Source organism: Streptomyces sp. NPDC047028, from assembly GCF_040644095.1.
Classification (GTDB): domain Bacteria; phylum Actinomycetota; class Actinomycetes; order Streptomycetales; family Streptomycetaceae; genus Streptomyces.
The window spans coordinates 1-56,454 of sequence record NZ_JBEYVS010000007.1 but is presented as its reverse complement, the minus strand read 5'-3'; the positions used below and the strand labels follow the sequence as shown (position 1 = coordinate 56,454).

The following is a 56,454-nucleotide window of genomic DNA, read 5'->3' as shown; positions in this document are numbered from 1 at the left end:
CAACCCCTGCCCGTCGGGGGTGCGAGAGGAGAACCCATGTCGCTCGACGTCTCACCGGCCCTACTCGAACAGGCCGAGCGAGGCGAGGTCGACGACGCAGCGTTCGTCGACTGCGTCCGGACCTCCCTGCCTTACGCATGGGAGATGATCAGCTCCCTGGTGGCCCGGCTGAAGGTCGACGGCGGTCCGTTCGCCGACAACCAGACGCCGCCGCCGGACGAGCAGGCACGCGGTCAGCTGCTGCGTGCGCTCGCGAGTGACGCCATACGCGGCGCGCTGCAGCGGCACTTCGGAGTGCGGCTGGCCTTCCAGAACTGCCACCGGGTGGCCGTGTTCCCGCAGGACCCCTCGGTGGACGTGACGCTGGCCCGCTTCACCTCGGCGCGCAACCAGTTGCTGAACCAGTCGCCGGAGCTACGGGACTGCTGACGCTCGGCCCCGGTTCCGCCACAGTGAGCCGATGGCTTGCCGCTCCTCGGGGGAGGTGCATCACACGCGGGGCGGCAAGCACCCCTGGCGAGGCCCGCACGGGCCCGCACGGGCCCGGCCCGCAGGTCGTGTTCAGCCCAGGTGCGGCAGGACCTCTACGCCCAGGCGTCGTACGTTCTCCTCCGTCGCGGCCAGGTCGCCCGAGCCCTCGACCAGCAGCGCGAATCGGGAGATGCCGGTGCGCTCGGAGGTCGCCGCGAGCCGGTCGGCGCACAGCCGCGGAGTGCCCACCGGGTGCAGCCCGCAGAGCAGTTCGGTGTAGGCGTGCGGATCGCGCATCGAACGCCTCCGGCCGTCCACCGTCACATGCGCGTCCAGCCCCTGTTTCAGCCAACCCGGCATCGCCTTCAGCAACGTCTCCGCCGCGTCGGTACGCCGGTCCGCGATCTGGCAGACCCCCGCCGAGACATGGGCCGCACCCGCGATCTCATCGGCGGACCGGCCGGCCGCCCGCGCCGAGCGCCGCCACAGGGCGACCATCTCGGCCTTCTCCTCGTCCCCGACATGCATCCCCAGCAGCATCGGCAGCCCGCGCTCGGCGGCCAGCCGTACGCTCGCCGGCGAGGTGCAGGCGACGACGACCTCCGGCCCGGGAGCCTCCGCCAGGGACTCCGACGGACGGGGCACCACGGGCACCTCGCGGAAGGCGAACCGCTCGCCCGCCGCCGACACCGACGGCTCCCGCAGCCAGCGCACCAGCAGATCGAGTGATTCCGGGAAGCCGCGCTCGTACGCCTCCAGGCCCGCGCCGAACACCTCCAGGTCCACCCACGGGCCGCCCCGCCCCACGCCCAGCGTGAACCGGCCGCCGCTCGTCAGGTGCAGCAGCGCGGCCTGTTCGCCGAGCGCCACCGGGTGGGCGGTCGGCAGCACGCTGACCGCCGTGCCGACCCGGACGCGGCGGGTGCGGCCGAGCAGTAACGCGGCCAGGGTGACCGCGGACGGACATGTGCCGTACGGCACGAAGTGGTGCTCGGCCAGCCATACTGTGTCCAGCCCGGCCTCCTCGGAGACCTCGGCCGCACGGACCGCCCGGTGCAGCGCCTCCCCGGGACCCTGGCCCGGGAACTGGGCCGCCAGCACAAAACTTCCTACGCGCATCGCTCTTCCTGCTTCCTCGGCTCCGACCCGGAGCTCCCCCACCCGGCATAACCGTCTGACACGTGCCCAGGACACGGCCTGGCGGAGTAATTTGCCGATTGTCTGCAGAATGGGGCGTCGGGGAGGGGGACTTGTACCGCTTGGTGTGTACGCGTACCCCTCGGAGCGCCGCGTAGGCTGGAGACGGCCCGTGCTTCCTGTATAGCCCCGAGAGGTGTCCCGTGTCCCCGCGTCGCAATCGACCGAAGGCAGCCGGAGCGTCCGGCCGGAGCGCCGAGGACGAGGGCAGCGGCCGGTACGGTGGCTGGCAGACCACGGAGAGCTGGCAGGGCGAGGAGTGGAGCGTGCGCCAGGTCGCGGGCGCGAGCGCGCAGGGCAAGACCTATCGCTGCCCGGGCTGCGACCAGGTGATCCCGTCAGGCGTCCCGCACGTGGTCGCCTGGCCGGAACACGCGGGCGTCGACGACCGCCGGCACTGGCACAAGGCCTGCTGGAACGCGAAGGACCGCCGCACCACGCGGGTGCAGCGGTCCCGTAACGCGCCGAGGTTCTGAAGGGCCCGGCGACTAGACGTCCCGGCTCTGCAGCAGCGCGAAGGCGCCGCCGAACGCCACGGCCGTGATGACCAGGATGATCCACAGCGGGTCCCAGCCGGACGGCCCGGAGTCGCTGAGCGCGCTGCCGTAGAAGGTGCCGAGCTGGGTGGGGATCGAGTACTCCAGCAGGAACTGGCGCACCTTGTCCAGCGAGGACGCGAACATGAACAGCGCGATCACCAGCGGGGCCAGCACCACGCCGATCATGATGGTGATGGCGCCGGCCGAGTGCCGGATCATCGAGCCGACGAGCAGCGAGAGCAGCCCGAGCAGCGCGATGTAGAGGCTGACGCCGACCGTGCCCTTCAGCCACTCGCCGCCGGACGGGCTGCGCGCGCCGGCCTGGCCGTCCAGCAGGGCGGTCTGCATCATCGCCACGAGGGTGGAGGCGACCAGCGTCACCACGAACGCGACGACGAAGAACACGATGGCCTTGGCGGCGAGCACCCGGCCCCGGCTCGGGCACGCGGTCATCGTCGTCCGGATCATTCCGGTGCCGTACTCGGACGCCGTGGTGAGCACGCCGAGCGTGATGACGCAGATGCTGCCGAGCAGCAGGCCGAAGAAGCCCAGGGTCAGTGGGTTCTCGCCGTTCATGTCGCCGGAGCTGCTGACCGCGAGTCCGGCCATCAGGCCGATGCCGAGGACCAGGACGACGAACACGCCGAGCGTCCACATCGTCGACCGCACCGACTTGATCTTCGTCCACTCGGAGACCAGCGCGTGCCCGAGGTGGGTGCGCACGACCGGGATCGGCGAGGTGTATCCGGGGTACGTCCCGCCGGGCGCCGCCTGCCAGTCGGGCGCGGCGGCCGGGGCCTGCGGCATCGGGGGCTGATGGGTGCTCATCGGGCGTCCTCGGACTCGGTCGGTTCGGCGGAAGAGGCGGCGGGGGCGGCTGAGGCGGCGGGGCCCTCTGCGGGGGGTGCGGCGGGTGCGACGGCGGGCTGGGCCGGGGCGGCGGGGGCCGTCGTCGCGGCCGGGGCCGCCTTCTGAGGCGCCGACGGGGCCACCGGGGCGGCCGCGGGCGGCTGCGGCGCCGAACCGGGCGCCTGCGGGGCCGCGTACGGGTTCGGTGCCCCGGCGGGGGCGGTGCCCGGGGCGCCGTAGGAGTTCGGGACCGGGGCCGCGGGCTGAGCGCCGTACGCACCCCCGGGCGGGCCCTGCATCGCGAACGGCTGGCCGCCCTGCTGGGGCGGCGGCGGGGCGTACCAGCCGGGCTGTCCCTGGCCGGGGACCGGCATGGGCGGCTGCGCGCCGGGCGGCAGCGGCTGCTGGAGGCCGGCCCGCTGGTCGATGGTCGAGCGGTAGTCGACGGCGCCCTGCGTCATCCGCATGTACGCCTCCTCCAGCGAGGCCTGGTGCGGGGACAGCTCCCACAGCCGTACGCCGGACTCGTGCGCGAGGTCGCTGATGCGGGGGAGCGGCAGCCCGGTGACCCGGAGCCCGCCGTCCTGCTCGGGCAGCACGTGCCCGCCGGCCTCGGTCAGCGTGGAGGTGAGCTTCTCGCGCAGTTGCGGCTCGCCGTCGGGCGTGCGGACGCGCGCGAAGTCGGCGGAGTTGGCCGAGATGAAGTCGGTGACGCTCATGTCGGCGAGCAGCTGGCCGCGCCCGATGACGATGAGATGGTCGGCGGTCAGAGCCATCTCGCTCATCAGGTGGGAGGAGACGAAGACCGTACGGCCCTCCGCCGCCAGTGCCTTCATCAGGTTGCGCACCCAGAGGATGCCCTCGGGGTCGAGGCCGTTGACCGGCTCGTCGAAGAGCAGCACCTGGGGGTCGCCGAGCAGCGCGGCGGCGATGCCGAGGCGCTGTCCCATGCCGAGCGAGAAGCCCTTGGAGCGCTTTCTCGCCACCTCCTGCAGGCCGACCACGCCGAGCACCTCGTCCACCCGCCGGGCCGGGATGCCGGACAGCTGGGCGAGGCTGAGCAGGTGGTTGCGCGCGGCCCGGCCGCCGTGCACGGCCTTGGCGTCGAGCAGGGCACCGACCTGGCGGGGGGCGTTGGGCAGCTTGCGGTACGGGTAGCCGCCGATCGTCACGCTGCCGGACGTCGGGTTGTCCAGCCCGAGGATCATCCGCATGGTGGTCGACTTGCCCGAGCCGTTGGGGCCGAGGAAGCCGGTCACGGCGCCGGGACGCACCTGGAAGGAAAGGTTGTACACGGCGGTCTTGTCGCCGTATCGCTTGGTCAGGCCGACAGCCTCGATCATGCTCCGCACCCATCGAAAGGTTCAGGACAGCGGGGCACACGCCCCCGTAAGGGTTAGGAGGATATCGGGGCGCTGACGGTTCCGCCCAAAAGAAAGTAAAGCCAGAGCATCACGGAGTGTCAGCGGCCGGGCTCACTGGGCGTCGCGGTGCCGCAGCAGGAGGTACCCGCCGGCGACCGCCGCGACCACCCAGAGCAGCATGATGCCGAGCCCGCCCCAGGGGCCGTAGGGCGTGCTGTCGTCGATGCGCGGGACGACCCGCATGATCCGGCTGCCGGCCTGGTCCGGCAGGTACTGGCCGACCTTCTTCGTCGCGGAGACGTTGCCGAGGATGTTGGAGATCAGGAAGAAGAACGGCATCAGGATGCCGAGCGACAGCATCGGTGAGCGCAGCATCGTGGCGACGCCCATCGAGAACACCGCGATCAGCGTCATGTACAGCCCGCCGCCGAAGACCGCGCGCAGCACCCCCGGGTCGCCGAGGTGGGCCCGGTGGGTGCCGAGCATGGCCTGGCCGAGGAAGAACGTGGCGAAGCTGGTGGCCATGCCGACGACCAGCACCAGGGCGGCGGCCACCGCGAGCTTGCTGAACAGGAACGTGCCGCGCCTGGGCACGGCGGCCAGGGAGGTGCGGATCATGCCGGTGCTGTACTCGTTCGACACCACCAGCACCCCGAAGACGATCATCGCGAGCTGCCCGAGCGTCATGCCGGCGAAACTGATGAACGTCGGGTCGAAGGAGAGCCGCTCGTTCTCGGGCATCGAGTCGAACTGGTGGTTGGACAGCGCGGAGATGAGCATCCCGAGCGCGACGGTGACGACCACCGCGAGCCCCAGTGTCCACACCGTGGACGCCACGGACCGGATCTTGGTCCACTCCGAGCGGATGACCTGGAGGACCACCATGGTCTACGCCCCCTTCCAGTCGGCGCCCCAGTCCCGTGGGACGGGAGCGGTCCCGGTGTGCGCGTGGTACTCCACCGACTCCGCCGTCAGCCGCATGAACGCCTCCTCCAGCGAAGCCTGCTGCGGGCTCAGTTCGTGCAGCACGATCCCGTGCCGGGCCGCCAGCTCGCCGATCCGCTCGGCCTCCTTGCCGCCCTCCACCTCCAGCGCGCCGCCGCCCGCCTCGACGACGGTGATCCCCTCCTCGTGCAGCACGTCGAGCAGCCGCTCGCGCTGCGGGCTGCGCACCCGGGCGTACGACCGTGAGTTCTGCCGGATGAACTCCGCCATGGAGGTGTCGGCGAGCAGCCTGCCCTGGCCGATGACGACCAGGTGGTCGGCGGTCAGCGCCATCTCGCTCATCAGATGGCTGGAGACGAACACCGTCCGCCCCTGCGCGGCCAGCGATTTCATCAGGTTCCGGATCCAGTGGATGCCTTCGGGGTCGAGGCCGTTGACCGGCTCGTCGAACATCAGGATCCGCGGGTCGCCCAGCAGCGCGGCGGCGATCCCGAGCCGCTGCCCCATGCCCAGCGAGAACCCCTTGGCCTTCTTCCGGGCCACCGCGGTCAGACCGACCGTGTCCAGCACCTCGTCCACCCGGCGCCGGGGGATGCCGTTGCTCTGCGCGAGGCACAGCAGGTGGTTGAAGGCACTGCGGCCACCGTGCACCCCCTTCGCCTCCAGCAGGGCCCCGATGTACGTCAGCGGGTCCCGCAGCTCCTCGTAGTGCCGGCCGTCGATCCGCACGTCCCCGGCCGTCGGCCGGTCCAGCCCCAGGATCATCCGCATCGTCGTGGACTTCCCGGCCCCGTTGGGCCCGAGGAACCCCGTCACGATCCCCGGCCGCACAGCGAAACTCAGCCCGTCGACCGCCACCTTCTCGCCATACCGCTTACTCAGCCCCACCAGCTCGATCATGCGGCCACGCTAAAACGCAGAAAAGCCCCCTGCCACTGGAGAACAGGGGGACTGTATCGATGCTCAGGTTCAAAGCACCCCGAGGGGAAACGCGCCCCGAAAGGGGCGCGGGGCTGTATCGATATGCGGCTCCGCCGCGCGGGCGCGACCAGCATCGCTGACTTGGAAGCACCGCGGACCGGATGCGCCCCAAAGGGGCGCGGGGAACTGCGCGACCAGCCACAGCGGACCGGCAGCTCCCCGCGAACCGAACCCCTCGGTTACCGGGACTGCTGGGCCGGAACACCCCGGGAAACCGGCTCGTCCTCGACCGGCGAGCCGGCGGCAGCCACAGCCGCCCCGGTCAGCGTCGCCAGCATCTCCCGCACATTCGTCAGCTGCGCGTTGATCGAGTCGCGCCGGTTGGTCAGCGCGGCCAGCTCCCGCTCTGATTCCGAGCGGATCCGGTCGGCCTTGGCGTTCGCGTCGGCCACGATGTCCTCGGCCTGACGCTGAGCCGTCTCCACCGTCTGACGGGCGCGGCGCTCGGCGTCCGTGCGCAGCTTCTCCGCCTCCAGGCGCAGCTGCTCCGCCCGGTGCTCGATCTCCGCGAGCCGCTTCTCGGCCTTCTGCTGACGCGAGGCCAGGTCGCGCTCGGACTGCTCGCGGCGCTTGGCCAGGTTCGTCTCGAAGTCGGCGGCGGCCTGCGCGGCCTTGGCGCGGGTCTCCTCGAAGAGGGCGTCCGCCTCCTCGCGCTTGGACTGCGCGTCCTTCTGCGCCTCGGAGCGCAGCTGGGCCGCCTCGCCCTTGGCCTTCTCGACGATCCGGACGCCCTCGTCCTCGGCCTTGGCCTTGCGCTCCGCGGCGAACGACTCCGCGTCGTTGCGCACCTGCTGGGCCGACGACTCGGCGAGCTCACGGTGCTGCTCCGCCGCGCGCCGGGCCTCCTCGCGCAGGTCCTTGGCCTCTTCCTCGGCCAGGCGCAGGATCTTCTCGACCCGCGCGCCGAGACCCGCGTACGACGGCTCGGCGTCGGTGACCTGGGCCTGGGCGTTCTGCGTTTCGAGGTGGAGCTCCTCGATGCGCTTCTCCAGAGCGGTGATGCGGGCGAGAGCGCTGTCACGGTCGGAGACGAGCTTGGAGATACGTTCGTCCACCTGAGCGCGGTCGTACCCACGCCGCACAAGCTCGAAGCCGTAGGGGGAAGTGTCGCTCATGGGATTCCTGTCGAATGAGACCGGTGAGGTGATAGGTGGAATCCTAGGGGCCGAAGCGGTGTGTCATCGAGCGGATACGTGTTTGATCTGGAGAATGACACCTCTTTTGAGTGGCTGACGGTCGGAGGGCTTGCCAAGACGACCCGGGCAAAGCCCCCAGAACACACCGGAACGAACCCCGAGGGCTAGCCCTCTGACGACTTGCCACCCGATCGAGGGGGCCCGACGGTCGCGCCCGCCTTGACCCCGCCGTCCTTGCCCGGGGCCGGGGCCTCCAGGGACCCCAACGCCTCCAGGACGTCCTGGACACGGGAGATCTCGGCGTTGATGTCCTCGCGCCGGCGCACCAGCGTCTCCAGCTCGCGCTTGCCCTCCTCGACCGTGGCCCGGGCCTCGCGGATCGCCTCGGCCCTCAGCTCCTCGGCCTCCCGGACCAGCGTGGCCTTCTTCTGCTCGGCCTCCTTCAGCAGACCCTCCGCCTTCTTCACGGCGGCGATGCGCACCTTGCCGGCCTCGGAGTTGGCCTCCGACAGCAGCTCCTTGGCCTTCGCCTGCGCCTTGGCCAGCTGCTCCTCGGACGCCTTGATCAGCGCGTCGCAGCGGTCGCCGGTGGACTTCATCGTCTCGGCGGCCTCGCGGCGGGCCCGCTCGTGCAGCTCCTCGATCTCGGAGGTGATGCGGTCGCGCAGTTCCTCCGCGCGCTCCCTTATGGCCGTCGCGTCCCGGCGGGCGCCGACCAGCAGCTCGTCCGCGTCCGTACGGGCCTTCTCCACCCGGGAGTTGCCCTCGACCGTCGCCTCCGACACGATCCGCTCGGCCTCGCTGCGGGCCGCGCCGACCATCGTGTCGGCCTGCGACTCGGCGTCCGCGGTGGTCTTCAGCGCCTGCTTCTGCGCCTCGGTGAGCAGCTTGTCCGCCTCGGCGGCCGTCTCGTTGATGAGCGTGTCGACCTGCTCGGCCGCCTCCGAACGCCTCTTGTTGGCGTCCTTGCGGGCCTCGTCCAGGGTCCGCTCGGCCTCCTGGCGCGCGGTGCCCACCAGCCGTTCGGCCTCCGCCTCCGCGTCCGTTCGCAGGCGCTCGGCATCGGAGCGCAGCCGCTCCGCGTGCTGCTGCGCGGACCCGACCGTCTCGGCGGCCTCCGCGCGCAGCCGCTCCGCGTCGCCGCTCGCGTCCGCCAGCAACTGCTCGGCCGCCGCGACCGACTCGGCCCGCACCCGGTCCGCCTCGGCGAGGGTCTCGGTGCGCACCCGCTCGGCCTCGGTCAGGGCCTCCGTGCGCACCCGGTCGGCCTCCGTGACGGTCTCCGACTGGAGCCGCTCGGCCTCCGTGAGCGCCTCGGTGCGCACCCGGTCGGCCTCCGCGGCCGTCTCGGTGCCCAGCCGCTCGGCCTCGCTGCGGGCCTCCGTGATGAGGGTGTCCGCCTGCGTCGCCGCGTCCGACCGGATGCGGTTGGCGTCCTCGCGGGCGTCCGCCCGGGTGCGGGACGCCGCCTGCTCGGCCTCGGCGAGCGCGTCGGACGCCTCCGTACGCACCCGCTGGGAGTACTCCGACGACTCGGCGCGCAGCCGCTCGGACTCGGCGATCGCGTCCGCCGTCGTCCGCTCCGCGAGCGCCTTCGCCGCCTCGGTCTCCTCGTGCGCCTCGCGCCGCAGCCGCGAGGCGTCCTCGCTCGCCCGCTCCCGCTCGGCGTAGGCGTCGGCGCGGACCCGGTCCGCCTCCTCCTCGGCCTCCCGCCGGGTACGGTCCGCCGCGTGCTCGGCGGCCGAGCGCAGCCCGGCGATCTCCTCCTGCGCCTGCTCGTGCAGCCCGGACACGGAGTCCCGTACCTGCTGGGCGTGCTGTTCGGCGGCGGACACCATCTCGCCGGCCCGCCGGTCGGCCTCCTCGACCAGCCGGGTCGCCTCGGCCTGCGCCTCCTCCACGCGCCTGCGCGCGGAGGCCAGCAGCTCCTCGCTCTGCTCGCGGGCCCGCCGGCGCTCCTCGCCGGCCTCCTCGCGGGCGGCACCGAGGAGCTCCTCGGCCTCGCGGCGGCGCCGTACGGCCTCCTCCTGCGCGGCGGCCAGCGTCTCGGACGCCTCCGTGCCCAGCCGCTCCGCGGCGGCCTGAGCCTCGGCGCGGACCCGGTCGGCGCTGTCCTGGGCCTCCGTCTTCAGCCGCTCCGCCTCGGCGGCGGCCTCCGAACGCAGCCGTACGGCCACGTTCTCGCCCTCGGCCCGCGAGACCGACGCGTCGGCGGCGGCCTCGGTGCGCAGCCGCTCGGCCTCGGCCTCGGCCTGCTGCTGGAGCGTACGGATCCGCTCGGCGGCCTCGGTGCGCAGCCGCTCGGCCTCCTCGCCGGCCTCCCGCCGGATCCGGGACGCCTCCTCGCGGGCCTCCGTGAGGGCCTGCTCGGCGGACGCCAGGCGCTCCTCGACGTCCGTGTGCAGCCGGGTCAGCTCCTCGGCGGCCTCCGCCCGGCGCGCCTCGACGGCCCGCTCGGTCTCCTCGCGCAGCTCGCGCGCGGCCCGCTCGGCGTCCGCCGTCAGCGTCTCGGACTGCTCGGCGGCCTCGGCGCGCAGCCGCTCGGCCTCCTTGCGGGTGCGCTCCAGGGTCTCCTCAGCCTGCCGGCGCAACGCGGTCGCCCGCTCGATGGCCTCGGTGCGGACCTTCTCGCTGTCCGCCGTCGCGGTCTGCCGCAGCTCGTCGGCGTCCGCCTTGGCCTTGGCGAGCAGCTCCTCCGCGGAGCCGGCCGCCTCCTCGATCTGCGCCACCGCCTCCCGGCGGGCCTCGGCGCGGATCGACTCGCCCTCGGCGACGGCGTCGGCGCGCAGCTGCTCGGCCTCGCCGCGCAGCCGGCGCGCCTCCTCCTGGAGTTCGACCGTCTTGGCGCGGTACTCCTTGGTGTCGTCCTTCGCCGCGCCCTTGAGCTCCTCGGCGATGTCGTGCGCCTCGGCGCGCAGCCGGTCCGCCTCGGCCTCGGCCTCGGTACGGATCCGCTCGGCCTCCTCGGCGGCGGCCTTCGTGGTCTTCTTCGCGTCCTCGGCGGCCTTGTTGAGGACGTCCTCGGCGGTCTTCGCCGCCTTCGACAGTTGGGTGGCCGCTTCCTCGGCGGTGATGCCGCGGGCCTTCTCGGCGGCCTCGGTGACGATCTTCTCGGCCTCGGCGCGGGCGTCGGCGACCAGCTGCTCGGCGTCCGCCTTGGTGGCCTCCGCCTCCTTGGTGGCCTCGCCGACCAGCCGCGCGACCTGCTCCTTGGCGGTACGCGTCCGGGTCTCGTTGGCGGCCTCGGCGCTCGACAGCGCCTTCCCCGCGGCCTCCTCGGCCTCCTTGACCAGCTTCTCCGCCTCGGCCTGCGCCTTGCGCAGCGCCTCGTCGGCGTCCGCCATGCGCTGCTCGGCGGCCCGGCTCAGCTCGCCGGCCTGCCGGCGGGCCGCGTCCGACTCGCCGGCCGCGTCGTTACGCAGTTGCTCGGCGTGGTCGGTGGCCTCCTGCGCCTGGGTCGAGGCGGCGTTCAGCAGCCGCTCGGAATCCGTGCGGGCCCGGCGAAGGAGCTGCTCGGCCTCCGCGCGGGCCGCCTCGGAGTCGCTCTGCAGCCGCTCGCGGGCCTCCCGGGTCAGCCGCTCGGCCTCCGCGCGGGCGGCGGCCAGCGCCTGCTCCGCCTCGGCACGGGACTCCTCCAGCAGCCGGCGGGCCTGCTGCTCGGAACGCGAGCGCACCTGCTCGGCCCACGTCACGTTCTCGTTGACGTGCGACTCGACGGTCTGGCGGCGCTCGGCCAGCTCCTGGTCGAGCTGCTGGCGCCGGGTCACCGCCTCCTGGTGCAGCTCCGCCTGGAGCCGGGCCGCCTGCTCGGCGTGCTCCTGGAGGATGCGCTGGGTCTGCGCGCGGGCCTGGCTCAGCTCCCGCTCGGCGTCCTGACGCAGCTGGTCGGCCTGCATTTGGGCGTTGCGCAGCAACTGCTCGGCCTGGTAGCCGATGTCACCGCCGTCGTAGGCGGGCCGGGTCATGAGGGTGCGGCGCGCCTCGTGCAGCTTGGCGCGCAGCACCTCGACCTGGTAGCCGAGGTCATCGGCGTGCTGGATCGCCTTCTCCCGCTCGGTCCTCAGCCGCTTCATCTCGGCCTCGAACCGAGAGAGGTGGTCGACGTCAGCCGCCGGCTCTCGCTCCTGGCTCTCGTAGCCCCGCACTGCGCGGTCCCATCCGTCCCCTGGTCAGCTTCTCCAACGAGCTCCGTCCATCGGCCGAACGGTGCCCCCGGGGAAATGGTGTCAGATCAACGGCGGAGCACGGGCTGCCGCCCCGACGCTCGTCCCCCGAAACCCGGACCCCGGCCTGGTCCCGCCGCCACGACGACAGGACGCGGTCGCCCCGGTTCAGGGACGACCGCCCCCAACCCTACCGGCCCCTATGTACGAGGGTCAGTGCTCAGGCGACTCAACCGGGGCCGAAGTGACCAGTTCTGTCAGCACACCATGGCAGTCCTTGGGGTGCAGGAAGGTGATCCGCGACCCCATGGAGCCGATCCGTGGCTCCTCGTAGAGCACCCGGACACCCTTCTCACGGATGCCGGCGGCGTCCTGGTCGACGTCCGCGGTGCCGAAGGCGATGTGGTGGACGCCCTCCCCGTTCTTCGCGAGCCACTTGCCGACCGCGGAGTCCTCGCGGGTCGGTTCCAGCAGCTGGAGGTAGGAGGCGCCGCCGTCGGACGTCTCGTTGATCTTGAGCATGGCCTCGCGCACGCCCTGTTCCTCGTTGATCTCGGTGTGGAACACCTCGAAGCCGTACGTGGCCTTGTAGAACTCGACGGTCGCGTCGAGGTCGTGACAGGCGATCCCGATGTGGTCGATTCGCGTCAGCATGGAATCAGTGGAGCGCTCCGGAGGTGGTTACGCAACGTGCGCGCGATCACACCCGCGTGCCGGTGACGGCACGGAGTGCCACTCAGTACATTCGATGTAAACCCTCGTTCACTCCTCGGCCGGGCAGGCCGGTAAGGGGATCGCAGCTCATGTCTTCTGGAACTCCCGGTACGACCAGCTCGGTGATCGTCGCGGGCGCGCGCACGCCCATGGGCCGCTTGCTCGGCTCCCTCAAGTCCTTCTCCGGAGCCGACCTCGGCGGCTTCGCGATCAAGGCCGCCCTCGACCGTGCGGGGATCGGCGGCGACCAGGTGCAGTACGTGATCATGGGCCAGGTCCTCCAGGCCGGCGCCGGCCAGATCCCGGCCCGCCAGGCGGCGGTCAAGGCCGGCATCCCGATGAACGTCCCGGCGCTCACCATCAACAAGGTGTGCCTCTCCGGCCTCGACGCCATCGCGCTCGCCGACCAGCTGATCCGCGCCGGCGAGTTCGACATCGTCGTCGCCGGCGGCCAGGAGTCCATGACCAACGCCCCGCATCTGCTCCCGAAGTCCCGCGAGGGCTTCAAGTACGGCGCGGTCGAGATGCTCGACGCGATGGCCCACGACGGCCTCACCGACTCCTTCGAGGGCATCGCCATGGGCGAGTCCACGGAGAAGCACAACACCCGCCTCGGCATCCAGCGCCCCGAGCAGGACGAGATCGCCGCCCTGTCCCACCAGCGGGCCGCCGCCGCGCAGAAGAACGGCATCTTCGAGGCCGAGATCACCCCGGTCGAGATCCCGCAGCGCAAGGGCGAGCCCGTCCTGTTCAGCAAGGACGAGGGCATCCGCGGCGACACCACGGCAGAGTCCCTCGGCAAGCTGCGCCCGGCCTTCACCAAGGACGGCACGATCACCGCGGGCACCTCCTCGCAGATCTCCGACGGCGCCGCCGCCGTCGTCGTGATGAGCAAGGCCAAGGCGGAGGAGCTGGGCCTGACCTGGCTCGCCGAGATCGGCGCCCACGGCAACGTGGCCGGCCCGGACAACAGCCTGCAGTCCCAGCCGTCCAACGCCATCCGGCACGCGCTGAAGAAGGACGGCCTGGAGGTCTCCGACCTCGACCTGATCGAGATCAACGAGGCGTTCGCCGCGGTCGCCGTCCAGTCAATGAAGGACCTGGGCGTGTCCACGGAAAAGGTGAACGTCAACGGCGGTGCCATCGCCCTGGGCCACCCGATCGGCATGTCCGGCGCGCGGCTCGTGCTCCACTTGGCACTGGAGCTGAAGCGGCGCGGCGGCGGGGTCGGCGCGGCCGCGCTGTGCGGCGGCGGCGGCCAGGGCGACGCCCTGATCGTCCGGGTCCCGAAGGCCTGAGCTGCTCTCTCGTACGACGCTGAAGTGAACGGAGCTGTGTGATGCAGGACGTCTCCTCTCTGGTGGCCCAGGCCAGGGACGGCAGGCCGCGGGCCGTGGCCCGGCTGATCTCCCTGGTGGAGGGGGCGTCCCCGCAGCTCAGGGAGGTCATGGCGGCGCTGGCACCGCTCACGGGCAACGCCTACGTGGTCGGTCTGACCGGCTCGCCGGGCGTCGGCAAGTCGACGTCGACCTCCGCGCTCGTCACGGCGTACCGCAAGCAGGGCAAGCGGGTCGGCGTCCTGGCCGTCGACCCGTCCTCGCCCTTCTCCGGCGGCGCCCTGCTCGGCGACCGGGTCCGGATGTCCGACCACGCCTCCGACCCCGGGGTCTACATCCGCTCGATGGCGACCCGGGGCCACCTCGGCGGCCTCGCCTGGGCCGCCCCGCAGGCGATCCGCGTCCTCGACGCGGCGGGCTGCGACGTGATCCTGGTCGAGACGGTCGGCGTCGGCCAGTCCGAGGTGGAGATCGCCTCCCAGGCCGACACCGCCGTCGTCCTCCTCGCCCCGGGCATGGGCGACGGCATCCAGGCCGCGAAGGCCGGCATCCTGGAGATCGGCGACGTGTACGTCGTCAACAAGGCCGACCGGGACGGCGCGGACGCCACGGCCCGCGAACTCAACCACATGCTCGGCCTGGGCGAGGCCCGCGGCCCCGGCGACTGGCGCCCCCCGATCGTCAAGACGGTCGCCGCCCGCGCCGAGGGCGTCGACGAGGTGGTCGAGGCCCTCGAAAAGCACAGAGCCTGGATGGAAGAACGAGGCGTACTGGCGGAACGCCGCCTCTCCCGCGCCTCCCGCGAGGTCGAGACGATCGCCGTCACCGCCTTGCGCGAACGCATCGGCGACCTCCACGGCGACCGCCACCTCGGCACCCTCGCCGAACGCATCGTCGCCGGCGAACTGGACCCGTACCGCGCGGCGGACGAACTGGTCGCGGGCCTGACGGAAAGCTGACGGGGGCTGGGCGGCCCCCGGGGCCTGGCGAGGCCGCCGGCCTGAGGGCGGCTGGCAGACGGGCTCGTGCGCCGGGCGGCTGGTCGACCCCGGTCGCGGGCCTGACGAAGGCTGACCGGGGCTGGGCGGCCCCCCTTGGCCTGGCGAGGTCGCGGGCCTGACGGGGCCGGCTGACCGGGCTCGTGCACCCGGCGGCTGCTCAACCCCCGTCGCGGCCTGGCGGATGGCCGACCGGGCTTGCGTACCCCGGGGCTGGGCAACTCCGGGGTCGGCCCGGTACCTTGATCCGCATGTTCCTCTCCCAGGCGTAGAGCGCACACCCCGCGCCCGCGTACGCGGCCGACGCATCGCTGTCGGCCGGCGCGGCGCCTCGGTGTCCCCTCTCCGTGCCTCCCGTGAGGAACCCCGGCCATGTCCGCGCCCACCGCGCAGCGCTCCGTCCTGCCCCCGCGGCCCTCGTACGCCGCCGTCCTGCGCGTCCCGCACGCGCGCCGCGCCTTCACGGCCGCCCTGACCGCCCGCCTCTCCTACGGCACGGTCTCCCTCGCCCTGCTGCTGTCCGTGACCCGGGCCACCGGCTCGTACGCCGTCTCCGGGACCGTCCTGTCCCTCTTCGGCGCCGCGTCGGTCCTCCTGATGCCCGTACGGGCGTCCCTGATCGACCGGCACGGCCCGCGCCGCGCCCTGCCGCCGATGGCGACCCTCTACGGCGCCCTGCTGTGCCTCCTGGCCGCCCTGACCTGGCGGCCGGGCGCACCGGCCGCCCTCCTCGCCACGGCCGCGGCCCTGGCGGGCGCCTTTACGCCCCCGATGGGCCCGACCATGCGCGCCCTGTGGAGCGAACTCGTCCATGACCGGGCCCTGTTGCAGCGCGCCTACAGCCTCGACGGCGTGGCCGAGGAACTGCTGTACGTCTCCGGTCCGGCCCTGATCGGCGTCCTGGCCGGCCTCGCCCCACCCGCCTGTGGCCTCCTCCTCAGCGCCCTGCTGATCGTCGCCGGAGCGTGTGCCTTCGTCACGTCACCGGTGATGCCCGGTCCGCGCCCCGCCCAGGCCCCGCACAAGCGGTCCGTCCGCCCCTCCGGCATCCCCGGCCTCCTCGCGCCGGTCGCGGTCGCCGGGGGCGTAGGACTGGCCCTGAGCGGCCTCGACCTCCTGGTGATGGCCTTCACGGCCCAACACGCGTACGACACCGCCCTCGTGCCCTGGATCCTGGGCGCCCTCTCGGCGGGCAGCGCGGTGGGCGGCCTGCTCAACGGAGCGCTGCCCTGGCGCATGCCCGCCCGCACCCGCCTGTGCTGCTTCGCCGCGGCCCTCGGCCTGGTCATCGCCACGACCGCACTCGCCCCCGACCTGTGGACCCTCACCGCCGCCATGACCCTCGCCGGCGCCTTCATCGCCCCGGCCCTCACCACGGCCTACCTCCTCGCCGACGAACTCGCCCCCACCGACGCCCGCACCCGCGCCGGCGCCTGGGTCAACGCGGCCGTCAACGCGGGCAGCTCCACCGGCGCCCTCCTGACCGGCCTCCTGATCGGCGCCGTACCCCTCGGCATCTGCTTCCTGCTGTCGGGCGGGGTGGCCGTGGGGACGGCCCTCGTGGCGGGGCCTCGGCGACGCCGGTACGCCGATCGCTCCTGAGCCGCTCACCCGGACCGGCACGGGCGGCGACCGAGGGCGGCGGTCCCCGGTCGCCGCCTCGATCCGGCGGGCGGGCGGACGGCCGGTCGGCGCCTCGCGCGGTCTAGGGTGACCGAATGGACGTGGGGGCGGTCATGGTCGCGATCACCGGTGTGGCGGGGACCCTCGGGGCCGCGTTGCTCACCCAGCGGGGCGCCGACCGGGCCAAGAAGCGGGAGCTGGAGATGGCCCACGCCATCCAGGAAGCCCGCGAGAATCGTGAGCTGCGCCGCAGTTGCTACACACAACTGCATCGGGAGGCGAGGCAGTTCGCCACGGCACTGAGCCGGCACCTGTACCTCCTGCGGGACGGCAGGCTCGGGCGGGAGGACGTAGCGGCGTTGGAGGCGACCAAGGACGCCTACCGTGACCGGTGGTCCGAGGCTCTGATGATCGCCCCCGATGCGGTGATCGTTCCGGCGCACGACCTGAACGACGCGCTGACCGGGGTCTACGGACAGGTCAAGCGCCTGGAACAGGGAAACCCCCGCCCGGGCGAGACCCCGCAGTCGGCGGCTGAGGCGCAGCACGCGCTCTGGGCCCTGACAGGCGTCGCGAGGGAGGCGATGCGTCGCGATCTGGGCGTCACCGCCCATGCCGGCGAGGAGGCCCCCTGTGGCACACAGCCGGTTTCCTCCGACCATCCCACCGCGGTGACCAGGGATTTCGCCGAATAGCCCACGAGGCGCTCAGCGTCGCCGCGCGCGCCGCAGGTGGAGGCGGACTGCTCTCGTGGCGACCGGGCCGAGTTCGTCCAGGGCGGCTACCAGGGCGCCCAGTTGTTCCAGGGCGTCCAGGGCCGCGTGGGCGCCGGGTTCGTCGACGCCCTCGTAGAGTTCGATGCCGACGAAGGACGCGGCGACCGCGCGGGCCAGGCCGGCCGGATCGGCGAACCCGTCGAGCGGGGTGGTCGTCAGGACGCGGCGCAGGACGTCTTCGATCTCGGTGATCCACAGGTCGAGGCCCGCCGCGGCGGCGGGGCCCAGTGCGGCGTGGGTCTGGGCGCCGGCCAGCAGCTGGCCGAGCAGCGCCACGTGGCCGCCGGCCCGCTCCTGCTCGTGTATCTCGCGGCCGACGGCGAGGAGTTCGGTGAGGGAGGCCACCGTGGCGAGCCGGTCCCGGTAGCGGGAGACGGCCTGCTCGGCGCCGTAGCGGCAGGCGGCGGCGAGGAGTTCGTCGACCGAGCCGAAGTGGTAGAAGACCAGCGCCTGGTTGACCCCGGCCGCCGCCGCGACCGTACGCCCGGAGGTCTTGGCGATCCCCTGCTCGGTGAGGACCCGCAGCGCCCCCTCCAGCAGCTTGGTCTTGGTCTCCTGGGACTTCGCCGTCTCCGGGCTCATAAGCGCCTCTCCGCGGGCGTCGTCGGCGGTCGCACGGTCATCCGGACTCCTCCAGGGTGCGCAGGACGCGGGGGGCGCAGGCGCGGGTGACGGGGGAGCGGTCGCAGCGGCGGGCGGCCGGGGTGGAGTCCAGCGGACTCTTGCACAGGGCGACGCAGACGGCGGCCAGGAGCAGCAGCGGACACAGGTACGCCACGGCGGGGGCCAGGGTGCCGAACGCGTTCAGAGAGGTCTCCGCGGTCCGCGCGGACTCCAGGCCGAGTGCGGTCAGGCAGCCGGTCAGCACCAGCGCGCGGACCGCCAGTTCAGTCAGCCAGTTGGCCAGGGCCCGTTCCGGGGTGATGCCGCGCTCCAGCCACAGCCGCAGCCGGTCGAAGGACCAGGCGGTCGCCCAGACCGTCAGCGGCCGGAGCAGCAGGCGGTCGGCGAGGGCGCCGAACGCTCCCCAGCGGGGACGGTAGTCGAAGCCGGTGAGGAAGCGGACGCCGTGCGCGTCCGGGACGTAGCGCCAGTAGCCGCTGCCCTCGGCGATCGGGGACAGCGGGTGCGCGGAGGTGAAACGCAGGGCGGAGGTGCGGGTGCCGTCGGGGCGTTCCCTCTCGCCGGCCGCGACCCCGGTGCCGGCGACGGTGAGGAAGGGGAGCACCCGGGCGACGTAGCGGAAGCGCCGCGGTTCGCCCTCCGCGCGCGGGAGGTAGTCGATCTCCCTGATGCGCAGGTCCCAGCGCTGGTGCCGGGCGGGTTCCTGGGTGCGTTCCCACAGGTCGTCCAGGTCCGCGCGGATGTGCGTCTCTATGTAGAGACCCATGGCGACCCCCCACGTCAGGTGGATGTTTGAGCGAACGCTCAAACCCTCTGGAGCTGACGGTACACCGTGGTTGAGCGACTGCTCAAACAGCAAGGGGCGGAAAACCCCGGCCCGTTGGGGCCGGGGTTCGCTCGCCGGGGTCACCCGTCGAGGTCCGCTCGCCGTGGGGCGGGCGGGGCCGTTCACTGCGCCAGGTGCCGCTCCACCGTCGCCACCTTGGAGGTGAGTCCGTCGGTGACGCCGGGCCGGATGTCGGCCTTGAGGACGAGGGAGACGCGGGGCGCGCGCTCCTCCACGGCGGCCACGGCGCGCTTGACGACGTCCATGACCTCGTCCCAGTCGCCCTCGATGGAGGTGAACATCGCGTCGGTGCGGTGGGGGAGGCCTGAATCGCGGACCACGCGGACGGCGTCGGCGACGTACTCGCCCACGTCCTCGCCGACGCCGAGCGGCGTCACGGAGAAGGCGACGATCATGCGCTCACGACCCCTTCCTCACGGGCCCGGGCGGCGACGGCTGCGTTGACTGCGTTCTCGGCCTCGCGGCGCAGCTTGCGCTCGGCGAAGAAGCCGCCGGTCGGCAGGACGGAGAGGACGAAGTACAGGGCCGCGGTCTTCAGGCTCCACTTGGCGCGGTTCCAGGCGTCCGCCCAGAAGACGACGTAGAGGACGAACAGCACACCGTGGATCATGCCCATCACGGGCACCGCGTTGAAGTCCGTGGTCCGCTTCAGCACCGAGCAGACGAGCAGCACGAGGAAGGACACGGCCTCGGGGGCCGAGACCAGGCGGAGGCGGCGGAGGGCGGTGGCGGTCTTGATGTCCACGGGTCACCTTCGGGTGGGAGAGTCGCTGGGGGCGCGGTCGCTTCGTGATCCGCTGTGGCGCGCTTCGTGATCCGCTTTGTGAACGGAAGCACAAAGGTTCGCCCATTGTGGCAAACGGTGCCGTTAGGGGTGCGCTCAGGGTCCGTCTCCACCCTCCGGCCCTGTTCTCTCCACCCACCGGGCCGCTACTTTCGCAGCGTGGCGATGTTCCGACTTCAAGGCAGCAAGGTGCTGGCCGTCGACATGACCGGGGACGCCGTGAAGGCGAAGAACGGCTCCATGGTCGCGTACGACGGCGAGATGGCCTTCAAGAAACTGAGCGGCGGCGGCGAGGGCCTGCGGGGGATGGTGACCCGGCGGCTCACCGGCGAGCAGATGACGGTGATGGAGGTGAAAGGGCGTGGGACCTGCTGGTTCGCGGACCGCGCCTCGGAGATCAACCTGGTCGGACTCCAGGGAGACAAGCTCTACGTCGAGTCGAGCAACCTGCTCGCGACCGACGCGGGGCTGAGAACGGGGACGACCTTCACCGGCCTGCGCGGCGCCTCGCAGGGCAACGGGCTGTTCACGACGACCGTCGAGGGACACGGGCAGGCGGCGATCATGTCGGACGGGCCGGCGGTGGTGCTGCGCGTCAGCCCGCAGTACCCGCTGATCGTCGACCCGGGCGCGTACATCGCCCACCAGGGGAACGTACGGCAGTCCTTCCAGTCCGGTGTGACGTTCCGCACGTTCTTCGGGGAGGGCGGCGGCGAGGCCTTCCAGATCCGCTTCGAGGGCGACGGTCTGGTCTACGTACAGCCGAGCGAGCGGAACACGATCGCGGGGGACGTGTGAGATGAGCCTGAGGGAGATCAACTCCAAGATGGTCGAGGCGACCGTCATGCCCGGGCAGCGGCTGTTCAGCCAGCGCGGGGCGATGCTCGCCTACAAGGGGGACGTGTCCTTCACGCCCAACATGCAGGGCGGCCAGGGCGGCATGATGTCCATGATCGGGCGCCGGGTGGCCGGCGAGGCGACCCCGCTGATGTCCGTCGAGGGCAGCGGCACCGTCTTCTTCGGGCACGGCGGCCACCACGTCCACGTCATCCACCTCACCGGCGACACCCTCTACGTGGAGGCCGACCGGCTGCTCGCCTTCGAGGGCACGCTCCGGCAGGGCACGATGTTCATGGGCTCCCAGGGCGGGGTCATGGGCATGGTCCGCGGACAGGTCACCGGCCAGGGCCTGTTCACCACCACCCTCCAGGGGCAGGGCGCCGTGGCCGTGATGGCGCACGGCGGCGTCTTCGAGGTCCCGATCACCCCGCAGCGCCCGGTGCACGTGGACCCGCAGGCGTACGTCGCCCACCACGGCGACGTGCGCAACAAGCTGTCCACCGCCCTCGGCTGGCGCGACATGGTCGGCCGCGGCTCCGGCGAGGCGTTCCAGCTGGAGCTGAGCGGCAGCGGCACGGTGTACGTCCAGGCCTCGGAGGAAAAGCTGTGAGCGCGTACGGAACCCCCGGCGGCCCGGCCGTCCACGACCCGATGACGCTGCCCGTCGACGACAACGTGAACAAGTACACGTTCTGCGTGGAGCTCAAGAGCGGGCAGTGGTTCCTGCAGAAGGGGAAGATGATCGCCTACTACGGGGCGATCGAGTTCAACGGCGTCGGGCACGGCCGACTCGACCGACTTGTCCGTACGTCGTTCCATTCGCCACTGCACGCGAGCGACTGGGTGGTGGCCGAGGGCTCGGGCAAGATGCTGCTGGCCGACCGGGCCTTCGATGTCAATTCCTACGACCTCGACGACGGGAACTTGACCATTCGCGCGGGCAACCTGCTCGCTTTTCAGCCAACTCTCGCACTGAAACAATCGATCGTGCCGGGTTTCCTGACGCTCATCGGAACCGGAAAGTTCGTGGCCGCGTCTAACGGGCCGGTGGTGTTCATGGAGCCGCCGATCCGGGTGGACCCGCAGGCGCTGGTCGGCTGGGCCGACTGCCCCTCTCCCTGTCATCACTACGACCACGGGTATCTGACCGGCGTCATGGGCGGTCTACGTGCGATGACGGGCCTGGGCGGGGTCTCCGGGGAGGAGCACCAGTTCGAGTTCGTGGGTGCCGGGACGGTGCTCCTGCAGTCGTCCGAGGCGCTCATGGCGGAGCCGGCGACGGGGGCGGTTCCGGCGGAGCCGGGGGTGCCCGGAGGTGGCGTTCCGGCGTCGGGTGGACACGGTCCGCAATCGTCGGGTGCACCGCGTCTTCCCGGACAGCTGGGGGACCTCCAGCGTCGCTTCGGACTGTGAGCGGTAGTCTGCGGAGTGTGACGTCGAACGCGTGCGCACAGTCACACCACCCGAAGTAGTTCGTCATTCAACTTCTTAGGTAGACTTCATTCATGGAGACCGAGACGGCCACGCGCTGGCTGACCGATGCGGAGCAGTGCGCCTGGCGCACCCACCTGGAGGTCAACAGGCTGTTGACGTATCAACTCGAAAAGGATCTGCAGCCCTTCGGGCTGACGATGAACGACTACGAGATCCTCGTGAACCTTTCCGAGTCCGACGACGTACGGATGCGGATGAGTGACCTCGCGTCCGCCACCCTCCAGTCCAAGAGCCGGCTCTCGCACCAGATCACGCGGATGGAGAACGCGAACCTGGTGCGCCGCGAGAACTGCGAGTCCGACCGGCGGGGGCTGTACGCCGTGCTGACCGAGCACGGCATGGAGACGATGCGGAAGGTGGCGCCGCACCACGTGGCGTCCGTGCGCCGGCACTTCATCGACCTGCTGTCGGCGGAGACCCTCAGGGAGCTGGACAAGGGCCTCAAACCGATCGCCGAACACCTCAGGGGGCAGCGGGGACGCCCCTGAGCCCTGCCGACGGCCGCGCGTGCCTCGGGGGCCCCGGCCTCCGAGGTCCCGGCCGTCGGGGCCTCAACCTCCCGACGCGAGCGCCATCCCCAGGGGGGTGCGTTCGTACAGCACCTGGTGGCCGTAGCGGCGCGCGGTCAGCAGGCCCGCGTCGCGCAGGGTCGTGAGGTGGGACGAGACCGAGGACGGGGCCAGACCGAGCCGGTGGGCCAGGGCAGTAGTGGTCGCCGGTTCGGCCAGCGCGGTCAGCACGGCGGCCCGGCCCCGCCCCATCAGCCGTACGAGCGCCTGCGGGGCCCGGTCCGCCGGGTTCGTCCACAGACCGGCGATACCTCGGGCCGGATAGACCAGGGTCGGCTGCCAGGGCGGGTCGAAGCCGCTGATCACGTCCGGCCACACGAAGACGCTCGGCATCAGGACCAGCCCCTGGCCGTTCAGGTGCCGCTCGTAGTCACCCCGCGACTCCATGGTCAGCGTGCTCTCCCGCCAGCCCAGCCGTCCGTGCAGCTCCGGGAGCAGCCCGCCCAGGCCCACCTCCGCCAGCCGTCGCGAGTGGAAGGCCACATCGGCCTCCAGCAGGGCCCGCAGCCGCGGCCAGTCCGGCTCGATCAGCACCCGCCAGACCTCCTCCACCGCGTCCGCCAGCTCCGCCACCATCCGCACCGGATCCGCCATCCACGCGCGCGCGTACGGCGAGTCGAAGGCCCCCGGCGTGCAGGCGAGCGAACGGGCTGTGTCCTCGCGGGCCGCCACCGGATCGGCCCGCCGTACGGCCGCGATCTCCTCCTCGAACGTCGCCGCAGGCCCCAGCGGCGGCGGACCGAGCCAGTCCGGCGAATGCCCGCGCCGGGGCATCAGCAGCCACAGCGGAGTCAGGTCGAGACCGGCCGCCGCCGTACGCATCCGGCGCAGCCAGGGCGCGTGGTAGCCGTGCCGGTCCGGCCGCTTCAGCGTGCGCACCGCGTCCTGCGTCTCCCACAGCGGCGACACGGCGAACCGGCAGCGCAGGAAGTCGTCCTCCCCGAAGTGCAGATACGACGGCATCCCCACTCCCTCGACCGCCGGCACGAGCATCCCGAGCCGAAGATTCGGCCACAGTCGAAACTCTACGCCGCGCCCCCCGGGCCCATGCACGCTGCCGGACATGTCCGCACCGCCCAAGGCGACGTCCGAGCCCTCCGCCGGCTACGCCCGCGTCCTCGCCGTCCCCGAGTTCCGGGCCGTCTTCGCCGCGCACGTCCTGTCCATGCTCGGGCTGATCGTCAGCGAGATCGCGCTCTCCGTCCTCGTCTACGACCTCACCGGCTCGCCCCTGCTCAGCGCCCTCACCTTCGCCCTCGGCTTCCTGCCGTACGTCGTCGGCGGCACCCTCCTCGCCTCCGTCGCCGACCGCCTCCCCGCCCGCCGGGTGCTCGTGACCTGCGACCTGGTGTGCGCCGCCTGTGTGGCGCTGATGGTCGCCCCCGGCGCCGGCATCGGACTGCTGCTCGCCCTGCGCTGCTGCCTCGCCGTCGTCTCCCCGGTGTTCTCGGGCACCCGTATGGCCACCCTCGCCGACGTCCTCGGCGACGGCGACCTGTTCGTGCTCGGCCGCTCCCTGCTGCGCATCGTCGCGCAGAGCGCCCTCCTCGTCGGCTACGGCCTCGGCGGCCTGCTGCTCACCGTCGTCACCCCGCGCCACGCCCTGCTGATCACCGTCGGCACCTTCCTCGCCTCGGCCGCGATGCTGCGCCTCGGCACCAGGAGCAGGCCCGCCCGCGCCCGCCGGCCGGGAGAGCCCCGGCCGGGCACCCGCACGCTCTTCGCCGACCGGCGCGTCCGCGTGCTGCTCCTGCTGTTCTGGGTGCCCGCGATGTTCTCCGTCGTCCCCGAGGCGCTGGCCGCCCCCTACTCCGACGCGCTCGGCACCGGCTCCACCGGACTCGGCCTGCTGATGTGCGCCCTGCCGGTCGGCACCGTGGCCGGCGAGCTGTTCGCCGGGGCCCGGCTGCGGACCGCCGCCCGCGAGCGGATCGCGCTGCCCCTGGTCTGCCTGACCCTGCTGCCCTACCTCGGCTACGCCCTGCGTCCCGGCCTCGCTCTCTCCCTGCTGCTCCTGGCGCTGTCCGGGGCGGGGTCGGCGTACACGCTGGGTCTGGACCAGTGGTTCGTCCGGTCCGTGCCCGAGGAGCTGCGGGGGCGGGCCATGACCGTGCTCAGCGCGGGCCTGATGACCCTCCAGGGCGTGGGCATGGCACTGGCCGGGGTCGCGGCCGAGCTGATCGGCGTGCGCGGGGCCGTCGTGGGCGCCGGGGCGCTGGGCACACTGTGCTGCGCGGGGCTGGCGCTGGCGTGCCGGGCGACGGAGGGCGGAGGCATGGCGGTGCAGGATGACCGGGGGCAGCCCGAAGCGGTCGCCGGGTGAGCGGAGCCGGAAGCGGCCGCCGGGTGACCGAAAGCCGAGACAGGGCTGACCGGCATATGACCGGCCGGTAGGGTCTGCTGACGTGCCGAAGCCTCTCAGCCTCCCCTTCGACCCCATCGCCCGCGCCGACGACCTCTGGAAGCAGCGCTGGGGAAACGTGCCGTCGATGGCCGCGATCACCTCGATCATGCGGGCCCAGCAGATCCTGCTCTCCGAGGTCGACGCGGTGGTCAAGCCGTACGGACTGACGTTCGCGCGCTACGAGGCGCTCGTCCTGCTCACCTTCTCCAAGGCCGGCGAGCTGCCGATGTCCAAGATCGGTGAGCGGCTCATGGTGCATCCCACCTCCGTGACGAACACGGTGGACCGGCTGGTGCGCTCGGGCCTGGTCGCCAAGCGGCCCAACCCCAACGACGGGCGGGGCACGCTCGCCGTCATCACCGACAAGGGCCGCGAGGTGGTCGACGCGGCCACCGGCGACCTGATGGCGATGGACTTCGGGCTGGGGGCGTACGACGCGGAGGAGTGCCACGAGATCTTCGCGCTGCTGCGGCCGCTGCGGGTCGCCGCGCACGACTTCGACGAGGACTGAACCGGCCGCGCGGCCGAGCCCCGCCCCGGGGCAAGATCTCCCGGAACGGGCGGTTACGCTCGACGTCATGAAGAAGAGCGTGCTGACCCGCTACCGCGTCATGGCCTACGTCACCGGCGTGCTGCTGGTCCTGCTGACCCTGGGCGTCATCGCCAAGTACGGGCTTCAGATCGACGGGGCGGAGAAGTTCACCACCTTCGTCGGCATCGCCCACGGCTGGCTGTACGTCGTGTACCTGATCTTCGCCTTCGACCTGGGCTCCAAGGCGAAGTGGCCGGTCGGCAAGCAGATCTGGGTGCTGCTCGCGGGCACCGTCCCGACCGCCGCCTTCTTCGTCGAGCGGAAGGTCAGCCGGGAGCTGGAGGCGAAGATCGCCGAGCCGGCTCCGGTGGCCGCTGAGGCGTAGGTCTCACCGCCGTACGGCATCGTACGGCGGTCTGCCATCGACATTTACTAGGACGTCCAAGTAAATTCGAGGGTATGGACGCTCACGCCATCGAGGAAGGCCGCCGACGCTGGCAGGCCCGCTACGACGCCGCCCGCAAGCGCGACGCAGACTTCACCACGCTCTCCGGCGATCCCGTGGAGCCGGTGTACGGGCCCCGGCCGGGGGACACGTACGAGGGATTCGAGCGGATCGGCTGGCCCGGGGAGTACCCGTTCACGCGCGGGCTCCATCCGACCGGCTACCGCGGGCGGACGTGGACGATCCGCCAGTTCGCCGGGTTCGGCAACGCCGAGCAGACCAACGAGCGGTACAAGATGATCCTGGCCGCCGGCGGCGGCGGCCTGTCCGTGGCCTTCGACATGCCGACGCTGATGGGCCGCGACTCCGACGACCCGCGCTCGCTCGGCGAGGTCGGGCACTGCGGCGTGGCCATCGACTCGGCCGCCGACATGGAGGTCCTGTTCAAGGACATCCCGCTCGGGGACGTGACGACCTCCATGACGATCAGCGGGCCCGCCGTGCCCGTGTTCTGCATGTACCTGGTCGCCGCCGAGCGCCAGGGCGTGGACCCCGCGGTGCTCAACGGCACCCTGCAGACGGACATCTTCAAGGAGTACATCGCCCAGAAGGAGTGGCTGTTCCAGCCGGAGCCCCATCTGCGGCTGATCGGCGACCTGATGGAGCACTGCGCGGCCGGCATCCCCGCCTACAAGCCGCTGTCGGTCTCCGGCTACCACATCCGCGAGGCCGGGGCGACGGCCGCGCAGGAGCTGGCGTACACCCTCGCCGACGGGTTCGGGTACGTGGAGCTCGGGCTCTCGCGCGGCCTGGACGTGGACGTGTTCGCACCCGGGCTCAGCTTCTTCTTCGACGCGCACCTCGACTTCTTCGAGGAGATCGCCAAGTTCCGTGCCGCGCGCCGGATCTGGGCGCGCTGGATGCGGGACGTGTACGGCGCGAAGAGCGACAAGGCGCAGTGGCTGCGGTTCCACACGCAGACCGCGGGTGTGTCGCTGACCGCGCAGCAGCCGTACAACAACGTGGTGCGTACGGCGGTGGAGGCGCTGTCCGCCGTGCTCGGCGGGACCAACTCGCTGCACACCAACGCCCTGGACGAGACGCTGGCGCTGCCGAGCGAGCAGGCGGCGGAGATCGCGCTGCGTACGCAGCAGGTGCTGATGGAGGAGACCGGGGTCGCCAACGTGGCGGATCCGCTGGGTGGTTCGTGGTACGTCGAGCAGCTCACCGACCGCATCGAGGCGGACGCGGAGAAGATCTTCGAGCAGATCAAGGAGCGGGGGCTGCGGGCCCACCCGGACGGGCAGCACCCGATCGGGCCGATCACGTCCGGGATTCTGCGGGGGATCGAGGACGGGTGGTTCACCGGGGAGATCGCCGAGTCGGCGTTCCGGTACCAGCAGTCCCTGGAGAAGGGTGAGAAGCGGGTCGTGGGCGTGAACGTCGCGACCGGGTCGGTCACCGGGGACCTGGAGATCCTGCGGGTCAGCCATGAGGTGGAGCGGGAGCAGGTTCGCATTCTGGGGGAGCGGAAGGGTGCCCGGGACGAGGTCGCTGTGCGCTCGGCGTTGGAGGCGATGCTGGGGGCTGCCCGGTCCGGCGCGAACATGATCGAGCCGATGCTGGAGGCTGTTCGGGCCGAGGCGACGCTGGGGGAGATCTGTGGGGTGCTGCGGGATGAGTGGGGGGTGTACACGGAGCCGGCGGGCTTCTGACCCCCTGCGTCACGCTGACCGTCCCAGGGGGCTCCGCCCCCTGGCCCCCCGGTCCTTCGCCCACCCACCACCCGACTCGGTAGCTCAAGAAGTGACCGTGCCCGTCGGCGCCGTCTTCGCCTGCGGGCACGTCGTCGCTGGTCGCGCAGTTCCCCGCGCCCCTGACGGGGCACGTACATGCGTAGCTGCGGGCATGCGTGCCTCCCCCAGTGCCTTTAAGGGCCTGGGGGGACCCCCAGGGCGGCACGGGTGGGCGCAGCGGCAGCCTGGCGGTGCCGGTGAGTGACAGCCACCCCCGGGTGACCGTAGTGGGGGGTGGCTAGGTCTGGGGGAGGGACGTCAGGCCCAGGAGGAGGACCTGGGTGAAGCTGTGGACCCAGGGTTCGTCGGCCGGTTTGCCGCTGACCAGGGTCCGGTGGACCACCGCGCCCGCGACCATGTCGAAGATGAGGTCGGCGGTGCGGTCAGCCTCCTCGGGCCCGGGCTCCGGGGGGAGTTCGCCGCGCGCCTGGGCACGCGCCCGGCCCTCCAGAACCAGCCGCTTCTGCCGCTCGACGATCGACGCCCGGATGCGTTCGCGCAACGCCTCGTCCCGGGTCGACTCGGCCACCACCGCCATCAGGCCGCTCTTGGCCTCCGGCCGGGCCAGGATCGCGGCGAACTGCAGGACCACGCCCTCGATGTCCGCGGCCAGCGTCCCGCTGTCGGGCAGCCGGAGTTCGTCGAAGAGTTCGGCGACCGCGTCGACGACCAGTTCGTGCTTGCCGGACCAGCGGCGGTACAGGGTCGTCTTGGCAACCCCCGCCCGGGTCGCGACGTCTCCCAGGGAGAGCCCGGACCAGCCCAGTTCCACCAGCGCCTCCCGCGTGGCGGCCAGGATCGCGGCGTCCGCGGCGGCGCTGCGCGGGCGGCCGGGACGGCCGGCGGGGGTGGGGCTCTGCATGTCTCGACCATAACCGGCGGGATCTGTGCGGTCGTGAGGGAGATCACCGGGGAGTGGTGTCGCGCGGGCTGCCGTTGGCATTACGCTACGACTCGTAGCGAAAGCGTGGTGGACGCCCGTGCTGGACGTGCGCGGGCGACGACCACCGGCGCGGGGTGGGGACCCCGGCGCCGGCCACCGCATCGCACATCGCTCGCAGCACGCACACCGTTTTTTCTTCAGGCGCGGGATCGGGGGAGGATAGACGCATGCAGCCACGGAACATGTCCATGAGCGGAGTCGTCGACCTCGCCGCGGTGAAGTCGGCCCAGGAGGCCAAGGCCAAGGCCGAGCAGGTGCGCGCCGAAGCCGCGCGGCAGGGCGGCGGCCCCGGCGCGGTCTCGCCCGCCGATCTCGTCATCGACGTCGACGAGGCCGGGTTCGAGCGGGACGTCCTCCAGCGGTCCGCCGAGGTCCCCGTCGTCATCGACTTCTGGGCCGAGTGGTGTCAGCCCTGCAAGCAGCTGAGCCCGGTCCTGGAGCGGCTCGCCGTCGAGTACGACGGCCGCTTCCTGCTCGCCAAGATCGACGTCGACGCCAACCAGATGCTGATGCAGCAGTTCGGCGTGCAGGGCATCCCGGCCGTGTTCGCGGTCGTCGCGGGGCAGGCCCTGCCGCTCTTCCAGGGCGCGGCCGGCGAGCAGCAGATCAGGGAGACCCTGGACCAGCTGGTGCAGGTCGCCGAGCAGCGGTTCGGGCTGACCGGCCTGGCGGTCGACCCGGACGCGCAGCCGGGCGGCGCCCCGGTGCACGAGGTGCCGGCGGGGCCGTACGACGCGCTGCTGGAGGCCGCCGTCCAGGCGCTGGACGCGGGTGACCTGGGCGGGGCGGTCCAGGCGTACAAGAACGTGCTGAGCGACGATCCGGGCAACTCGGAGGCCAAACTGGGCCTGGCGCAGGCCGAGTTGCTGCAGCGGGTGCAGGGCATGGACCCGCAGGCGGTGCGCACGGCGGCCGCCGACCGGCCTGGCGACGCCGAGGCCCAGATCGCGGCGGCCGACCTGGACCTGGTGGGCGGGCACGTCGAGGACGCCTTCGGACGGCTGATCGAGACCGTGCAGCGTACGCAGGGTGACGACCGGGACGCGGTACGGCGCCGGCTGCTGGAGCTGTTCGAGGTCGTCGGAGCCGAGGATCCGCGGGTGATCGGGGCGCGCAGGGCCCTCGCGCGGGCGCTGTTCTGACCAGTCGCTAAACGCTACGGGTTGTGATGCCCGAGTGAAAGATTCGCCGACACGGCGTCACGGCGGTCGCGCTTTGCCAAATCTTGGTAATCGCGGCCGCTGTTACTCGCAGTAAATCAGGGCCGTTGATCTGTCTGGTTTCGTCCAAAGATCAACGGCTTTGCACTGCGCTTCGTTGCCACCCTCCGTGCCCCTCCGAGACCGGCGGGCCGCCGCTCGGTTATCCGGCCGTTACTAGCGAGTAACGAACCCCCTTGTGCGGGCGGCGAGAATGCACCACGATCGGCGACGCTCGGTCCTATCCCACACCCCGGCAGCCGGTCGGGTCACGGGAGACTCAGGGTCCCCACCGGGCAGAGCCGGCGGCAGTGGCGCCGGCTCTTGGACAGGGGGGTCTTCGCCACCTCGGCGAAGCCTGTCCGGCAAGGTTGTGCGTGATGCGTGTCAGGCGCGACCAGTGGTTGTCGCTCGGGGGTGATCGCCGGTGATACGGGCGCGGTTCAGCGCCGCCGACCGCAGGCGCTCTCCTTCCCGAGGACGTAGCACTTCTCCCATCCCTGCTCGCTCGAACCGCCGTCGGCGGCCGGCCGGGCCAGGAGATGTACGTCCGAGAAGGAGGAAATATGGAGTCCCAGGTGCGTGGCGGGACCAGATGGAAGCGGTTCGCTGTGGTCATGGTGCCCAGCGTCGCCGCCACGGCGTGCATAGGTGTCGCCCTCGCGCAGGGCGCTCTCGCGGCGTCGTTCAGCGTTTCCGGCCAGTCGTTCAAGGTGACGGCCGACAATCTCGAAGGCAAGGGCTTCGTCCAGTACGGAGCGATCGACTCGGGCTACTCCCTGGACGGCAAGAAGGCGGCTCACCCCGTCGCCGTCTCGGGCTTCAAGTCCGCCGAGATCACCAACATGTGCCAGTCCGTGGTCACCCCGGACGTGCCGATCTTCGGTTCGGTCAGCCTCAAGCTGACGGCCGGCAGCAAGTCCCCTGTCGAGGCGTCCAACCTCTACATCGACGTTGCCGACCTCGACGCCGACGCGACCTTCAACAACATCAACATCGGTGTTGCCGCCAAGGACTCCACCAAGGGTCCGGGCATGAAGGGCGGTGGCGAGCAGGCCAACCCGTTCGGGTTCGCGCAGGAGGCCGACTCCGCCACGCTGAAGAACGTGAAGCAGACGGCGTGGGCGACCACCGCCGGAACCTTCAAGCTGAGCGGTCTGCACATGTCCGTGTCGACCGGAACGCACGAGTGCTACTAGGCATTCGCTGACGGGCGGGGGAGCCGATGGCGCCCCCGCCCGTCCCCCATCCTGCCGCGTCTTCACGCGCGGCACACATCACCACCACAGCAACGCCGCACCAGGGAGCTGTTTTCCATGAGCGCAGAGACCCCTGCCGCCGAGTCCGGCCAGTTCACCGCCCGGAGGCTGCAGTTCCGCGCCTGGCGGGGCACCCGTCCGTTCTGGGCCGGCCTGTTCGTCCTGCTCAGCGGTCTTCCGATCATCTACTTCCCGTACTACCACCTGAAGTTCGGCCACCTGACGCTGGCGATGTCGACCACGGCGGGTGCGGGATCCCTGATCATCGGCGTGCTGCTGATCGTGCTGGGCGTCACCCTCTGGGTCCAGAAGCACGTGCGCACCTTCGCGGGTGTCGCCGCGATCCTCCTGGCGCTGGTGTCCCTGCCGGTGTCCAACTTCGGCGGCTTCATCTTCGGCTTCCTGCTGGCGCTCATCGGCGGCGGCATGGCCGTGGCGTGGTCACCCGGCGAGCCCCCGCAGGCGCAGCCGGGCGGCGACGCCCCGGGCGAGGGCACGGCTCCGGAGGCGGCGCCGTACGGCCAGGGCGTGGACGGGGCGGCCTTCGAGGCGCCGTACGACCACGGCGTGGACGGGGCGATCGGTGGCGGTGGCTCCCAGGCCCATGGCGGGCCGGCGGAGCACGACCTGTCAGGAACGAGCCCGGCCAACGGGGCGAACGGGAGGCACAGTGCCGGCTGACGAGGTGACCCACGGGGCTGATGTGGAGGAGTCCCGTGCGAGAACCGGGCCCCGCCACGCGGCACCCAAGAGGCCGCTGTTCACCAGGTTCCACATGCCGGCGGGCAAGGCGATAGCCACCGTGGCGATGCCCACGGCGGTCCTCGTGGGCCTGGGCTTCACGTCCTCGCTCGCGCTCGCCGCCGGTGGCAGCCCGTCCCCGTCGACGACGGCCAAGAGCCTGACGGCCGACGAGTACAAGGACTGCGTCAAGGCCCTGGACAAGGCCCAGAACGCCACGGACTCGCCGTCGCCGTCCGCGTCCCAGAGCGCCTCTGCGGACAAGGCGACGCCGTCCCCCACCGCGACCTCGGGCACGAAGGACACCAAGGACGCCAAGGACACCGGGAAGGCGGACACGGGCTCCTCGTCGGATTCAGGTTCCGACGCGAAGTCCACGCCCAAGCCGACCACGGACACCAAGTCCACGGACACGGGCTCCGGTTCCACGGACACCTCGAAGTCCTCCGGCCCGGGCACCGGCGACACCACCACGCCGACCCAGACCTCCACGCAGAAGAGCGGCGGGCTCCTCGGCACGATCGACGACATCGGCACGACGCTGGGCGGCATCCTCACGGGCGGCAAGAGCGACTCCGGTACGACCGCGAGCCCCAGCCCGAGCGCGTCCCAGTCCGCGTCGGACACCTCGTCCTCGTCCTCCGCGTCCTCCTCGTCCGACAAGACGTCCACGTCGTCCGACAAGACGTCCACGGCGGGCAAGGACACCGTCACCGGCACCGTCAAGGACACCGCCTCGAAGGCGACGAAGACGGTCACGGACACGGTGAAGGACACCGTGAAGGACACCACCGGCACGGTGACGAAGACCGCCGGGGACGCCACCAAGACGGTGACGGACACGGCCAAGTCGGCGGACCCCAGCCCCTCCGCCGGATCGGGCACGTCGTCGGCGGACTGCCCGGCGGCCACCGAGGACGTCAGCGGCGTCGACAACAGTGTGGCGGTCGCGGACGACCCCTGGTACCTGAACGCCAGCTCCCTGCTGCTCAAGGGCGCCGACTACCAGGGCATCGTCGAGGTGAAGACGGCCAACGGCACCAAGAAGAAGGTGCTGAAGTACGTCATATCCGGCGGCACCGACATCGGCGACCTGCACCAGACGGTGCAGGACAAGCAGGCCGGCAAGACCTACCACGTGCAGGCGGCCAAGGGCTCGACGTCCACCATCAGGAACGGCGACACCGTGATGTACACGGAGTCCATCTCGGGCAACCTGTTCGGTCTGATCCCGGTCACGTTCAGCCCGGACAGTCCGCCGCCGCTGAACATCCCGCTGATCTACTTCACCAACGTGAAGGTCGTCCAGGCCGGCCAGTTCGGCGGCAACCTGCACGTGCCCGGCATGCACGTCTACGTCACCGACTGAACGGTCGCACAAGCCCGTTCAGGGCCGCTCGACGCCCGAGGGCGCCCCCTGGAAGCCAGGGGGCGCCCTCCGCGCCGTACAGGTGCCACACGTCCCCTACGGGCCGTACAGGCCCCCGAAGGGGCCCGTGCCGGACCGTCTGGAACCGTCAGTCGGTCTCCGCGCCGCCCAGGTGGTGGACGCGGACCATGTTGGTGGTGCCGGGGACGCCGGGCGGGGAGCCGGCCGTGATGATGACGATGTCGCCCGCGTCGAACCGGCCCAGCTTGACGACCTCCTGGTCCACCAGGTCGACCATCTCGTCGGTGCTGTTCACGAACGGCACGACGTGGGACTCCACGCCCCAGCTCAGGGTCAGCTGGTTGCGGGTGCCCTCGTCGGTGGTGAACGCGAGGATCGGCTGGGTGGCCCGGTAGCGGCTGAGCCGGCGCGCGGTGTCACCGGACTTGGTGAACGCGATCAGGCCCTTGCCGCCGAGGAAGTCGGCGATCTCGGCGGCCGCGCGGGCCACCGAACCGCCCTGCGTGCGGGGCTTCTTGCCCGGCACCAGCGGCTGCAGGCCCTTGGAGAGCAGCTCCTGCTCGGCCGCGCTGACGATCTTCGACATGGTCTTCACGGTCTCGACCGGGTAGGCGCCCACGCTGGACTCGGCGGACAGCATGACCGCGTCGGCGCCGTCCAGGATCGCGTTGGCCACGTCGGAGGCCTCGGCGCGGGTCGGCCGGGAGTTGGTGATCATCGACTCCATCATCTGGGTCGCCACGATCACCGGCTTGGCATTGCGTCGGCACAGCTCGATCAGGCGCTTCTGGACCATCGGCACCTTTTCGAGCGGGTACTCGACGGCGAGGTCACCGCGGGCGACCATCACGCCGTCGAACGCCATGACGACGTCCGCCATGTTGTCGACCGCCTGCGGCTTCTCCACCTTGGCGATGACGGGGACCCGGCGGCCCTCCTCGTCCATCACCTTGTGCACGTCGGCCACGTCCTTGGCGTCCCGCACGAAGGACAGCGCGACCAGGTCGCAGCCCATGCGGAGGGCGAAGCGCAGGTCCTCCACGTCCTTCCCGGACAGCGCCGGCACGTTCACGGCGGCGCCGGGCAGGTTGATGCCCTTGTGGTCGGAGACGACACCGCCCTCGATGACGACGGTCCGCACCCGCGGGCCCTCGACGTCCACGACCTTCAGCTCGACGTTGCCGTCGTTGATCAGGACCTGGTCACCGCGCGCGACGTCGCCGGGCAGCCCCTTGTACGTCGTCCCGCAGATCTGCTTGTCACCCGGTACGTCCTCGGTCGTGATGACGAACTCGTCACCGCGCTCCAGCTCGACCGGACCTTCGGCGAAGGTCTCCAGGCGGATCTTCGGGCCCTGCAGGTCGGCGAGGACACCGATGGCCCGGCCGGTCTCCTTGGCAGCCGCCCGGACGCGGTCGTACCGCGCCTGGTGTTCGGCGTGCGTGCCATGGCTGAAGTTGAACCGGGCCACATTCATGCCCGCCTCGATCATGGCGACGAGCATCTCGTGGGAGTCGACCGCGGGGCCGAGAGTACAGACGATTTTCGAACGGCGCATGGGGCGATCCTATCGGTTTGTTTCGCTGCGGAATATTCCGTCTGGCGGAAGATACAAATGGGCGGACCCGCGCTCAGGCGTGTTACTCCGGTGTATTGCTCAACTCCTTGCCCGACTCCTCGCTCAACTCCTGTTTCCGACCAGCTCGTACGTCTGCGTGGCGATCTCCAGTTCCTCGTCGGTCGGCACCACGGCGAGGGCCACCCGCGCGGACGCCGGCGAGATCAGCCGCGCCTCCCCGCCGCGTACGGCGTTCAGCTCGCCGTCGACCGCCAGGCCCAGCCCGTCCAGGCCCGCGACCGCCGCCTGGCGCACCGGCGCCGCGTTCTCCCCGACCCCGGCCGTGAACGCGACCGCGTCCACCCGGCCGAGCACCGCGTAATAGGCGCCGATGTACTTTTTCAGCCGGTGAATGTAAATGTCGAAGGCCAGCGCGGCTTCTTCGTCGCCCTCGTCGATCCGGCGCCTGATCTCCCGCATGTCATTGTCCCCGCACAGACCGAACAGCCCGCTCCTCTTGTTGAGAAGAGTGTCGATCTCGTCCATGGACATATCCCCGACACGGGCCAAATGGAAGATGACGGCCGGGTCGAGATCCCCGGAACGCGTACCCATCACCAGCCCCTCCAAAGGCGTCATCCCCATGGAGGTCTCCACGCACCGGCCGCCCTGAACGGCCGAGGCCGAGGCGCCGTTGCCCAGGTGCAGCACGATGACGTTCGTGTCCGCGGGGTCCTTGCCCAGCAGCCGCGCGGTCTCCCGGGCCACGTACGCGTGCGACGTGCCGTGGAAGCCGTAGCGGCGGATCCGGTACCGGTCGGCGATCCTCGGGTCGATCGCGTAGCGCGCCGCCGCCTCCGGCATCGTCGTGTGGAACGCGGTGTCGAACACCGCGACCTGGGGCAGGTCGGGGCGCAGCGCCATGGCCGTGCGGATACCGGTCAGGTTGGCCGGGTTGTGCAGCGGCGCGACGGGGATCAGCCGCTCGATCTCGGTGAGCACGGCCTCGTCGATGACGGTGGGCTCGGTGAAGAACATGCCGCCGTGCACCACCCGGTGGCCGATCGCGGCCAGTTCGGGCGAGTCCAGGCCCAGCCCGTCCCGGGCGAGTTCCCCGGCGACGGCCTTCAGCGCGGCGTCGTGGTCGGCGATGGGCCCGCTCTGCTCGCGGCTCTCACCGGTGCCCAGGCAGGTGTGCTTCAGCCGCGAGGTCTGCTCGCCGATGCGCTCCACCAGACCGACCGCGAGCCGGCTCGCGTCGCGCATGTCCAGCAGCTGGTACTTCACCGACGAGGAGCCGGAGTTGAGGACGAGGACACGGGTCGCGGAGGTCACTGCTCGGTTGCCTTCTGGTCGGGGGTCGAGGAGGTGTTCGAAGAGGTGCTCTGGGCCTGGATCGCCGTGATGGCGACGGTGTTGACGATGTCCTGGACGAGCGCGCCGCGGGACAGGTCGTTGACCGGCTTGCGCAGGCCCTGCAACACCGGGCCGACGGCGATCGCGCCGGCCGAGCGCTGCACGGCCTTGTACGTGTTGTTGCCGGTGTTGAGGTCCGGGAAGATCAGCACGCTGGCCTGACCGGCCACCTCGGAGCCGGGCAGCTTGGTCGCGGCGACGGACGGCTCCACGGCCGCGTCGTACTGGATCGGTCCCTCGATCTTCAGGTCGGGCCGGCGCGAGCGGGCCAGCTCGGTCGCCTCGCGCACCTTGTCGACGTCCGCGCCGGTGCCGGAGGTGCCGGTGGAGTACGACAGCATCGCGATCCGCGGCTCCACCCCGAACTGGGCCGCGGTGCCCGCCGCTTGGACGGCGATGTCCGCGAGCGCCCGGGCGTCCGGGTCCGGGTTGACCGCGCAGTCGCCGTAGACCAGCACCTTGTCGGCCAGGCACATGAAGAACACGGAGGAGACGATGGACGATTCCGGCTTGGTCTTGATGATCTCGAAGGCCGGCCGGATCGTCGCCGCCGTGGAGTGCACCGAGCCGGAGACCATGCCGTCGGCCAGGCCCTCCTCGACCATCAGGGTGCCGAAGTAGTTCACGTCGGAGACGACGTCGTAGGCCAGTTCGACCGTGACACCCTTGTGGGCGCGCAACTGGGCGTACTTCTCGGCGAAGGAGTCCCGCAGTTCGGAGGTGGCCGGGTCGATCAGCCGGGTGTCGCCGAGGTCGATGCCCAGGTCGGCGGCCTTCTTGCGGATGGTGTCCACCGGCCCGAGCAGTGTCAGGTCGCACACCCCCCGGCGCAGCAGCACCTCGGCCGCGTGCAGCACCCGCCCCTCGGAGCCCTCCGGCAGCACCACCCGGCGCTTGTCCGAGCGCGCCTGCTCCAGCAGCTTGTGCTCGAACATCATCGGGGTGACCCGGTCGCTGCTGGGGGCGCTCACGCGCGCGGCCAGCTCGGCGGTGTCGGCGTAGCGCTCGAACAGGCCGAGTGCGGTCTCCGCCTTGCGCGGGGTCGCCGCGTTCAGCTTGCCCTCCAGGGAGAACAGCTGCTCGGCGGTGGGGAAGCTGGTCCCGGACACCGAGATCACCGGGGTGCCCGGGGCGAGCTTGGCGGCCAGGGTGAGGATCTCCTCGCGGGGCACCTCGTCCAGGGTGAGCAGGACCCCGGCTATCGGCGGGGTGCCGGCGCTGTGCGCGGCCAGTGAGCCGACGACCAGGTCGGCCCGGTCGCCGGGGGTGACGACCAGGCAGCCCGGGGTCAGGGCGGCCAGCAGGTTCGGCAGCATCGCCCCGCCGAACACGAAGTCCAGCGCGTCCCTCGCCAGCCCCGAGTCGTCGCCGAGCAGCACCTTCGCGCCGAGGGCGTGGGTGATCTGGGCGACCGTGGGTGCCGACAGCGCGGGCTCGTCCGGGACCACGTAGCAGGGCACGGGCAGCCGGTCGGCCAGCCGCTCGGCGATCTCGTCCCGGTCCTCGCGGGCCACCCGGTTGACGACCGTGGCCAGCACGTCGCAGCCCAGCCCGTCGTATGCCCGGTAGGCGTTGCGCGTCTCCGCGAGCACCGACTCGGCGCTCTGCCTGCGGCCGCCGACGACCGCGATCACGGACGCGCCGAACTCGTTGGCCAGGCGGGCGTTGAGTGACAGCTCGTCCGGCAGCTGCGTGTCGGAGAAGTCGGTGCCGAGGACGAGGACGACGTCGTAGTCCCGGGCCACCCGGTGGAAGCGGTCGACGAGGGTCGACACCAGTTCGTCCGAGCCCTGCTCGGCCTGGAGCGCGGACGCCTCGTGGTAGTCCATGCCGTAGACCGTCGACGGGTCCTGGGCCAGGCGGTAGCGGGACCGCAGCAGTTCGAAGAGTCGGTCCGGTACGTCGTGCACCAGCGGCCGGAACACCCCCACCCGGTCGACCTGCCGGGTCAGCAGCTCCATGACCCCGAGGTCGACGACCTGGCGGCCGTCGCCGCGGTCGATTCCGGTGACGTACACGCTGCGCGTCACGTGCGCACCCCTCTTGTCTGTCCGTCTCGCCGTCGGTCTCGGACGAGAAACAAATCCGCGACACAAAAATCGCCCACCAGGGTGAGCAGAACCCTCTTGACAGTACCTCTGGCGCTGGGTAAGGCGCCCGTCAGGACTTCACCGGTCCGGCGGACGTGAAACAATCGGAAACGTCTCACCGGTACCGACAGCGAGCAGGAGACACAGCACGATGCGCATCGGAGTGCTCACCGCAGGCGGCGACTGCCCCGGCCTGAATGCCGTGATCCGGTCGGTCGTGCACCGCGCGGTCGCACAGTACGGCGACGAGGTCATCGGCTTCGAGGACGGCTACCGGGGTCTGCTCGACCGCCACTACCGCGCCCTCGACCTGGACGCCGTCAGCGGCATCCTGGCCCGCGGCGGCACCATCCTCGGCTCCTCCCGGCTGCAGCGCGACCGGCTGCGCGAGGCCTGCGAGGGCGCGGCCGACATGGTCGAGGAGTTCGGCATCGACGCCCTGATCCCGATCGGCGGCGAGGGCACGCTGACCGCCGCCCGCATGCTGTCCGACGCGGGCCTTCCGGTCGTCGGCGTCCCCAAGACGATCGACAACGACATCTCCTCCACCGACCGCACCTTCGGCTTCGACACCGCCGTCGGCGTGGCCACGGAGGCCATGGACCGCCTGAAGACCACGGCCGAGTCCCACCAGCGCGTCATGGTCGTCGAGGTCATGGGCCGGCACGCCGGCTGGATCGCCCTGGAGTCCGGCATGGCCGCCGGCGCCCACGGCATCTGCCTGCCCGAACGCCCCTTCGACCCGGCCCACCTGGTCAAGATGGTCGAGGAACGCTTCGCGCGCGGCAAGAAGTTCGCGGTCATCTGCGTCGCCGAGGGCGCCCACCCAGCCGACGGCAGCATGGACTACGGCAAGGGCGAGATCGACCAGTACGGCCACGAGCGCTTCCAGGGCATCGGCACCGCGTTGGCGTACGAGCTGGAGCGGCGCCTCGGCAAGGAGGCCAAGCCGGTCATCCTCGGCCACGTCCAGCGCGGTGGCGTCCCGACGGCGTACGACCGTGTCCTCGCCACCCGCTTCGGCTGGCACGCCATCGAGGCCGCGCACCGGGGCGACTTCGGGAAGATGACCGCGCTGCGCGGCACCGACATCGTGATGGTGCCGCTCGCCGAGGCGGTCACCGAGCTGAAGACGGTCCCGAAGGACCGCATGGACGAGGCCGAGTCGGTCTTCTAGAACCCCTGTGCCGGTCTTCCGGAACCCCCCTCCCGCCGGAGTCACCGGTCAGCCCTCGGCCTCGATCCTTTCCCAGAAGGCGTCCACGATCCGGTCCAGGAAGTCGCGGCCTGCGTCGCTCGACGCGCGTGCCGCGACGTTTCCGCCCCAGCTGAGGCTGGCCACCATCTGCCCCTGGTAGTCGTCGTAGAGCTGCTGGAGCACCCGCTCCAGCGGCTCCCGCTCCACCGGGGCGATCTTCGCGACCGGCCGGACGTAGGCCTGCCAGCGGGTGGAGACGGCGCTGCGCAGCAGGTCGGCGAGCCGGTCCTCACGGCCGGTCACGACGACGAAGTCGGGCGGCGACAGATCCAGGATCTCGGCGAGAGAGGCGGCCTGCCGGTCGGTGCCGCGCCAGTCGCCGCTCTCCTCCATGCGCAGGTATCCGCGCAGGTCGACGCCGACGGCACGGGCCACGTCCTCGGGGGCGAGCGCCCGCGAGATCCGGTGCTCCCGCAGGGTCCTGGGCCGGCCGATCAACTCGCCCGGCGAACACCACAGCACGCCCGCGAGAGCGGTCAGTTCCGGGCTGGCGGGCGCGGTGACACCGCGCTCCCAGGCGACCACGAGGTCGGGGGTGACGTACGGCAGTCCGTACGACACGCGCATGCCGTACGCGACGTGCTCGGGGCCCATGCCGAGCGCGGCGCGCAGCCGGCGGGCGGCCGGGGCGTTGAACGGGGGAGTTGAGGGTTGGGGTTGAGGTGAGGGTTGACGCACTCGGCACAAGGTAGGGGCGGGCCGGGCGCGATGACTACGGGCCGTTCCGCCAGGATCACTGATTGTATGAACGTACGATTCCGTCCGTTCGGTATGTTCCGTCCGTTCGGTACGTACCGGACGCCTCAGTCGTCGCCGGTGCGTTTCCCGGTGACCGGGCCGTGGAACGTGCCGCCCCGGAAGTCGATGTGGTCGCCCGCGCGGTCTCCCCCTCCGCCGCCCTCCCCGGCACCGGCCGGGTGCTCCGGGCCCCCGCCGCGCGGCCGGTACTTCCGCAGGAGCGCGCAGGCCACCACCGCCGCCCGCTCGGCCGCCCGCTGCTGCGAGCCCCGGCCGTCGTCCGCGCTCTTCCCGGCGTCCGCGTGGTCGCTGACGCCCCGGACGACGAGGGCCTCGACGCCGCCGAGGTGGGCCGCGTGGGCCGCGCCCGAGCCCTCCATCTCGATGGCGGCCGCGTCCTGGTAGTGCCGGCGGATGTGCCGCGTGATCCCGGAGGCGTCATCGGCGAGGACGACGTCCCCGGTGGCGATCGGCTTGAAGTGGGCCCGCACGTCCGGCATGTCCCGCACGGCCGAACGAGCCGCCTGAACCAGCGCGTTGGAGCCCGACCAGGCCTCGGGGCGCACCAGCAGGCCCTCCGGGGTCTGCTTGCCGCCGTGGATGGCGTACACCTTGGTGCCCACGACCACGTCCCCGAGGCCGATGTCGTCCTTGAGGCTCCCGGCCACCCCCACGAACAGCACGGCCCGCGGGCGCAGCCAGCCGATCAGCGAGGCGGTCAGCGCGGCCGAGTTCCGGGCGCCCTCGCCCAGTTCGGCGGCCGCGATCCGCCAGGGCGTGCCGGGCAGCCGGCCCAGCTCGACGATCGTCCCGTCGCCGGGGTGCGTGCGTTCCTCCCGCTCCTCGACGTGGGCGCGCACCGCCGCGTACTCCAGCGCGAGTGCGGTCAGGACCAGAACAGTGGGCTGCGTATCCGGCACACTCATAACGTACTGCCGGGGAAGGGGTTCGAGTGGCGGAACGGGATGTGACCGTCGGGCAGTTGCTGCTCGCCGAGTACCAGACGATCAAGGACGAGCAGAAGACCCGCATCGGCTTCCGGGACAACCTGCTGTACGTCACCCTCACCGTCGTGGCCGCAGTGATCGCCGCCGCGGCGCAGGCCAAGCGGACGGAGATGCTGCTGGCGCTGCCGCCGGTGTGTGTCGTCCTCGGCTGGACCTACCTGGTCAACGACCAGAAGATCTCGGCCATCGGGGCCTATGTCCGGGGCGACTTGGGGCCCCGGCTCGCCACGGCGGCCGGCCGGGACGGCGCCGACGTCTTCCGGTGGGAGGCCGCGCACCGCTCGGACCCCCGCCGGTTCTCACGGAAGGCCGCGCAGTGCGCGGTCGACCTCCTCGCCTTCTGCGTCGTCCCGTTCAGCGCCCTCGTCGTCCACTGGGTGGCGGGCGACCCGTCGACCGGCCTGCTTCTTCTGTCCGCCCTGGAGGCGCTGTCGGTCCTGGCGCTGGCGGCGTACATCGTCCAGTACGCCCTGCCGTTCCGCCCGGCGAGCGAGCCGGGAGCCGGACCGGCGGTCCAGTGAGGCCCGGGTGGTCCGGCGTCACCGCCCGGACGGCACCCCCCGGACCCACCGGTACACCAGCTCGGGGCGGCCCACCTGGCCGTACACCGGTTTGCGTTCGGCGCGGCCCGCTTCCACCAGGTGTTCCAGGTAGCGGCGGGCGGTGATGCGGGAGATGCCGACCGCTTCCGCGACGCCGGCCGCCGTGAAGCCTTCCGGGGCGTCGCGCAGGGCGCCGGTGACGCGTTCCAGGGTGGGTCCGCTGAGGCCCTTCGGGAGGGCCGCCGGGGTCGGGGCGCGCAGGACCGCGAGGGCCCGGTCGACCTCGTCCTGCCCGCTCGCCTCGCCCACCGCCGCGTGGAACTCGGCGTACCGGACCAGGCGGTCCCGGAGCGTCGCGAACGTGAACGGCTTCAGGACGTACTGGACGACGCCGAGCGAGACCCCCTCCCGGACCACCGCGAGATCCCGCGCCGAGGTGACCGCTATGACGTCGGCGTGATGCCCGGCCCCGCGCAGCGACCGCGCCAGCTGAAGCCCGTGCACGTCCGGCAGGTGCAGGTCGAGCAGCAGCAGGTCGACGGGCGTCCGGTCGAGGAACCTGCGCGCCTCGGCTCCCGAGTGCACCTTGCCCACGGCGACGAACCCCGGCACCCGGCCGACGTACATCACGTGCGCGTCGGCGGCCACCGGGTCGTCCTCGACCACGAGGACCCGGATGGGGCGGTCCCCGCTCACGCGTCGCCTCCCGGCACCGGGGCCGGCCCCACGACCGTGTGCCCGTCCTGGCTCATGCCTCGCCTCCCGGTACCCGGGTCGGCCCCACCACCGTGTGCAACGGCAAACGTGCCTCGAACACCGCGCCACCCTCCTCGGCCTCCGCGACCGTCAACGTGCCCTCGTGCCGGCCCACCGCCTGGCGGACCAGGGCCAGCCCGAGGCCCCGCCCGCCGGGCCCGGACGGCTTCGTCGAGAACCCCCGTTGGAATACCAGGTCGGCGTGGGCCGGGTCGACACCCGTCCCCGTGTCGGACACCCGCAGGACCAGTTCGGCGGCCTCCGTGTACGCCGTCACCGTCACCCGGGCCCGCACACTGCCCTGTGCCGCGTCCACCGCGTTGTCGATGAGGTTGCCGAGGATCGTCACCAGGTCCCGCGCGGTCAGGTCGGGCGGCAGCAGCCCGTCGTCGAGCCGGCTGTCCGCCGACACGACCAGCTCCACGCCCCGCTCGTTGGCCTGCGCGGTCTTGCCCAGCAGCAGCGCGGCCAGCACCGGCTCGCCGACCGCCGCCACCACCTGGTCGGTGAGCGCCTGCGCCAGCTCCAGCTCGGCCGTCGCGAAGTCCACCGCCTCCTCGGCCCGCCCCAGCTCGATCAGCGAGACCACCGTGTGCAGCCGGTTCGCCGCCTCGTGCGCCTGCGACCGCAGCGCCAGCGTGAAGCCCCGCTCCGAGTCCAACTCACCCATCAACGACTGGAGTTCGGTCACGTCCCGAAGGGTGACGACCGTGCCGCGGCGCTCCCCGCCCGACACCGGTGAGGTGTTCACCACCAGCACCCGGTCGGCCGCCAGATGCACCTCGTCCACGCGCGGCTCGGACGCCAGCAGCGCCCCGGTCAGCGGGGCGGGCAGGCCCAGCCCGGTCACCGAGCCGCCGACGACGTCCGCGTCCCGGTCCACGCCCAGTAGTTCCCGCCCGCCGTCGTTGATCAGCGCCACTCTGTACTGCGCGTCCAGCATCAGCAGCCCCTCGCGCACGGCGTGCAGCGCGGCCTGGTGGTAGTCGTGCATCCGGCTCAGCTCGTCGGCGTTCATGTTGTGGGTGTGCCGGCGCAGCCGCGCGTTGATGACGTAGGTGGCGACCGCGCCGAGCACCAGGATGCCGCCCGCGACCCCGAACAGCGCGGTGACCTCCTCCTGGATCCGGTTGCTGATCGCCTCCACCTTGATGCCGGCGCTGACCAGGCCGATGACGTGCCCGTTCTCCTCGATGGGGGTGACCGCGCGGACGGACGGGCCGAGGGTGCCGGTGTAGGTCTCGGTGAAGGTCTCGCCGTGCTGGGCGGGCGCGATGGTGCCGATGAAGTGCCGGCCGATCTCGTCGGGTTTGGGGTGGGTCCAGCGGATGCCCCCCGGCGTCATGATCGTCACGAAGTCCACGCCGGTGTCCTTCTGCACCTTCAGGGCGTACGGCTGGAGGTCGGCCGAGGGGCTCGGGGTGTGGATGGCGGAGCGGACCGAGGGGGAATCGGCGATCGAGCGGGCCACCGCCGTGGCCTGGCGGCGGGCCGCGCCCTCGGCCTGCCCCCGGTCGCTGACGAACGTGAACAGTGCGTATCCGGCCACGACCAGCGCGAGCAGCACGGCCTGCATGGCGAACAGCTGGCCCGCCAGGCTGCGAGGTCTCGGGAGGACGGAGAGGCGCATGCCGTCAGTCTGCCTCTCGGTTGTGGCGTGAACTAAATGTACGGAAGGGTGACCGCCCTCACAGCGGCGCGACATAGTCACGGCATCCCCGAAAACCCCCGGACGTGAGCCGCACGCCGGTGACACCGACGAAGACGTCAAGGAGGGCCGCCGTGACCAGCGCAGCAGCTACGGCACCTGCCGCACCCCCCGCCAAGCGGGACCGCTCCCATCTCCTCTATCTCGCGGTGATCATCGCGGTCGCCCTCGGTATCGCCGTCGGATTCGCCGCACCCGACTTCGCCAAGGAGCTCAAGCCGCTCGGCACGGGCTTCGTCAACCTGATCAAGATGATGATCGCGCCGATCATCTTCTGCACGATCGTGACCGGTGTCGGGTCGATCCGCAGCGCCGCGAAGGTCGGCAAGCTGGGCGGCCTCGCGCTCACCTACTTCATCGGCATGTCGTTCGTGGCGCTGGCCATCGGTCTGGTCGTCGGCAACGTCCTGCACCCGGGCCAGGGCATGCACCTGACCGAGTCGGTGAAGCAGGTCGGCCACACCCAGGCGGCCTCCGGCAGCGAGGGCCTGGTCGACTTCCTGCTGAGCATCATCCCCACCAGCTTCGCCTCCGCCTTCACCGGCGGCGTGGTCCTCCAGACCCTGCTGATCGCCCTGCTGGTCGGCTTCGCGATCCAGTCGATGGGCAAGGCCGGCGAGCCGATCCTGCGCGGTGTCGGGCACATCCAGAAGCTGGTCTTCCGCGTCCTGACCATGATCATGTGGGCGGCCCCGGTCGGCGCGTTCGGCGCCATCGCGGCGGTCGTCGGCGAGACCGGCGTCGACGCCCTGAAGGCCCTCGGCACGATCATGCTGGCCTTCTACATCACCTGCGTCCTCTTCGTCGGCGTGGTGCTCGGCCCGATGCTGTGGTTCGTCGCCAAGGTCAACCTGTTCAAGCTGCTGAAGTACCTGGGCCGCGAGTACCTGCTCATCCTGTCCACCTCGTCGTCCGACGTGGCGCTGCCCCGCCTGATCGCCAAGATGGAGCACCTGGGCGTCAGCCGTCCCGTCGTCGGCATCACGGTGCCGACCGGCTACTCCTTCAACCTCGACGGCACCATGATCTACCTGACCATGGCGTCCCTGTTCATCGCCGACGCCATGGGCCAGCCCCTGCACCTGGGCGAGCAGATCACCCTGCTGCTGTTCATGATGGTCGCCTCCAAGGGCGCGGCGGGCGTCTCCGGTGCCGGCCTGGCCACCCTCGCCGGCGCCCTCCAGACGCACCGGCCGGCCCTGGTGGACGGCGTCGGCCTCATCGTCGGCATCGACCGCTTCATGAGCGAGGCCCGCGCGCTGACCAACTTCTCGGGCAACGCGGTGGCCACCGTCCTGATCGGCGCGTGGACCAAGGAGATCGACAAGGCCCGCGTGGAGGAGGTCCTGTCCGGACGGCTGCCGTTCGACGAGAAGACGCTGCTGGACGATGTTCACGGGGCGGTTCCCGCCGCGGAGGTGCCGGAACAGCGTGAAGAGGGGGAGAAGGAGTTGGCCTCGGCCTAGGGGTGGGTTCAGACTGACGTGCCGTGCCGGATCAACCGGAACGGCACGTTCGTCTGTGGCGTCTGTAGGCGTGACGTCTGTGTGCATGGAGGCACGGGGGATGAAGATCGACTGGGACCGGCGGACCTGCGCGCGCAAGGGGCACGTGACCTACGCGCCCGACGACCCGCGCCTGCGGGTACGGCTGCACGCGCAGACCGCGCTCGGCGACGTCTGGCGCTGCCTGCGCTGCGGCGACTTCGTGCTCGGCGAGCCGCACGGCGCCGGCGCGGCCGCGGACGCGCCGCTGGTGCCGCGCGGAAAGGTGCTGCGGGACCTGTTCATCCTGCGCTTCCTCGCGATCGAGCGGGCGGTCCGCGGCGTCTTCATCGTGCTGGTCGCGGTGGCGGTCTGGAAGTTCAGCAACAGCCAGGACGCGGTACGGCGGCTGTTCAACGAGTACCTGGACGTCCTCCGCCCCGTCTTCAAGCACTTCCACTACGACCTGGACCACTCCCCGGTCGTCGGCTCCGTACAGAAGGCCTTCGGCTACAGGCACAGCACCCTGCTGCTGGTCGCCGCCCTGCTCCTCGCCTACGCGCTCGTCGAACTGATCGAGGCGGTCGGCCTCTGGTACGCCAAGCGCTGGGCGGAGTACCTGACGGTGGTCGCGACGGCCGCCTTCCTGCCGCTGGAGGTCTACGAACTCACCGAGCACATCAGCTGGCTGAAGATCGCCACCCTGGTCCTCAACATCCTCGCCGTCCTCTACATCGCCGTCGCCAAGCGCCTCTTCGGCCTCCGCGGCGGCCGCCGGGCCTTCGACGAGGAACGCCGGAGCGCGTCGCTGCTGGAGGTGGAGGAGTCGGCGGGGGTGCCCGTCTAGCCGGCAGGCACGTGCGCCAGGCGGGCCGACTCCTCCGCGGTCAGGGTCAGGTCCGCCGCTCCCGCCGAGTCCCGGATCGTCTCCGGACGACTCGCACCGGGGATGGGGATCACGGTGGGGGAGAGCGACGTCAGCCAGGCCAGGCAGACCTGCTGGGGGCTCACCCCGCGCTCGCGCGCCACGTCCGCGAACACCGCGAACCGGCCGGGGCCACCGCCGAGGCGTGACGGCCCGTCCAGCGAACTGCGCGAGATGCCGCCCAGGGGACTCCAGGGCAGGAACGCGAGCCCCAGTTCGGCACAGAGCCGCAGCTCCGGCTCGCTGTCGCGGACCTCGGGCGAGTACCGGTTCTGCACCGACACCAGCCGGTCGCCCAGCATGGCGTGGGCCCGCCTGATCTGGTCCGCGTCCACGTTGGACAGGCCCGCCAGCCGGATCGTCCCCGCGTCGAGCAGGTCGCCGAGCGCGCCGACCGACTCCTTGAAGGGGACGGCGGGGTCGGACTTGTGCAGCTGGTACAGCCCGATCGCGTCGACCCCGAGCCGCCGTGCGGACGCCTCCGCCGCCGCCTTCAGGTGGTCCGGTGCGCCCGTCACCGTCCAGTCGCCGTCCGCGGACCGGCCCCGGCCGCCCTTCGTGGCCACCAGGACCTGGCCGGTGTCACCGCCGTAGGACTTCAGGGCGCGGGCGAGGAGCCGTTCGTTGTGGCCGGGGTCCTCGCCAGGCCGGTGGTAGGAGTCGGCCGTGTCCAGCAGGGTCACCCCGGCGTCCAGGGCCGCGTGGACCGTGGCGACGGCGCGCGCCTCGTCCGGCCTGCCCTCGATCGACAGCGGCATGGCGCCGAGCCCGACCGCGCTCACCTTCAGTCCGCCGAGCGTGCGGTACCGCATGTCAGTCGTCCTTTCCCAGGGTCTCGGCGACCGCGCGCGGCAGCCACTGCCGTACGTCACCGAAGGTGAAACCGAGCCGCGTGGCCCGGGAGTTGTCCATGGCGTAGCCACGGCGGAAGGCGAAGGGGGCGCCCTCGGCGGACCCGGTGACCTCGAACACCGTCTTCCCCTCGGGGAGGGCCGCCGCCACCGCCGTGGCCAACTCCCTCGCGTCCAGCGTCCCGTGGGAGGCCGCGTTGACCGGCCCGGTGAACCGCGCGCCCGCCGCCCAGTGCAGGAAGCCGGCGATCTCCTCGACGTGGATGTAGGTCGCGGGCCGCGGGTGCGGCGGTACGGCGATGGAGGCGCCGGCGCGGATCCGGTCGACGTAGTGGGCGATCCTCCCGGTGAAGTCGTCGTTGCCGCCCAGCACATGAGCCACCCGGACCGGCACGAACGGCAGGTCCGGTCCGGCCGCGGTGAACACCGCCTCCGCCTGCCGTTTGCCCTCACCGTAGTGGGCGTCGAGGAAGTCCGTGTCGTGCCACGGCAGTTCGAGGTCGACAGCGACGGCGGCCGGCTCCACCGCGCTCTCCGGGACCGGTGCCGCCGAGTCCTCGTGCTCGTACACCTCGACGGTCGACGTCATCACATAGCGGCCGGTGCGGCCCGCGAGCACCCGGCGGGCGATCTCCGCCTGGCGCGGGGTGTAGCAGACCTGGTCCACCACGACGTCGAACCGGCGCGCACCGATCGCCTCGGCCAGCGCCGCCTCGTCGTCCCGGTCCGCCACCAGATGCGCCACCCCCGGTGGCGGCGCGGACGACCCCCGGTTCAGGACCGTGACCCGGTCACCGGACTCCACCAGCCGTCTGATGAGCCGCTTGCCGAAGTAGCGGCTGCCGCCGATGACCAGGACCTCTCGGGCGTGTGCTGTTGCCATGGCGATAATTCTCCGGATGCGCATCCCCGTTCTGAAGGAGGCAACATGGGAGATCCGGTCACCGCACCGAAAGAATCACGGCATCTGCGCTCTGTGGCCGGTGAAACACCGGTGACCTTCGACGCGGTGGACCAGCGGATCCTCCACCTGCTGCAGACCGACGGACGGATCAAGCTCAGCGAGCTGGGCCGGCGGGTCAGCCTGAGCCCGGCGGCGGTCACCGAGCGGGTGCGCCGGCTGGAGGCGGCGGGCGTGGTCGAGGGCTACGGCGCGCACGTCGTGCCCGGCCGGCTCGGCTACGGCATCCAGGCGTTCATCCGGGTCAACCCGCACGGCGGCTACACCCTGAAGCATCCGAGGACCCTGGAGCTGATCGACCGCCCGGAGATCACTGAGGTGCACCACGTCGTCGGCGAGGACTGCTGGATCCTGAAGGCGGCCGTCACCGACACCGTCCACCTGGAGGAGATCCTGGAACAGACGGCGGTCCTGGGCCGTACGACCACGTCGATCGTGCTGTCCTCGCCGGTGCGCCGCAAACCGCTGCTTCCGCCCGCCTTGCCTTGACGCCGACGTCAACGCCTACCGTCGGGGACATGCGAATCGGCGAGCTGGCCGCGCGGGCCGGGACCACCACGCGCACCCTGCGCTACTACGAGGCACGGGGACTGCTGCCCGCACGGCGGGACGAGCACGGGTACCGCACGTACGACGAGGACGACGTCAGGCTGCTCGACCAGATCCGGACCCTGCGGGACGTGGGGTTCGACCTGGAGGAGACGCGGCCGTTCGTGGAGTGTCTGCGGGCCGGGCACCCCGAGGGCGACTCGTGCCCGGCGTCGCTCGTGGTCTACCGGCGCAAGCTGGACGAGCTGGACGCGCTCATCGGGCAGCTCCAGGGGGCCCGGGAGAAGGTCGCGGGCCAGTTGCGGCGGGCCGAGGAGGCCCGGGACGTGCTGGCCGCCGAGACGCTGGCTCCGGGGGGTCCGGAGCCCGTGTGCGAACTGGGAGGGCTGACGCGGTGAGCTTGGTGAGCGGACTGGACGAGGTGACGGACGCCGACTTCGCGGCGGAGGTGCTCGGCGCCGATCTGCCGGTGCTGGTGCAGTTCACGGCCGACTGGTGCGGGCCGTGCCGGCAGCTGGCGCCGGTGCTGAGGGACATCGCCTCCGAGGAGGGGGACCGGCTGAGGATCGTGCAGATCGACGTGGACCGGAACCCGGAGACGACGGTGGCCTACAACGTGCTGTCGACGCCGACGCTGATGGTCTTCGACGGCGGCGAACCGGTCCGGTCGATGGTCGGGGCCCGGCCCAAGCGGCGGCTGCTGGAGGAACTGGCCGACGTGATGTGACGGACCGCCCTCGCCCCCGGGGCGAGGGCGCCGGAAGCCGAAAAAATCCCCCGAGGAATTGCGCTCGGGGGATTTCTCTGCGTATATTCGGTGATTCGCGACTTCAATTCGGAAAAGGTCGCGGAGAAGTTCACTGGGCAGAGTGTATCCGGGCGGGAGTGGAATTGTCAAACACGTCAAACACCGGCTTTCCGGACGATGAATTGCGCCACGAGCAGGAATTCATCGACGGACTGTACGCGCGCGTCGACGCCCTGCGCGGGGACACCGAGACCGCCGTCGGGACCGCGCTCGCCCAGGGCAGCACACCCATGCAGGCCCGGCTGGAGCGGGACATCCTCGTCGCCGAACGCTCCGGGCTGCTCGCCGCGCTGAACGCCGTCGACGGCTCGCTCTGCTTCGGCCGGATCGACCTCACCGGCGGCACGACCCGCCACATCGGCCGCATCGGGCTGCGCGCGGACGACACCGAACGCACCCCCGTCCTGATCGACTGGCGCGCCGACGTCGCCCGCCCGTTCTACCTCGCCACCGGCCACACCCCGATGGGTCTGCGCCGCCGCCGGCACATCGCCACCGACGGCCGCACCGTGACCCACCTGCACGACGAGATCCTCGACCTCGGCGACCAGGAGCGCACCGGCCACGAGGACCACGACGGCGACGCCGTGCTGCTCGCCGCGCTCAACTCCGCCCGCACCGGCCGCATGGGCGACATCGTGCGGACCATCCAGGCCGACCAGGACCGCATCATCCGGGCACCGCACCGCGGAGTCCTCGTCGTCGAGGGCGGCCCCGGCACCGGCAAGACCGCGGTCGCCCTGCACCGGGCCGCCTACCTCCTCTACGAGCACCGCGAACTGCTGGCCCGCCGGGCCGTCCTCATCGTCGGCCCCAACCCCGCCTTCCTCGGCTACATCGGCGAGGTGCTGCCCTCCCTCGGCGAGACCGGCGTCCTGCTGGCCACCGTCGGCGAGCTGTACCCCGGCGTGAAGGCCACCGCCACCGACACCCCCGAGGCCGCCGCCGTCAAGGGCCGCGCCGGCATGGCCGACGTGCTCGCCGCCGTCGTACGCGACCGGCAGGCCCTGCCCGATCCGGTCATCACCGTCGAGCACGAGCGCGAGGTGCTGATGCTCGACGACGGTCTCGTGGCCGTCGCCCGCGACCGCACCCGCGCCGCCGGGCTGTCGCACAACGCGGCCCGCGAGCACTTCGAGGGCCACATTCTCAACACCCTCACCGAGCTGTACGCCGAACGCGTGGGCACCGACCCCTACGACGGCTCCAGCCTCCTCACGCCCGCCGACATCACCCAGATCCGCGACGAACTCGCCGAGAACCCCGAGGTCTGGTCCGCCATCGACCAGCTGTGGCCGCGGCTCACCCCGCGGCGGCTGGTCGCCGACTTCCTCGCGGACCCCGAGGGTTACGTCTCCGACGCCGACGCCGCCGCGATCCGCCGCCCGGTGACCCGGCACTGGACCGTCGCCGACGTTCCCCTCCTCGACGAGGCCGCCGAACTCCTCGGCGAGGACGACCGCCTCGCCCGCGCCCGCGCCGAACGCGACCGGGACACCCAGATCGCCTACGCGCAGGGCGTGCTCGACGTGTCGTACGCCTCCCGCACCTACGAGTTCGAGGACAAGGACGAGGGGGACTCCGAGGTCCTGTCCGCGCACGACATCATCGACGCCGAACGCTTCGCCGAACGGCACGAGGAGGCCGACCACCGCAGCGCCGCCGAACGCGCCGCCGCCGACCGGACCTGGGCGTTCGGGCACATCATCGTCGACGAGGCGCAGGAACTCTCACCCATGGCCTGGCGGCTGCTGATGCGGCGCAGCCCGACCCGCTCCATGACCCTGGTCGGCGACCCGGCGCAGACCGCCGAGGCGGCCGGCGTCGGCTCCTGGGCGGACATCCTCACGCCGTACGTCGAGGACCGCTGGGAACACACCCGCCTCGGCGTCAACTACCGCACCCCGGCCGAGATCATGGACCTGGCGGCGGGCGTGGTGCGCGCCGAGAACCCCGGCTTCGAGCCGCCCAGCTCGGTCCGCTCCACGGGAGTACGGCCCTGGGTGCGGGACGCGGGCGACGACCTGCCCGGCGCGGTCGCCAAGGCGGTCGCCGAACTCACCCCCGCCGAGGGCCGGCTGGCCGTCATCGCCCCGCGCGAACTGCACCGTTCCCTCGCCGCCCACCTGGACGGGGTGAGCGCCGGCCCGGAACCCGACCTCACCCACACCGTCGTCCTCCTCGACCCGCGCCAGTCCAAGGGCCTGGAGTTCGACTCGGTCCTGGTCGTGGAACCGGCCCGCTACGGCACCAGCGACCTGTACGTGGCCCTGACCCGCGCCACCCAGCGCCTCGGGGTGCTGCACACCGGTGCGCTCCCGCAGGCGCTGGCCGACGCGGCCTCCGCATCGTAGGGGCGGCCGTCAGGCGGGCCGCAGCCAGAGCGTGGACAGCGGGGGCAGGGTGAGGCGGACATTCGCCGGGCGGCCGTGCCAGGGCCGGGGTTCCGGTTTGACGACGTCCGCTTCGGTGAGACCGCCGCCGCCGTAGCGGACGGCGTCCGTGTTGAGGCACTCGTGCCAGGCCGGGACGTCGTCGGGGACACCGATCCGGTAGTCGTGGCGGACCACCGGGGCGAAGTGGGACACCGCTAGGAGCGGCGTGCCGTCGGCGTCGTGGCGCAGGAAGGCGAGGACGTTGTCGTCCGCCGCGTCCCCGCTGATCCACTCGAAGCCCGCCGGGTCGGTGTCCCGCTGCCACAGCGGCGGAGCCGCCCGGTACAGCGCGTTCAGGTCCCGGACGAGGTCCCGTACGCCCCGGTGGTCCGCCTCCGCGCCGTACGCCGGATCCAGCAGCCACCAGTCCGGGCCGTGCGCCTCCGACCACTCCGCGCCCTGCGCGAACTCCTGCCCCATGAAGAGGAGTTGCTTGCCGGGATGCGCCCACATGAAGCCCAGGTAGGCGCGCAGCCCGGCCCGCTGCTGCCACCAGTCGCCCGGCATCTTCGACACCAGCGACCGCTTGCCGTGCACCACCTCGTCGTGGGAGATCGGCAGGACGTAGTTCTCGCTGTAGGCGTACACCATCGAGAACGTCAGCTCGCCGTGGTGGTACGCCCGGTGCACCGGTTCACGGCTCATGTACTGGAGCGAGTCGTGCATCCAGCCCATGTTCCACTTCAGCCCGAACCCGAGCCCGCCGAACCCGCTCGGCCCCTGGTGGTGCGTGGGCCGGGTGACGCCGTCCCAGGCCGTCGACTCCTCGGCCACGGTCACCACTCCCGGGCAGCGCCGGTACACGGTGGCGTTCATCTCCTGGAGGAACGCCACCGCGTCCAGGTTCTCCCGGCCGCCGTGCTCGTTCGGCGTCCACTGGCCAGGCTCACGTGAGTAGTCCAGGTAGAGCATCGAGGCGACGGCGTCCACCCGCAGCCCGTCGATGTGGAACTCCTCGCACCAGTACACCGCGTTGGCGACCAGGAAGTTGCGCACCTCCCGCCGCCCGAAGTCGAACTCCAGCGTGCCCCAGTCCGGATGCGCGGCGCGCAGCGGATCGTGGTGCTCGTACAGCGGACGCCCGTCGAACTCGGCCAGCGCCCAGTCGTCCCGCGGGAAGTGGGCCGGTACCCAGTCCATCAGCACGCCGATGCCGGCCTGGTGCAGCCGGTCCACCAGGTACTTGAAGTCGTCCGGGGTGCCGAGGCGGGCCGTCGGGGCGTAGAAGCCCGTCACCTGATAGCCCCAGGAGCCGCCGAAGGGATGCTCGGCGACCGGCATCAGCTCCACGTGAGTGAAGCCCATGTCCTTGACGTACGCGGGGAGTTGCTCGGCAAGGTCGCGGTACGACAGTCCCGGCCGCCAGGACGGCAGGTGCACCTCGTACACCGAGAACGGCGCCTCGTGCACCGGCGTGTCCGCGCGGTGTGCCATCCATTCAGCGTCCTCCCACGCGTGGTGCGAGGCGTGCACGATCGACGACGTGGCCGGCGGGACTTCGGTACGGCGGGCCAGCGGATCGGCGCGCAGCGTGCGGGTCCCGTCCGGGCGGGTGATCTCGAACTTGTACAGCTCGCCCTCGCCGACACCGGGCACGAACAGCTCCCACACCCCGGACGAGCCGAGCGAGCGCATCGGATGACCGGCGCCGTCCCAGAAGTCGAAGCCACCGGCGACCCGCACGCCCCGCGCGTTCGGCGCCCACACCGAGAACCCGGTGCCGGTCACGCCCTGGTGGGTCATGACGTGCGCCCCGAGCACCCGCCACAGCTGCTCGTGCCGGCCCTCTCCGATCAGGTGCAGGTCCAGCTCACCGAGCGTGGGCAGGAAGCGGTAGGGGTCCTCGGTCTCCAGGGCGGGGCCGTCGTACGCCACCAGCAGCCGGTAGACGGGGACCTCGGCGAGCGGGAGCAGCCCGGAGAAGAAGCCGTCGCCGTCGTCGTGCAGGTCCGCCCGCAGCTCACCGGAGACGACGCCGACCGAGCGGGCGTACGGCCGGAACGCGCGGAACGCGACCCCGCCGGGCACCGGATGGGCGCCGAGCACCGCGTGCGGATCGTGGTGCGAGCCGGACAGCAGCCGCTCACGGTCAATCGCGCCCAGGGCAGGGCTGACGGGGGCGGCCTCGGCCGGGGGCGGCTGAGGTGCGCGGGCCGCCGGAACCCGGGCAGCCCCCTGCTTCCTGGCCTTGCCGGACCTACCGGCCGCCTTGGCGGTCTTGCCGGTCGCGCTCTTCGCACTGGCTGACTTCTTGGACGTCACGGACGGGTCTCCCTGGCGAGGGTCGGGTCGGACGTGGCGAGGCGGCGGACCGCCGACAGAGGCACGTGCAGCCACTCGGGGCGGTGCCGTGCCTCGTAGACGACTTCGTAGACGGCCTTGTCGGTCTCACAGGCCCGCAGCATGACCGGATCGGTGCGCGGGTCACGGCCGGCGGCCTCCGCGTACCCCGCGCAGTACGCGGACCGGCACGCGTGCGCCCAGTCCGGCGCGGGCGGGCTCACCGAGTGGGCCGCGTAGTCGAAGGAGCGCAGCATCCCGGCGACGTCGCGCACCGGCGCCTGCGGCATGCGCCGTTCGGCCAGCGGCCGGGCCGGCTCGCCCTCGAAGTCGATCAGCGACCAGCTCCCGGTGGGGGAGCGCAGGCACTGTCCGAGGTGCAGGTCGCCGTGGATCCGCTGGGCGGTCCAGGTGCTGCCCTCGGCGGCCAGCTCGGCCAGCGCCTCGTAGGCGGAGCGCAGCCCCTCCTCGTACGGCCGTAACAGAGGCACCGCCTGTACGGCCGCGGCCAGCCGCTCGGTCATGCCGTCCACGAGCAGTCTCAGCGCCGCTTGGCCGAGCGTCACCGTGGGCAGGGCGCGGGCGAGGGCGGTGTGCACCTCGGCGGTGGCCCGGCCCAGCGCCCGTGCCTCGGCGGCGAAGTCCTCGCCCTTGGCCAGCTCGCGCAGCGCCAGTTCCCAGCCGTCGCCGGCGCCGCGCACGAACGGCTGGAGCACTCCGAGGACGTACGGCTCCGGGTCCAGCTCCTGACGTATCCACGCCGTCGGCGGGGGCACCCGGGGGCAGCCCTCGCGGGCCAGGGCCAGGGGTATCTCCAGGTCGGGGTTGACGCCGGGCACGACCCTGCGCAGCAGCTTCAAGATGAACGTGTCGCCGTAGACCACCGAGGAGTTGGACTGCTCGGCGGTCAGCAGCCGGGCCACCAGCCCGGCGCGTATCGCCTGCCCCGCGTCCCCCTCGAAACGGAGCCCGCCGACGCGCGCCCGGGTGCGCAGGGCCTCCAGGAGCACTTCGGCCGGCCGGGGGTCGTACAGGGCCTCGTACACCGTGCGTCCGGCGAGCGGCCCCTCGTCCACGTGTCCGATCAGCGCGGGCGCCAGCCGGGGCGGCAGCGCCTCGCGCACGCCTATCAGCAGCTGGTAGCAGTCGCCGGGGTGTGTCGGTGCGTCCGGCGTGGACGGCTGGTGCACGCGCAGCAGCAGGTGGTACAGGCCCAGCCGGCCGTCCGGGGGGAGGAGTTCGGTGGCGGCCACGGGGGTGAACCCGGTGACCGGACGTCCCTTCCCCGCGAACCACCGCTGCCTCGGCAGCCACTCCCGCAACAGCGGATCGAGCGACGCGAGGAGGGGACCGGGACTGGTCGAGCCGGAGGTGGTGCCGAACAGGGTGACCGTTTCCGCCATGGGCGTCACGTCCTTTTCCCCGTAGTCGGGGTGTCACTGATGCGTGCCCCGGTCGGGCCGACGGAAACCGCCCGCCGCCGGGGGCTGTGGAGCGCCCCGAAGGGGCGCGGGGCTGTGCCTATGTGCGGCTCCGCCGCGTGGGCGCGACCAGCCCCCACCGGCCGGCAGCCGAACCGTTCACCCGGAGCCGAGTGCTACGCCTCACGGCGCAGCCGGAACCAGTAGAAGCCGTGGCCGCCGAGGGTCAGCAGGTACGGCAGGTCGCCGATCGCCGGGAAACGGACCCCGCCGAACAGTTCGACCGGGTGCCGGCCGCCGAACCGGCTGAGATCCAGCTCGGTGGGCTGTGCGAACCGGGAGAAGTTGTGGACGCACAGCACCAGGTCGTCCTCTCCGTCCTTGGTCAAGGGGGCCTCCCGGAGGAACGCGAGCACCGCCGGGTTGGAGGACGGCAACTCGGTGTAGGACCCCAGTCCGAAGGCAGGATTCTGCTTGCGGATCTCGATCATGCGGCGGGTCCAGTGCAGCAGCGACGACGGCGACGACATGGACGCCTCGACGTTGGTGACCTGGTAGCCGTGGACGGGGTCCATGATCGTGGGCAGGAACAGCCGTCCCGGATCGCAGGACGAGAACCCGGCGTTGCGGTCGGGTGTCCACTGCATGGGGGTGCGTACGGCGTCGCGGTCGCCGAGCCAGATGTTGTCGCCCATGCCGATCTCGTC

The 56,454-nt window shown here is 71.7% G+C and carries 52 protein-coding genes; 26 read left to right on the top strand and 26 right to left on the bottom strand.

Going from position 1 to position 56,454, the window contains the following annotated elements; all coding sequences use genetic code 11:
- Window positions 1-36: 36 nt before the first annotated feature.
- On the top strand, window positions 37-429 hold the full coding sequence (locus ABZ854_RS08805; protein ID WP_361206451.1) for an SCO5389 family protein: 393 nt from the start codon (window positions 37-39) through the stop codon (window positions 427-429).
- Between the two features lie 132 nt (window positions 430-561).
- On the opposite strand, the gene ABZ854_RS08800 is transcribed toward ABZ854_RS08805, so the two are convergent.
- Window positions 562-1,590 carry an LLM class flavin-dependent oxidoreductase gene (locus ABZ854_RS08800; protein WP_361206448.1) on the bottom strand — a complete coding sequence of 343 codons (1,029 nt, stop codon included), beginning with the start codon at window positions 1,588-1,590 and terminating at the stop codon, window positions 562-564.
- A gap of 221 nt (window positions 1,591-1,811) precedes the next feature.
- Here ABZ854_RS08800 and ABZ854_RS08795 point away from each other — a divergent pair, with 221 nt between their 5' ends.
- A complete protein-coding gene (locus tag ABZ854_RS08795) occupies window positions 1,812-2,144 on the top strand; it encodes an ATP/GTP-binding protein (protein WP_361206445.1) in 333 nt (110 codons plus the stop codon).
- Between the two features lie 12 nt (window positions 2,145-2,156).
- On the opposite strand, the gene ABZ854_RS08790 is transcribed toward ABZ854_RS08795, so the two are convergent.
- The 7 genes from ABZ854_RS08790 to mce all read right to left on the bottom strand — a co-directional run bounded on the left by ABZ854_RS08790 (window position 2,157) and on the right by mce (window position 12,299).
- Entirely contained in the window at window positions 2,157-3,035 is an 879-nt protein-coding gene (locus ABZ854_RS08790; protein WP_361206442.1) for an ABC transporter permease, read from the bottom strand.
- The gene (locus ABZ854_RS08785; RefSeq protein ID WP_361206439.1) at window positions 3,032-4,399 is read right to left on the bottom strand and encodes an ATP-binding cassette domain-containing protein; all 1,368 of its coding nucleotides are present in this window, start codon (window positions 4,397-4,399) and stop codon (window positions 3,032-3,034) included. Before ABZ854_RS08785 ends, ABZ854_RS08790 begins: the two co-directional genes overlap by 4 nt.
- Window positions 4,400-4,531: 132 nt before the next feature.
- Window positions 4,532-5,305: an ABC transporter permease gene (locus tag ABZ854_RS08780; RefSeq protein ID WP_361206436.1), complete on the bottom strand. Its 774-nt coding sequence runs from the start codon at window positions 5,303-5,305 to the stop codon at window positions 4,532-4,534.
- Window positions 5,306-5,308: 3 nt separating this feature from the next.
- Window positions 5,309-6,265 carry an ABC transporter ATP-binding protein gene (locus ABZ854_RS08775; protein WP_361206434.1) on the bottom strand — a complete coding sequence of 319 codons (957 nt, stop codon included), beginning with the start codon at window positions 6,263-6,265 and terminating at the stop codon, window positions 5,309-5,311.
- A gap of 260 nt (window positions 6,266-6,525) precedes the next feature.
- Entirely contained in the window at window positions 6,526-7,461 is a 936-nt protein-coding gene (locus ABZ854_RS08770) for a cellulose-binding protein (protein ID WP_129306519.1), read from the bottom strand.
- A gap of 185 nt (window positions 7,462-7,646) precedes the next feature.
- Window positions 7,647-11,627 carry a polarized growth protein Scy gene (gene scy, locus ABZ854_RS08765; protein ID WP_361206431.1) on the bottom strand — a complete coding sequence of 1,327 codons (3,981 nt, stop codon included), beginning with the start codon at window positions 11,625-11,627 and terminating at the stop codon, window positions 7,647-7,649.
- A gap of 231 nt (window positions 11,628-11,858) precedes the next feature.
- Entirely contained in the window at window positions 11,859-12,299 is a 441-nt protein-coding gene (gene mce / locus ABZ854_RS08760) for a methylmalonyl-CoA epimerase (RefSeq protein WP_361206428.1), read from the bottom strand.
- A gap of 149 nt (window positions 12,300-12,448) precedes the next feature.
- Here mce and ABZ854_RS08755 point away from each other — a divergent pair, with 149 nt between their 5' ends.
- The 4 genes from ABZ854_RS08755 to ABZ854_RS08740 all read left to right on the top strand — a co-directional run bounded on the left by ABZ854_RS08755 (window position 12,449) and on the right by ABZ854_RS08740 (window position 17,012).
- Window positions 12,449-13,657 (top strand): acetyl-CoA C-acetyltransferase, encoded by a 1,209-nt coding sequence (locus tag ABZ854_RS08755; RefSeq protein WP_361206425.1) that lies wholly within the window; start codon window positions 12,449-12,451, stop codon window positions 13,655-13,657.
- Window positions 13,658-13,698: 41 nt separating this feature from the next.
- Complete coding sequence (gene meaB, locus ABZ854_RS08750; RefSeq protein WP_361206422.1) at window positions 13,699-14,655, top strand: methylmalonyl Co-A mutase-associated GTPase MeaB; 957 nt, start codon at window positions 13,699-13,701, stop codon at window positions 14,653-14,655.
- A 411-nt stretch (window positions 14,656-15,066) separates the two neighbouring features.
- Window positions 15,067-16,296, top strand: a complete 1,230-nt coding sequence (locus ABZ854_RS08745) for an MFS transporter (RefSeq protein ID WP_361206419.1) — start codon at window positions 15,067-15,069, stop codon at window positions 16,294-16,296.
- Between the two features lie 116 nt (window positions 16,297-16,412).
- Window positions 16,413-17,012 carry a hypothetical protein gene (locus ABZ854_RS08740; protein ID WP_361206417.1) on the top strand — a complete coding sequence of 200 codons (600 nt, stop codon included), beginning with the start codon at window positions 16,413-16,415 and terminating at the stop codon, window positions 17,010-17,012.
- Window positions 17,013-17,024: 12 nt separating this feature from the next.
- Here ABZ854_RS08740 and ABZ854_RS08735 read toward each other — a convergent pair whose 3' ends face one another.
- From ABZ854_RS08735 to ABZ854_RS08720, 4 genes are all read right to left on the bottom strand, one after another.
- On the bottom strand, window positions 17,025-17,675 hold the full coding sequence (locus tag ABZ854_RS08735; RefSeq protein ID WP_361206414.1) for a TetR/AcrR family transcriptional regulator: 651 nt from the start codon (window positions 17,673-17,675) through the stop codon (window positions 17,025-17,027).
- Between the two features lie 37 nt (window positions 17,676-17,712).
- Window positions 17,713-18,483, bottom strand: coding sequence for a hypothetical protein (locus tag ABZ854_RS08730; RefSeq protein WP_361206411.1), 771 nt, complete (start codon window positions 18,481-18,483; stop codon window positions 17,713-17,715).
- Between the two features lie 182 nt (window positions 18,484-18,665).
- Entirely contained in the window at window positions 18,666-18,959 is a 294-nt protein-coding gene (locus tag ABZ854_RS08725) for an MTH1187 family thiamine-binding protein (protein ID WP_361206408.1), read from the bottom strand.
- Window positions 18,956-19,309, bottom strand: a complete 354-nt coding sequence (locus ABZ854_RS08720; protein ID WP_361206405.1) for a DUF3817 domain-containing protein — start codon at window positions 19,307-19,309, stop codon at window positions 18,956-18,958. The genes ABZ854_RS08725 and ABZ854_RS08720 overlap by 4 nt, the downstream gene beginning before the upstream one ends.
- Window positions 19,310-19,513: 204 nt before the next feature.
- On the opposite strand from ABZ854_RS08720, the gene ABZ854_RS08715 reads away from it, so the two are divergent.
- The 4 genes from ABZ854_RS08715 (at window position 19,514) to ABZ854_RS08700 (ending at window position 22,170) form a co-directional block, all read left to right on the top strand.
- On the top strand, window positions 19,514-20,146 hold the full coding sequence (locus tag ABZ854_RS08715; RefSeq protein WP_361206814.1) for an AIM24 family protein: 633 nt from the start codon (window positions 19,514-19,516) through the stop codon (window positions 20,144-20,146).
- Between the two features lies 1 nt (window position 20,147).
- Complete coding sequence (locus ABZ854_RS08710) at window positions 20,148-20,798, top strand: AIM24 family protein (RefSeq protein WP_361206402.1); 651 nt, start codon at window positions 20,148-20,150, stop codon at window positions 20,796-20,798.
- The gene (locus ABZ854_RS08705; RefSeq protein WP_361206399.1) at window positions 20,795-21,601 is read left to right on the top strand and encodes an AIM24 family protein; all 807 of its coding nucleotides are present in this window, start codon (window positions 20,795-20,797) and stop codon (window positions 21,599-21,601) included. The genes ABZ854_RS08710 and ABZ854_RS08705 overlap by 4 nt, the downstream gene beginning before the upstream one ends.
- Window positions 21,602-21,693: 92 nt before the next feature.
- Window positions 21,694-22,170 carry a MarR family transcriptional regulator gene (locus ABZ854_RS08700; protein ID WP_129306507.1) on the top strand — a complete coding sequence of 159 codons (477 nt, stop codon included), beginning with the start codon at window positions 21,694-21,696 and terminating at the stop codon, window positions 22,168-22,170.
- A gap of 63 nt (window positions 22,171-22,233) precedes the next feature.
- Here ABZ854_RS08700 and ABZ854_RS08695 read toward each other — a convergent pair whose 3' ends face one another.
- Entirely contained in the window at window positions 22,234-23,214 is a 981-nt protein-coding gene (locus tag ABZ854_RS08695) for a DUF5937 family protein (protein WP_361206396.1), read from the bottom strand.
- Between the two features lie 100 nt (window positions 23,215-23,314).
- Here ABZ854_RS08695 and ABZ854_RS08690 point away from each other — a divergent pair, with 100 nt between their 5' ends.
- The 4 genes from ABZ854_RS08690 to ABZ854_RS08675 all read left to right on the top strand — a co-directional run bounded on the left by ABZ854_RS08690 (window position 23,315) and on the right by ABZ854_RS08675 (window position 27,347).
- Complete coding sequence (locus ABZ854_RS08690) at window positions 23,315-24,574, top strand: MFS transporter (protein WP_361206393.1); 1,260 nt, start codon at window positions 23,315-23,317, stop codon at window positions 24,572-24,574.
- Window positions 24,575-24,656: 82 nt separating this feature from the next.
- On the top strand, window positions 24,657-25,166 hold the full coding sequence (locus ABZ854_RS08685) for a MarR family transcriptional regulator (protein WP_361206391.1): 510 nt from the start codon (window positions 24,657-24,659) through the stop codon (window positions 25,164-25,166).
- Between the two features lie 67 nt (window positions 25,167-25,233).
- Entirely contained in the window at window positions 25,234-25,572 is a 339-nt protein-coding gene (locus ABZ854_RS08680; RefSeq protein WP_361206388.1) for a DUF3817 domain-containing protein, read from the top strand.
- A gap of 74 nt (window positions 25,573-25,646) precedes the next feature.
- Window positions 25,647-27,347, top strand: coding sequence for a methylmalonyl-CoA mutase family protein (locus tag ABZ854_RS08675; protein WP_361206385.1), 1,701 nt, complete (start codon window positions 25,647-25,649; stop codon window positions 27,345-27,347).
- Window positions 27,348-27,666: 319 nt separating this feature from the next.
- On the opposite strand, the gene ABZ854_RS08670 is transcribed toward ABZ854_RS08675, so the two are convergent.
- Window positions 27,667-28,290 carry a TetR/AcrR family transcriptional regulator gene (locus ABZ854_RS08670; RefSeq protein WP_361206382.1) on the bottom strand — a complete coding sequence of 208 codons (624 nt, stop codon included), beginning with the start codon at window positions 28,288-28,290 and terminating at the stop codon, window positions 27,667-27,669.
- Between the two features lie 248 nt (window positions 28,291-28,538).
- On the opposite strand from ABZ854_RS08670, the gene ABZ854_RS08665 reads away from it, so the two are divergent.
- The 4 genes from ABZ854_RS08665 (at window position 28,539) to ABZ854_RS08650 (ending at window position 32,939) form a co-directional block, all read left to right on the top strand.
- On the top strand, window positions 28,539-29,513 hold the full coding sequence (locus tag ABZ854_RS08665) for a tetratricopeptide repeat protein (RefSeq protein WP_361206379.1): 975 nt from the start codon (window positions 28,539-28,541) through the stop codon (window positions 29,511-29,513).
- A gap of 623 nt (window positions 29,514-30,136) precedes the next feature.
- Window positions 30,137-30,769 (top strand): DUF6230 family protein, encoded by a 633-nt coding sequence (locus ABZ854_RS08660; RefSeq protein WP_361206376.1) that lies wholly within the window; start codon window positions 30,137-30,139, stop codon window positions 30,767-30,769.
- 117 nt (window positions 30,770-30,886) lie between these two features.
- Window positions 30,887-31,510, top strand: a complete 624-nt coding sequence (locus ABZ854_RS08655; RefSeq protein ID WP_361206373.1) for a DUF6114 domain-containing protein — start codon at window positions 30,887-30,889, stop codon at window positions 31,508-31,510.
- Window positions 31,500-32,939 (top strand): hypothetical protein, encoded by a 1,440-nt coding sequence (locus tag ABZ854_RS08650; RefSeq protein ID WP_361206370.1) that lies wholly within the window; start codon window positions 31,500-31,502, stop codon window positions 32,937-32,939. The genes ABZ854_RS08655 and ABZ854_RS08650 overlap by 11 nt, the downstream gene beginning before the upstream one ends.
- Window positions 32,940-33,087: 148 nt before the next feature.
- Here the strand turns inward: ABZ854_RS08650 and pyk are convergent, their stop codons facing one another.
- The 3 genes from pyk to pta form a co-directional block, all read right to left on the bottom strand.
- A complete protein-coding gene (pyk, locus tag ABZ854_RS08645) occupies window positions 33,088-34,518 on the bottom strand; it encodes a pyruvate kinase (RefSeq protein WP_361206367.1) in 1,431 nt (476 codons plus the stop codon).
- Window positions 34,519-34,641: 123 nt separating this feature from the next.
- Window positions 34,642-35,853: an acetate kinase gene (locus ABZ854_RS08640; RefSeq protein ID WP_361206364.1), complete on the bottom strand. Its 1,212-nt coding sequence runs from the start codon at window positions 35,851-35,853 to the stop codon at window positions 34,642-34,644.
- Window positions 35,850-37,964, bottom strand: a complete 2,115-nt coding sequence (gene pta, locus ABZ854_RS08635; protein WP_361206361.1) for a phosphate acetyltransferase — start codon at window positions 37,962-37,964, stop codon at window positions 35,850-35,852. The genes ABZ854_RS08640 and pta overlap by 4 nt, the downstream gene beginning before the upstream one ends.
- 211 nt (window positions 37,965-38,175) lie before the next feature.
- Here pta and ABZ854_RS08630 point away from each other — a divergent pair, with 211 nt between their 5' ends.
- Window positions 38,176-39,201 (top strand): ATP-dependent 6-phosphofructokinase, encoded by a 1,026-nt coding sequence (locus ABZ854_RS08630; RefSeq protein ID WP_361206358.1) that lies wholly within the window; start codon window positions 38,176-38,178, stop codon window positions 39,199-39,201.
- A 48-nt stretch (window positions 39,202-39,249) separates the two neighbouring features.
- Here ABZ854_RS08630 and ABZ854_RS08625 read toward each other — a convergent pair whose 3' ends face one another.
- Window positions 39,250-39,969: a helix-turn-helix transcriptional regulator gene (locus tag ABZ854_RS08625; RefSeq protein WP_361206355.1), complete on the bottom strand. Its 720-nt coding sequence runs from the start codon at window positions 39,967-39,969 to the stop codon at window positions 39,250-39,252.
- Window positions 39,970-40,085: 116 nt separating this feature from the next.
- Window positions 40,086-40,946, bottom strand: a complete 861-nt coding sequence (locus ABZ854_RS08620) for a 5'-methylthioadenosine/S-adenosylhomocysteine nucleosidase (protein ID WP_361206352.1) — start codon at window positions 40,944-40,946, stop codon at window positions 40,086-40,088.
- A 26-nt stretch (window positions 40,947-40,972) separates the two neighbouring features.
- Here ABZ854_RS08620 and ABZ854_RS08615 point away from each other — a divergent pair, with 26 nt between their 5' ends.
- Window positions 40,973-41,548, top strand: a complete 576-nt coding sequence (locus ABZ854_RS08615; RefSeq protein ID WP_361206349.1) for a hypothetical protein — start codon at window positions 40,973-40,975, stop codon at window positions 41,546-41,548.
- Between the two features lie 18 nt (window positions 41,549-41,566).
- On the opposite strand, the gene ABZ854_RS08610 is transcribed toward ABZ854_RS08615, so the two are convergent.
- Entirely contained in the window at window positions 41,567-42,265 is a 699-nt protein-coding gene (locus ABZ854_RS08610; protein WP_361206346.1) for a response regulator, read from the bottom strand.
- Window positions 42,266-42,317: 52 nt separating this feature from the next.
- Window positions 42,318-43,955, bottom strand: a complete 1,638-nt coding sequence (locus ABZ854_RS08605) for a sensor histidine kinase (RefSeq protein WP_361206344.1) — start codon at window positions 43,953-43,955, stop codon at window positions 42,318-42,320.
- 152 nt (window positions 43,956-44,107) lie between these two features.
- Between ABZ854_RS08605 and ABZ854_RS08600 the strand changes: the two genes are divergently transcribed.
- Window positions 44,108-45,499 (top strand): cation:dicarboxylase symporter family transporter, encoded by a 1,392-nt coding sequence (locus ABZ854_RS08600; protein WP_361206341.1) that lies wholly within the window; start codon window positions 44,108-44,110, stop codon window positions 45,497-45,499.
- A 100-nt stretch (window positions 45,500-45,599) separates the two neighbouring features.
- Window positions 45,600-46,364, top strand: coding sequence for a DUF2127 domain-containing protein (locus tag ABZ854_RS08595; protein WP_361206338.1), 765 nt, complete (start codon window positions 45,600-45,602; stop codon window positions 46,362-46,364).
- On the opposite strand, the gene ABZ854_RS08590 is transcribed toward ABZ854_RS08595, so the two are convergent.
- Entirely contained in the window at window positions 46,361-47,254 is an 894-nt protein-coding gene (locus ABZ854_RS08590) for an aldo/keto reductase (RefSeq protein WP_361206335.1), read from the bottom strand. The genes ABZ854_RS08595 and ABZ854_RS08590 overlap by 4 nt on opposite strands.
- Before the next feature lies 1 nt (window position 47,255).
- The gene (locus tag ABZ854_RS08585) at window positions 47,256-48,176 is read right to left on the bottom strand and encodes an NAD-dependent epimerase/dehydratase family protein (protein ID WP_361206332.1); all 921 of its coding nucleotides are present in this window, start codon (window positions 48,174-48,176) and stop codon (window positions 47,256-47,258) included.
- A 111-nt stretch (window positions 48,177-48,287) separates the two neighbouring features.
- Between ABZ854_RS08585 and ABZ854_RS08580 the strand changes: the two genes are divergently transcribed.
- The 4 genes from ABZ854_RS08580 to ABZ854_RS08565 all read left to right on the top strand — a co-directional run bounded on the left by ABZ854_RS08580 (window position 48,288) and on the right by ABZ854_RS08565 (window position 51,965).
- Window positions 48,288-48,743, top strand: a complete 456-nt coding sequence (locus ABZ854_RS08580) for an Lrp/AsnC family transcriptional regulator (protein ID WP_361206811.1) — start codon at window positions 48,288-48,290, stop codon at window positions 48,741-48,743.
- A 29-nt stretch (window positions 48,744-48,772) separates the two neighbouring features.
- Window positions 48,773-49,201 (top strand): MerR family transcriptional regulator, encoded by a 429-nt coding sequence (locus ABZ854_RS08575; RefSeq protein ID WP_361206329.1) that lies wholly within the window; start codon window positions 48,773-48,775, stop codon window positions 49,199-49,201.
- A gap of 14 nt (window positions 49,202-49,215) precedes the next feature.
- On the top strand, window positions 49,216-49,530 hold the full coding sequence (gene trxA / locus ABZ854_RS08570; protein ID WP_361206808.1) for a thioredoxin: 315 nt from the start codon (window positions 49,216-49,218) through the stop codon (window positions 49,528-49,530).
- A gap of 203 nt (window positions 49,531-49,733) precedes the next feature.
- On the top strand, window positions 49,734-51,965 hold the full coding sequence (locus ABZ854_RS08565; protein ID WP_361206805.1) for an ATP-dependent DNA helicase: 2,232 nt from the start codon (window positions 49,734-49,736) through the stop codon (window positions 51,963-51,965).
- 9 nt (window positions 51,966-51,974) lie between these two features.
- Here the strand turns inward: ABZ854_RS08565 and glgB are convergent, their stop codons facing one another.
- The 3 genes from glgB to ABZ854_RS08550 all read right to left on the bottom strand — a co-directional run.
- Window positions 51,975-54,308: a 1,4-alpha-glucan branching enzyme gene (gene glgB / locus ABZ854_RS08560; RefSeq protein WP_361206326.1), complete on the bottom strand. Its 2,334-nt coding sequence runs from the start codon at window positions 54,306-54,308 to the stop codon at window positions 51,975-51,977.
- Complete coding sequence (locus ABZ854_RS08555; RefSeq protein ID WP_361206323.1) at window positions 54,305-55,729, bottom strand: phosphotransferase; 1,425 nt, start codon at window positions 55,727-55,729, stop codon at window positions 54,305-54,307. The genes glgB and ABZ854_RS08555 overlap by 4 nt, the downstream gene beginning before the upstream one ends.
- Window positions 55,730-55,923: 194 nt before the next feature.
- On the bottom strand, window positions 55,924-56,454 hold a 531-nt coding region (locus tag ABZ854_RS08550), incomplete at its 5' end, for an alpha-glucosidase C-terminal domain-containing protein (protein WP_361206320.1).

Bases quoted from the DNA above. Each gene is read 5' to 3' on its own strand.
- ABZ854_RS08805 (WP_361206451.1), top strand. From the start codon at position 37: ATGTCGCTCGACGTCTCACCGGCCCTACTCGAACAGGCCGAGCGAGGC.
- ABZ854_RS08800 (WP_361206448.1), bottom strand. From the start codon at position 1,590: ATGCGCGTAGGAAGTTTTGTGCTGGCGGCCCAGTTCCCGGGCCAGGGT.
- ABZ854_RS08790 (WP_361206442.1), bottom strand. From the start codon at position 3,035: ATGAGCACCCATCAGCCCCCGATGCCGCAGGCCCCGGCCGCCGCGCCC.
- ABZ854_RS08785 (WP_361206439.1), bottom strand. From the start codon at position 4,399: ATGATCGAGGCTGTCGGCCTGACCAAGCGATACGGCGACAAGACCGCC.
- ABZ854_RS08780 (WP_361206436.1), bottom strand. From the start codon at position 5,305: ATGGTGGTCCTCCAGGTCATCCGCTCGGAGTGGACCAAGATCCGGTCC.
- ABZ854_RS08775 (WP_361206434.1), bottom strand. From the start codon at position 6,265: ATGATCGAGCTGGTGGGGCTGAGTAAGCGGTATGGCGAGAAGGTGGCG.
- ABZ854_RS08770 (WP_129306519.1), bottom strand. From the start codon at position 7,461: ATGAGCGACACTTCCCCCTACGGCTTCGAGCTTGTGCGGCGTGGGTAC.
- mce (WP_361206428.1), bottom strand. From the start codon at position 12,299: ATGCTGACGCGAATCGACCACATCGGGATCGCCTGTCACGACCTCGAC.
- ABZ854_RS08755 (WP_361206425.1), top strand. From the start codon at position 12,449: ATGTCTTCTGGAACTCCCGGTACGACCAGCTCGGTGATCGTCGCGGGC.
- meaB (WP_361206422.1), top strand. From the start codon at position 13,699: ATGCAGGACGTCTCCTCTCTGGTGGCCCAGGCCAGGGACGGCAGGCCG.
- ABZ854_RS08745 (WP_361206419.1), top strand. From the start codon at position 15,067: ATGTCCGCGCCCACCGCGCAGCGCTCCGTCCTGCCCCCGCGGCCCTCG.
- ABZ854_RS08740 (WP_361206417.1), top strand. From the start codon at position 16,413: ATGGACGTGGGGGCGGTCATGGTCGCGATCACCGGTGTGGCGGGGACC.
- ABZ854_RS08735 (WP_361206414.1), bottom strand. From the start codon at position 17,675: ATGAGCCCGGAGACGGCGAAGTCCCAGGAGACCAAGACCAAGCTGCTG.
- ABZ854_RS08730 (WP_361206411.1), bottom strand. From the start codon at position 18,483: ATGGGTCTCTACATAGAGACGCACATCCGCGCGGACCTGGACGACCTG.
- ABZ854_RS08725 (WP_361206408.1), bottom strand. From the start codon at position 18,959: ATGATCGTCGCCTTCTCCGTGACGCCGCTCGGCGTCGGCGAGGACGTG.
- ABZ854_RS08715 (WP_361206814.1), top strand. From the start codon at position 19,514: ATGTTCCGACTTCAAGGCAGCAAGGTGCTGGCCGTCGACATGACCGGG.
- ABZ854_RS08710 (WP_361206402.1), top strand. From the start codon at position 20,148: ATGAGCCTGAGGGAGATCAACTCCAAGATGGTCGAGGCGACCGTCATG.
- ABZ854_RS08700 (WP_129306507.1), top strand. From the start codon at position 21,694: ATGGAGACCGAGACGGCCACGCGCTGGCTGACCGATGCGGAGCAGTGC.
- ABZ854_RS08695 (WP_361206396.1), bottom strand. From the start codon at position 23,214: ATGCCGTCGTATCTGCACTTCGGGGAGGACGACTTCCTGCGCTGCCGG.
- ABZ854_RS08690 (WP_361206393.1), top strand. From the start codon at position 23,315: ATGTCCGCACCGCCCAAGGCGACGTCCGAGCCCTCCGCCGGCTACGCC.
- ABZ854_RS08680 (WP_361206388.1), top strand. From the start codon at position 25,234: ATGAAGAAGAGCGTGCTGACCCGCTACCGCGTCATGGCCTACGTCACC.
- ABZ854_RS08675 (WP_361206385.1), top strand. From the start codon at position 25,647: ATGGACGCTCACGCCATCGAGGAAGGCCGCCGACGCTGGCAGGCCCGC.
- ABZ854_RS08670 (WP_361206382.1), bottom strand. From the start codon at position 28,290: ATGCAGAGCCCCACCCCCGCCGGCCGTCCCGGCCGCCCGCGCAGCGCC.
- ABZ854_RS08665 (WP_361206379.1), top strand. From the start codon at position 28,539: ATGCAGCCACGGAACATGTCCATGAGCGGAGTCGTCGACCTCGCCGCG.
- ABZ854_RS08660 (WP_361206376.1), top strand. From the start codon at position 30,137: ATGGAGTCCCAGGTGCGTGGCGGGACCAGATGGAAGCGGTTCGCTGTG.
- ABZ854_RS08655 (WP_361206373.1), top strand. From the start codon at position 30,887: ATGAGCGCAGAGACCCCTGCCGCCGAGTCCGGCCAGTTCACCGCCCGG.
- pyk (WP_361206367.1), bottom strand. From the start codon at position 34,518: ATGCGCCGTTCGAAAATCGTCTGTACTCTCGGCCCCGCGGTCGACTCC.
- ABZ854_RS08630 (WP_361206358.1), top strand. From the start codon at position 38,176: ATGCGCATCGGAGTGCTCACCGCAGGCGGCGACTGCCCCGGCCTGAAT.
- ABZ854_RS08620 (WP_361206352.1), bottom strand. From the start codon at position 40,946: ATGAGTGTGCCGGATACGCAGCCCACTGTTCTGGTCCTGACCGCACTC.
- ABZ854_RS08605 (WP_361206344.1), bottom strand. From the start codon at position 43,955: ATGCGCCTCTCCGTCCTCCCGAGACCTCGCAGCCTGGCGGGCCAGCTG.
- ABZ854_RS08595 (WP_361206338.1), top strand. From the start codon at position 45,600: ATGAAGATCGACTGGGACCGGCGGACCTGCGCGCGCAAGGGGCACGTG.
- ABZ854_RS08590 (WP_361206335.1), bottom strand. From the start codon at position 47,254: ATGCGGTACCGCACGCTCGGCGGACTGAAGGTGAGCGCGGTCGGGCTC.
- ABZ854_RS08585 (WP_361206332.1), bottom strand. From the start codon at position 48,176: ATGGCAACAGCACACGCCCGAGAGGTCCTGGTCATCGGCGGCAGCCGC.
- ABZ854_RS08575 (WP_361206329.1), top strand. From the start codon at position 48,773: ATGCGAATCGGCGAGCTGGCCGCGCGGGCCGGGACCACCACGCGCACC.
- ABZ854_RS08555 (WP_361206323.1), bottom strand. From the start codon at position 55,729: ATGGCGGAAACGGTCACCCTGTTCGGCACCACCTCCGGCTCGACCAGT.